Source organism: uncultured Victivallis sp. (assembly GCF_944391105.1).
GTDB lineage: Bacteria > Verrucomicrobiota > Lentisphaeria > Victivallales > Victivallaceae > Victivallis.
The window spans coordinates 1-40683 of the sequence record NZ_CALXSK010000037.1; the positions used below are offsets into that span (position 1 = coordinate 1).

31 protein-coding genes are annotated in these 40683 nt (G+C 58.4%); 8 read left to right on the forward strand and 23 right to left on the reverse strand.

The features are described 5' to 3' along the window. Nucleotides 1-188 precede the first annotated feature (188 nt). The gene (locus tag Q0K10_RS11265) at nt 189-1310 is read right to left on the reverse strand and encodes an NADH:flavin oxidoreductase (RefSeq protein ID WP_294507040.1); all 1122 of its coding nucleotides are present in this window, start codon (nt 1308-1310) and stop codon (nt 189-191) included. A 416-nt stretch (nt 1311-1726) separates the two neighbouring features. Here Q0K10_RS11265 and Q0K10_RS11270 point away from each other — a divergent pair, with 416 nt between their 5' ends. Then, nucleotides 1727-2587 carry an alpha/beta hydrolase family protein gene (locus Q0K10_RS11270; RefSeq protein WP_294507042.1) on the forward strand — a complete coding sequence of 287 codons (861 nt, stop codon included), beginning with the start codon at nt 1727-1729 and terminating at the stop codon, nt 2585-2587. A gap of 309 nt (nt 2588-2896) precedes the next feature. Here the strand turns inward: Q0K10_RS11270 and Q0K10_RS11275 are convergent, their stop codons facing one another. From Q0K10_RS11275 to Q0K10_RS11365, 19 genes are all read right to left on the reverse strand, one after another. Next, nucleotides 2897-5929, reverse strand: coding sequence for a hypothetical protein (locus Q0K10_RS11275; protein WP_294507044.1), 3033 nt, complete (start codon nt 5927-5929; stop codon nt 2897-2899). Between the two features lie 29 nt (nt 5930-5958). Further along, nucleotides 5959-6684, reverse strand: coding sequence for a DUF1559 domain-containing protein (locus Q0K10_RS11280; protein ID WP_294507046.1), 726 nt, complete (start codon nt 6682-6684; stop codon nt 5959-5961). Nucleotides 6685-6753: 69 nt separating this feature from the next. Beyond that, on the reverse strand, nt 6754-6948 hold the full coding sequence (locus Q0K10_RS11285) for a hypothetical protein (protein ID WP_294507048.1): 195 nt from the start codon (nt 6946-6948) through the stop codon (nt 6754-6756). Between the two features lie 3 nt (nt 6949-6951). Then, complete coding sequence (locus tag Q0K10_RS11290) at nt 6952-8016, reverse strand: LacI family DNA-binding transcriptional regulator (RefSeq protein WP_294507050.1); 1065 nt, start codon at nt 8014-8016, stop codon at nt 6952-6954. A 168-nt stretch (nt 8017-8184) separates the two neighbouring features. Further along, nucleotides 8185-10032, reverse strand: coding sequence for an O-antigen ligase family protein (locus Q0K10_RS11295; RefSeq protein WP_294507052.1), 1848 nt, complete (start codon nt 10030-10032; stop codon nt 8185-8187). After that, nucleotides 10029-10877, reverse strand: coding sequence for a formyltetrahydrofolate deformylase (purU, locus tag Q0K10_RS11300; protein ID WP_294507054.1), 849 nt, complete (start codon nt 10875-10877; stop codon nt 10029-10031). Before purU ends, Q0K10_RS11295 begins: the two co-directional genes overlap by 4 nt. A 111-nt stretch (nt 10878-10988) precedes the next feature. Then, nucleotides 10989-12359, reverse strand: coding sequence for a cation:proton antiporter (locus Q0K10_RS11305; RefSeq protein WP_294507056.1), 1371 nt, complete (start codon nt 12357-12359; stop codon nt 10989-10991). Between the two features lie 114 nt (nt 12360-12473). Further along, the gene (locus Q0K10_RS11310) at nt 12474-14366 is read right to left on the reverse strand and encodes a cellulase family glycosylhydrolase (protein ID WP_294507058.1); all 1893 of its coding nucleotides are present in this window, start codon (nt 14364-14366) and stop codon (nt 12474-12476) included. Beyond that, entirely contained in the window at nt 14363-15196 is an 834-nt protein-coding gene (locus Q0K10_RS11315) for a type II secretion system protein (protein ID WP_294507060.1), read from the reverse strand. Before Q0K10_RS11315 ends, Q0K10_RS11310 begins: the two co-directional genes overlap by 4 nt. An 18-nt stretch (nt 15197-15214) precedes the next feature. Then, complete coding sequence (locus Q0K10_RS11320) at nt 15215-16261, reverse strand: GntR family transcriptional regulator (protein WP_294507063.1); 1047 nt, start codon at nt 16259-16261, stop codon at nt 15215-15217. Nucleotides 16262-16452: 191 nt separating this feature from the next. Then, nucleotides 16453-18930, reverse strand: coding sequence for a beta-galactosidase (locus Q0K10_RS11325; RefSeq protein ID WP_294507066.1), 2478 nt, complete (start codon nt 18928-18930; stop codon nt 16453-16455). A 185-nt stretch (nt 18931-19115) separates the two neighbouring features. Beyond that, nucleotides 19116-19841 carry a DUF1559 domain-containing protein gene (locus Q0K10_RS11330; protein ID WP_294507068.1) on the reverse strand — a complete coding sequence of 242 codons (726 nt, stop codon included), beginning with the start codon at nt 19839-19841 and terminating at the stop codon, nt 19116-19118. A 14-nt stretch (nt 19842-19855) separates the two neighbouring features. After that, on the reverse strand, nt 19856-20896 hold the full coding sequence (locus Q0K10_RS11335) for a LacI family DNA-binding transcriptional regulator (RefSeq protein WP_294507070.1): 1041 nt from the start codon (nt 20894-20896) through the stop codon (nt 19856-19858). Nucleotides 20897-21062: 166 nt separating this feature from the next. Then, nucleotides 21063-22724 (reverse strand): DNA repair protein RecN, encoded by a 1662-nt coding sequence (recN, locus tag Q0K10_RS11340; RefSeq protein WP_294507072.1) that lies wholly within the window; start codon nt 22722-22724, stop codon nt 21063-21065. A gap of 30 nt (nt 22725-22754) precedes the next feature. Next, complete coding sequence (locus Q0K10_RS11345) at nt 22755-23633, reverse strand: ribokinase (RefSeq protein ID WP_294507074.1); 879 nt, start codon at nt 23631-23633, stop codon at nt 22755-22757. After that, complete coding sequence (locus Q0K10_RS11350) at nt 23630-25894, reverse strand: AMP-binding protein (protein WP_294507076.1); 2265 nt, start codon at nt 25892-25894, stop codon at nt 23630-23632. Before Q0K10_RS11350 ends, Q0K10_RS11345 begins: the two co-directional genes overlap by 4 nt. 8 nt (nt 25895-25902) lie before the next feature. Then, complete coding sequence (locus Q0K10_RS11355; protein WP_294507078.1) at nt 25903-26520, reverse strand: MBL fold metallo-hydrolase; 618 nt, start codon at nt 26518-26520, stop codon at nt 25903-25905. A gap of 2 nt (nt 26521-26522) precedes the next feature. Then, nucleotides 26523-27506: an ROK family protein gene (locus Q0K10_RS11360; RefSeq protein ID WP_294507080.1), complete on the reverse strand. Its 984-nt coding sequence runs from the start codon at nt 27504-27506 to the stop codon at nt 26523-26525. 19 nt (nt 27507-27525) lie between these two features. Further along, nucleotides 27526-28518: an ROK family protein gene (locus Q0K10_RS11365; protein ID WP_294507082.1), complete on the reverse strand. Its 993-nt coding sequence runs from the start codon at nt 28516-28518 to the stop codon at nt 27526-27528. A gap of 113 nt (nt 28519-28631) precedes the next feature. Here Q0K10_RS11365 and Q0K10_RS11370 point away from each other — a divergent pair, with 113 nt between their 5' ends. From Q0K10_RS11370 to Q0K10_RS11395, 6 genes are all read left to right on the forward strand, one after another. Continuing rightward, complete coding sequence (locus Q0K10_RS11370; RefSeq protein ID WP_294507084.1) at nt 28632-29426, forward strand: MotA/TolQ/ExbB proton channel family protein; 795 nt, start codon at nt 28632-28634, stop codon at nt 29424-29426. Then, complete coding sequence (locus Q0K10_RS11375; RefSeq protein WP_294507086.1) at nt 29423-29833, forward strand: biopolymer transporter ExbD; 411 nt, start codon at nt 29423-29425, stop codon at nt 29831-29833. Before Q0K10_RS11370 ends, Q0K10_RS11375 begins: the two co-directional genes overlap by 4 nt. After that, complete coding sequence (locus tag Q0K10_RS11380; protein WP_294507089.1) at nt 29834-30754, forward strand: TonB family protein; 921 nt, start codon at nt 29834-29836, stop codon at nt 30752-30754. 155 nt (nt 30755-30909) lie between these two features. After that, nucleotides 30910-31989 (forward strand): hypothetical protein, encoded by a 1080-nt coding sequence (locus Q0K10_RS11385; RefSeq protein WP_294507091.1) that lies wholly within the window; start codon nt 30910-30912, stop codon nt 31987-31989. A 115-nt stretch (nt 31990-32104) separates the two neighbouring features. After that, entirely contained in the window at nt 32105-34279 is a 2175-nt protein-coding gene (locus tag Q0K10_RS11390; protein ID WP_294507094.1) for an ATP-dependent RecD-like DNA helicase, read from the forward strand. Nucleotides 34280-34422: 143 nt separating this feature from the next. Beyond that, nucleotides 34423-34737 (forward strand): hypothetical protein, encoded by a 315-nt coding sequence (locus Q0K10_RS11395; RefSeq protein WP_294507096.1) that lies wholly within the window; start codon nt 34423-34425, stop codon nt 34735-34737. 104 nt (nt 34738-34841) lie between these two features. Here Q0K10_RS11395 and Q0K10_RS11400 read toward each other — a convergent pair whose 3' ends face one another. The 3 genes from Q0K10_RS11400 to Q0K10_RS11410 are packed head-to-tail and all read right to left on the reverse strand — an operon-like array spanning nt 34842 to nt 39357. Beyond that, on the reverse strand, nt 34842-36230 hold the full coding sequence (locus Q0K10_RS11400; protein ID WP_294507098.1) for a dihydrolipoamide acetyltransferase family protein: 1389 nt from the start codon (nt 36228-36230) through the stop codon (nt 34842-34844). Between the two features lie 25 nt (nt 36231-36255). Continuing rightward, nucleotides 36256-38553 carry a dehydrogenase E1 component subunit alpha/beta gene (locus Q0K10_RS11405; protein WP_294507101.1) on the reverse strand — a complete coding sequence of 766 codons (2298 nt, stop codon included), beginning with the start codon at nt 38551-38553 and terminating at the stop codon, nt 36256-36258. Between the two features lie 21 nt (nt 38554-38574). Further along, nucleotides 38575-39357, reverse strand: a complete 783-nt coding sequence (locus tag Q0K10_RS11410) for a DeoR/GlpR family DNA-binding transcription regulator (protein ID WP_294507103.1) — start codon at nt 39355-39357, stop codon at nt 38575-38577. Between the two features lie 185 nt (nt 39358-39542). Between Q0K10_RS11410 and Q0K10_RS11415 the strand changes: the two genes are divergently transcribed. Further along, nucleotides 39543-40607 (forward strand): substrate-binding domain-containing protein, encoded by a 1065-nt coding sequence (locus Q0K10_RS11415; protein WP_294507105.1) that lies wholly within the window; start codon nt 39543-39545, stop codon nt 40605-40607. Nucleotides 40608-40683: the final 76 nt, after the last annotated feature.

Consider the following 40683-nt stretch of genomic DNA (forward strand, 5'->3'; position numbering starts at 1 on the left):
AATCGGAGAGTCCGGACACAGCCACCAGCTCCACCATTTTTAAGCTCAAAACGGCAACAATCGTTGCCGTTTTTTACTATACACGCTTCCTGTTTTCGACAGACCGCTTATTTTAAATCAAATCAGCCATTCGGGAGCAGATTATGGTCATGCCCCTTTTTCAAGGGGCACCTTCCACCCCCCGCCAATCAATTGCATCCGCGAGAGGTATCATCGCTCCGTTCCCGCGGACAAAAGAAGCCGCGCCCGGTCAAAATCGGCCGGAAACAGGCGTTGCAGGTGACGCATTTCGCCGGGGAATCATCCTCGTAATGCCAGCGGCGAAGCAAACCGGGTTCCCGGATCAGAGGACGGCAGAGAGAAATCATGTCGCAGCAGGAGTCTCTTGCCAGACGTTCTGCCGTCTGGATCGAGCGCACACCGCCAACCAGCAGCAACGGCAGACGCAACGTTGCCTTCAACCGGCAAGCAGCCGACTCGTAATAGACAGTGTCATCAACAGAACCCTTTTCCGGAAGACGGACAGGAGAACGCCGGGGACCAGCCTCGGGAATTCCGCCGGAAAGTTCCACGGCATCCAGCCCGAGCCGCTCAAGCTCCCGGCAAACCTCCACGCACTCCGCCACAGAAAAACCGCCCTCCACAAAATCTTCGGAATTGATCTTCACAAGTATGGGAAAATCGTTTCCGACTGCGCTGCGTACCGCCAGAAAAATCTCTTTGAGCAGACGCATCCGATTTTCCAGCGAACCGCCATATTCATCGGTCCGTTTGTTGTAGAACGGGGAAAGAAATTCACTGATGAGATATCCGTGTGCGGCATGAATCTGCAACCCGTCGAACCCGCCCAGCCGTGCACGCCGGGCGGCAGAAGCGAAGGCGTCAACGATTTTCTGAATCTCCCCGCGACATGCGCTCCGGCAAAAGCCCCTTTTCGGAGATGAGCGGAACTCCGACGGTCCCATCGCATGTTCCGGGTCCCCCGAGAAGCCCCCCGCATGCGCCAGCTGGAGAACGATGGAGCCGCCACGACGATGCACCTGTTCGGTTGCAACTTTCCACAATTCAACGGCGTCGTCACATGCCGCAGAAGACTGGAATTTCGACGCCCTCCCCTCTTCAGAAACGAACGAATGTCCTGTTATGATCAATCCAACCTCATTTTCCGCCAGTTCCGCATAGGTTCGGATGAGCTCCGGCGTGTACAGCCCTGACGGGTCCGAAAGCCCCTCATGGGTTGCGGATCGGACAAAGCGGTTCCCCGAAACAAGCGTTCCGATTTCAAAAGGTTCAAAAAGAATATCCTTCATGCCCCCTCCCTTCTTATTTCCGTAATTGCTTTTTTTTGCAATTTACAGTTGCTTCTTCGTATTTGCAATATTCCCGGTGAACTTTTCAGAAGGAAAACACTGCGATCACGAGAAGACACATCCGTCATGCAACAGAAAATGTCCGGAGCATGGATTTTCCGGAATTCTCCCGGAACCTTCTCCGGCCCGCTTCCGGAAAGAGCGGAAAAACAACCGAAGTATGTCAGCGGAAAACCATTTTTTCGAAAAAGAGGTGAAGTGTCATGAAATTGCTCCACGTGCCGCGGAGCGAGCCCGGCCGGGGTGTATGGATTCTGCTTTCTGAACGACGACGCAACTTTCACTTGAAAAATGAGAAACAGCATGGTATTTTCTTTTTTACGCCAAAACACAACGCAAAAGGAAGAACAATGAAAATGAACCCATCCGGAAATTCATGGAGGAAAGCCGCACTTGTACTCAGCCTTCTTCTCATCTGTCTGTTTCTGCCGCTTCATGGCGCAACCATCGAAAAGCGGGACGTGTACAGTGACGCAATGAAGAAAAACATCCCGGTGAACGTGATTCTGCCGGACTCCAGCAAAACCGACGCAACCAAACGCTATCCTGTAGTGTATCTGCTCCATGGAGCGGGAGGCAACTACAGAAACTGGTCGGTCGATGCCCGTGATCTGCTCAAGGAGGTCGATAAGAACGACTTCATCGTCGTCTGCCCGAATGCGGAAAACAGCTGGTACATCGACAGTCCGGTCGACGATTCCTGTCGATACAGCACATTCTGCGGCAAGGAGCTGATTGCATGGATCGACAACCATTATCGGACCATTCCCAATCGGGAGAATCGGGCAGTATGCGGGCTGAGCATGGGGGGATACGGTGCGATGTATCTGGCGATCAACCATCTGGATACCTTCAGCATCGCGGTCTCTCTGAGCGGCGGGTTGGATATCCGCCCATACAATTCCTGGAATCTGCCCAACATTCTCGGCGACAGGAAAGAGCATCCCGAAAACTGGGAAAAGTACACGATCATCAATCAGATCGACAAGCTGAAAAACCGGGATCTTGCGATCAGCATTGACTGCGGCACGGAGGATTTCTTCCTTGAGGTGAACCGTGCAGCCAGAAAGAAACTCCTGGAAAGGAAGATCGAACACGATTACTGCGAACGTCCGGGCAACCACAGTTGGGATTACTGGAACAACGCCTTCCCCTATGCGGCGATTTTCATGAACAAACACTTCACGCGCAGCCTTGATTCCAGCAAAAATCGTTAACTGGCTCATTTCCAAAGAAAACTGACGTTTTCCAGAACAAGCCGGTCGGAAGGATACCGGAAAAACAAAACTCAGCCGGAAGAGGCTCCATTAGAAAATCCTCTCCGGCCGCGGGGGCAGCCCGAAAACGCACATGTGCTTTGCAGGCTGTGGAACGACGGTCTGGGGGCGCTCAGGCCGATGTGCACCGAAAGCTCCCTGAAACGAGGGAGTTGCATCGAGAATTTCATGTCTCGGAAAATCGGACGACGTCAGAATCCGGACATGCCTTTCCTCTCTTCTGGTTCATCAACATAACGACATGATCATCTATTCAAGTCTGATCCACTCCGCCGGCGAGGCGTCGGGAGAGAGCATCCGGTAAACCGGCCCTTTCGTTGGAATCAGCCGGGCCCCCTCGACATACAAGGGTGCCTCCGTCAACGGAAGAACCACTTTCCCATCCGAGTTCGCCGCCACCCTGCGGGTTCGACCTACGGCATCCGTAACCCAGACGCACTGCCGATTCATGGCATCAACGGTCAACTCCAGAGGAGCATTCAAATCCGCCGGGATCCATGGCTGAAGGTGAAATCCCTGTTGAATCGGAGCTTCCTGTTTGCGCAAGCCATCCTTACGGCTCCACAGCAAGGCGAATTTTCCATTCGGCCCCCGGTCGAAAAGCAACCCTCTCGCATCCGGATCATCAAATTGCAGATCCCCCAGAAATTTGCCCGGATCAAAAAAGCGGGCGGCAGTCTGCCATGCCCACAAAGGCAGCTTGGGCATCCAGTTTCGGTGGAAAAGTCCGAAATGGCATTCACGTTGCAGACTGATATTGTTGTCCGGGTGGATCAGCGCCCCGGTTTCGAGATCATTGAAGGTATAATACATGATGTTTTTCACATCGGCCGCTACCGCGAGTCCAACTTGAATCCCGATATCGGTTGCTGCGATCCGCTCATTGTTCGTTATTAGCATATTCGGAGCGGTGGGGGAGTAAAATTCCGTAAGATACAAAGGCTTGTCTCCAAAACGGCGGGCTGCCTCACGAACAGCTCTCAGAGTCCGGATATAGCTCCAGTAGGAGTCGTCTGTCTCCGGGGAACGGGTAACCCCGGTTGCGTGGAATGCGAGGTAATCGAAATCATCCCACGCCCCCTGTTCATAAACCTTCTGCATATAGGGCATATCTCCATTGCATACGGTCAAGCCGGTCAATTTGATGTCCGGGTAATACTGATCCCTGGTTTTGCGCAATACTTTTGCGAAATCGGCATAAGCTTTGGCACGAACAGCCTTCTGCTCTCCGCCGTAGAGATTCCACTCGTTTGAAAACTCAAACACTTCCGAACCGGTATCATGCGTCAACTTTAAATTGCCAAGCATCCAGCGGGAGAGTGCTTTCGGATCCGAAAGCCAATTGCGGGCTCCCTTTACATAGGCCTCCAAACTGGCGGAATCGCCAATATTGTTGTGATACCAGGTGCGCAGCCCGTATTTCTGGGCGATATGCTCATAGGGATGGGACTGGCGAATTGTGGAGACTCCGATTCTGCGCATCATCCGGAACAGAAGTTCCGGAGTCCGTGGTTCCGTCACCTCGCCGGCGCTCCCCCGCCAACCGACGATTCCAATTCGCGACTCTCTTCCGGCCTTGAAATCATATTCCGGCAAGACGCCCCCGCAAATTCTCCGATAATCTCCTGCGAATTCAGACATCGCATATATGTCGAAGAAAACCGGTCCCGTCTGCTTCAATTCCACAGAAACAGGAAACGCATGTTCCTCCTCCGGCTGCAGGATGCGCGAAAGCGTCTCCTTCTTCAGAACCCTGCCGTCAAAATCATGAGCCGTGTATCGAAAATGAACGCGCTGGGGCTTTCTGAAAAAATTGACAACATGTGCCGTCAATTCATAAGTGCCCGGATCCTTTCTGACGAAGAACGGGTCAGCCGAAGTGACATCCATCAGCAGTCGCTCGTCGCCGGCCCGGGCAATTGCCTCGCGCCAGCGTGAATCCTCATGGTCCTGAACGGACAAAGCCAGGACTCCGCTGTAAAATACCGGCGCCCAGGGAAGATGGCATTTGCGAATTTCAAACCGCAACTTCTTATCCCGCCAGAAGCTCCAGTAGCTCGGGCTCTCCCCGTTACACGCGAATGTCGCATGATTTTTTCCATTTCCGAATTCAATTGCCTGACCGCGTCTCACATCCCGCGGGACACCTCCCAATGGATGCAGCAGCGAACGTTCCGGAGAAAAGCGTCGGGTTTCCTTCATATCCGGTGCCGGGATAAAATGCATTGCCCCGAGATTTTCCTCCCACTTGCCTTCTACCTGCCAGGAAGGATAAACACGGAGACGTACGCTTTTCGGAAAAAGCGTCCACTGCATCAGATAAAGCTGTTTCCCCTCCTTATCCACGGCTGCAACCCCGAGAACCTTGTTGTCGGTTCCGACAACGTCAGTTGCGGTGGGAATCATCTCAAAATCAATATCAGGCAGCACGGGATTGTCATCTTTCAGCTTGATTGCCTGAAAGTGATCCGGAGAAGCGGGAGCGTCCGGAAGTTCCGGAGCTTTCAGGATTCCAAGATGAGCCCACTCCTCCTTAACGGAATTCCGGAACTCAATTCCCGTTCCTCCATTTGCATGGAAACGCAATCGGAGAAGCTCGTTCTCAAGTTGTCCGATCACCGGTCGAATCCGTTTCGCAGGAACTCCGAGGTCGGAAACGGCGAGATTCGCGATTTGAAGCACCCCGCAGGTATCCCAGCCGGGGACGACGGAAAAACGGATTCGGGCCGGCGCACCGGCTGATTTCAACGGCAATTCCCCGGCCGTCCGGCACTCGCCGCTTGCAGAATCCGTTATCGCCAGATCATACAATCCATCCCCATATCCGGACGTCACGGAGAGTCGATACCAGGAGTTGTCTTTCACCGGCAGAGCGCCGGGAAATGTCCCCCCAGGAACCAGACGTTTATACTGGACGCTCAAGTCTGCAACGACGACACCGTCCTTGTCGAGAAGTTGCATTACGACGGAATAGGGCTGATTCTGTTTCCCCCACACAGGAGGCGTGAAATAAAAGTCGAATTCAATCTTCCAGGCTTTTCCCACTGCGAATTCCGGAGATTCCGCAACGGCGGGAGAGTCTCTGTAATCGAAATCCTGAAGCATCAGAACTCCCTTGCCGAACCCGGCGTGAGAATAATTTTCCCCATGCCGCTCGGAAGAAAGTTTCCAATTCCCGGCCGCGGACGAATCGCTGAAATTTTCCGAAAACACCACTTCTCCCGCTGCCGAAAACACCAGGCAGAAGAGCAGCAGTAATAAACCCATCGCGTTTTTTATCATTTCCATTTCCCGCTTTCACCAGAATCGATTCATTCCCAGATATAACAGAAGGATTGGTTGAACTCCAGAGGCTGCAGGGCAATCAGATTGAAGGTGCGAACATGTCCGTCCAGCGCCTGCGCATTGATCCCCGTGTGATGCCGCATTTTCATTTTTGTCAGACGTTCGTTATAGCCGATGTCATAAGACCAGGAATAACTGTCAACGCTGCGAGCGGCAAAATCCGCAACGGCCATATATCTGGATGGATATCTGCAGGTGTTCAATTTATGCTGACCATAGATTTTGGTGTTGCCGGAATACAATTCCCTCGGATAACAACCAAGTCGGGAGTTATTGGCATAATTGCTCATTTCCTTTTTCGGCTGTCCGAAAGCGGAATTGTAAATCCAGCGTTCCTCCTGCTCGGCCGGGCAGACCAGCACCGGCGGGAAAGTCATTTTATCCGCGTTATACGGGAAATTCCTTCCCGTTCCCAGATAAGGGTAGATATGTTCGATCCAGGGCTTCAAAGTCGCCCCCAGTCCAACCGCAAGAGATCCGTATTCAAATGTTGTAGCCGGTAAAATCAGATCATCATGATCATTGCTGAACATGGTTCCGGCTGCTCCAATTTGTTTCAGATTGTTGATGCAATCTGAGCTTTGTGCTCTCGCCCGGGCTTTATTCAAAGCCGGCAGCAGCATTCCGGCAAGAATCGCGATGATCGCTATAACAACAAGAAGTTCAATTAATGTGAAACGTTTGTTTTTCATACCATCTCCTGTTTCCCTGACATCATTTACACTTCCGATCACTCAAACAAGGAAATCGCCTTGTTCCAGTCATATTTTCGCAGATTCACCATGCGTATCACGCCCCGCCGTTTCCCGAATATTCCTGATGCCGATTTCGTCAACAGGAAAATCATGACTCTGTTTCGTCCCGACGGCCGCGAACAGGCCGACCGCCGCAACCGGCAAAACCTTCGCAGCATTGGCGCGGGCGCCTCGTTCATCCGGGGTTTCATGATTCTCCACCGTTCATCCGCGTTTTTCCATGATCTGTACGCTGTTTCCCTCCTGAAATTCCAGCGGAACAAGCGTCTTGCAGACCTTATCCCCGGGATGGGAGGCTGTCATGAGCTGATAAAGCTGCTGCGCGCCCCGACGACCGAGCTCACGCGGAAACGTGCGGAAATAGGAAATTCGAACGCCGGAATCAAGCCGGACTTCCGAGTCGAACGTCACGAGACTCAGATCCCGGGGGCAGGCCATTCCCCGCACCTCCAGCACATGGCAGATCACCTCCGCAGCCGCCGCATGGGAAGTCACAAGTGCAGGCGGGCACGTGCCGGAATCAAGCCAGTCGATAAAGCATCGTTCAATGTCCGCATTGTCCGACGAACGGGCGGTACGGGCTTCAAATGCCTCAATGCCGAGCTGTTCGACAACCGATGCCATCACTCCGTACTTGCGCATCGTGTGAGACGGCGCAAGCGAAGAACCGCACAGAAAACCGATCTTCCGAAACCCCTTCTGGATCAGATACTCCGCAGCCCGGAAACCACCGGAAAAATCGTCGGAACTGATTGAATTGGCAGATTCATTCGGGAGATCGTTCGGAAGAAGCACATAACGAATTGCATTACGACGCAGAAACGTCATAAGTTTCTCGTCCGGAGATCCCATGAGAATCACGCCGTCTGCTGAACTCAATTTTTTCAGCAGCAATCGATTGTCTGCGCTTTTATCCTCCGGCTCCCACGTCGATATGTTCAGCGTCACATTGCGGTGGCGATTGAAATAACTCTGAATCCCCCGCAGGATTTCCGCCATGAAATCGAGCTGCAGCAGATTCTTCTGCTCCGGCATCGGACAGAGCAGAAGCTCAACCTTGAATTCCATCCGGGGAGCCGGAATTTTTTCCGACACCTTTCGGGCAATCGCAGAATCGTCATACCCGAGTGTTTCGACCGCCCGGAACACCTTTTCCTGCGTCAATGCATCCGCACGAGCTTTTCGATTCAGGACCCGCGATACGGTTGCCACCGAAACGCCAGCCTCGCGTGCAACGTCATTCAATGTGACCGACTGTTTGGCACTCACTTTTCTGTCTCCGTGAAAGATTACACAAATTACGATGTAAGATTACGCAATTTTTCACTATTAATTATGGGAAACAACAGGAGGAAAGTCAATACCGGAAATGAAAAAAAATCAAAAAAAAGGCGAAAAAAGTGCCGGAAGCGGAGAAATCCCGCGGAGAAGACGGATTCAGCGCTCGAACTTCACTTCCGGATAGCGCTTTTTGAGTTCGTCGGTGTACTTCGGATTGCCGGGGAAGCGGCGGCACGCTTCGAGCAGGAGCCGTTTCGCTTCCCCGCTGTTGCCGCGCAATCGCTCGATGCGGGAAAGCCGCTCGTAGGTCGAAGGACGCGACGATGTGCGTTTCAACGCTTCCCGGTAGCAGCGCTCCGCGTTCCGGATGTCGCGCATGGCCAGATAAAAGTCTCCCGCATTCTCCCACGGAAACGGGGAGTAAGGACGCCGTCCTGCCGCATTCCGCAACGCCCGTTCAACCCGCGCCGGAGTCGGACGCACTTTCAAATCCTCTTCCGACTGCGGCTGAATCAGTTTCAGCAGATCGTCGAAAGCCTGCTCCGCCCGCATGATATAAACGCTTCCACCAAACGCCGCCGCACAGAGCAGCAATCCCGGCAGCAGCCACAGCACTCCCGCCTTGCGGAAGGAAGCCGCGCCCACGGCTTTTTCCTCCCCCTCTCCCGCATCCGGACAGATCAGAGCGGCCACCAGCAATCCTCCCCCGATCGTCATGTTGGCCGGAATCTGCAGATCGACATCCATCAGCGCATGCAGCAGAAACGCGCACTCGCCCCAGAACACAGCCTGCTCAAAACCACCCGCGCGCCGACGAACCACCCGCCGCCCGAGCTCCCACATCGGCCAGCAGAGAATGAAGAGCGCCAGCACCCCGGAGGGGATCCCCGCCTGCGTCGCAAACGATGCGACGAAATTGTGCGGATCGTGCGCGGCCTCGTCGGTGTCGGAGGTCTTGAGCTCCATGTGACGGTAGAAAAATCCTCCCCATCCATACCCGGCGACCGGTTTCTCCATCACCATCCGCGCGGATGTTTTGAGGTAATCGACCCGCTCCTCCATCGAACCGAAACCACGCCCGACATAATGCGCAAACAACGCCCCGCCCGCGATCACCGCTATCGCGGCGAAAATCAAACCCGCACGCCAGAGCTTCCGCATCGGCAGCGTCAGCACGAACCCGCCCGCAGCAAGCACCGCCGCAAGCAGCGCCCCGCGCCCGCGCGTCAGGAGCAGTACCGATCCAAGCAGCAGGCATCCGATTCCGGCGAGCAGCGGTTTCGACACCTTCGCCGGTTCAAACCGTTCGCCTGCAACCCACAATCTCCATCCCACCAGCGGCAGCAGCAGCACAAGATAACCCGCCAGCACGTTGCAGGAGGCGAAGGAGCCGAACACCCGGTCATCCTCCAGTTTGCTGCGCATGACACTGCCGATCTGAATTCCCGCCTCATACTGTTGACGCATGAAATCCCGCATCTCGGCGAATCCGACAAAATACTGCCGCAATCCGGCATAGACCGCGTAACCGGCTCCCGCCAGCAGCAGCCAGACGTAGATGCCGCGCCACTCCGGACGGTTCGAGAGCACCAGATAAAGCGCCCAGAGATACGCGCCGATCCCGGCGAGGTGGAAGATCTCCCAGATCGCGTAGTCGAGCGTCTCGCAGTTCAGCAGCCCCGGCAGCGCCGCGATCGGCAGTCCGAACGCCCACAACAGCGCACACCGCCCCGCCGCGCTCCGGAACGGCGGAGTCTTCAGCCGCCACCCGAACACCGCCAGCGCCAGCAGCAGCGCCACCCCGGAAAAGAGCCCGAAACTGTGCGCCGGCCAGGTGATGTCGAGGTAGGCGGCCCAGAATCCGGGGAAGAAACTCGTCGCCTCCGGCATCACGGCCAATCCCGCGAATTTCGCCGGCAGCAGCAGCGTCAGAAGCCCGAGAAATCCGGCGGCGATCATCTGCGCTGCGCCAGCCCGATTCGCCTGTTCCGGTGGTTTCTTCATGAGAATACGATGGTCCTGCGGCCGGAAACAATAACACGGTGCTCAAGGTGCGCCCGGACCGCCCGGGTCAGCACCCGCCGCTCGATGTCCTTGCCGATCTGTTTGAGATCCTCGGGCGTATCCATGTGGCTGATCCGTTCGACATCCTGCTCGATGATCGGCCCCTCATCGAGGTCGGCCGTCGCATAATGGGCGGTTGCGCCGATCATCTTGACGCCGCGCTCCCATGCGCGCTCATAAGGATTCCCCCCCTGGAACGCGGGCAGAAACGCATGATGGATATTGATGATCCGCTGCGGATAGTGCGCGATAAAATCGTCCGACAGAATCTGCATATAGCGCGCCATGACCACCAGATCGATGCGGTGACTCCGCAGCAGTTCGAGCACCTTCGCCTCCTGTTCGGCCTTCTTCCCCTTCTCCATCGGGCAGCAGAAATAGGGAACATTGAAACGGTCAGCCACGTACTCCAGATCCGGATGATTGCTGATGATGAGCGGGATGTTGCAGACCAGATCTCCCTCGTCTGCGTGCATGAGCAGGTCGTAAAGACAGTGCGACGCCTTCGACACCATCAATGCGACATTCTGTTTTGCCTCAAGATGATGAACCGAATATTCCAGTTCAAGTTTTTCGGCGAACTTCGCGAATGCCTCCTCCAGTTCCCGGCGCGTGATTTCGGCGTTGAGTTCGAGCGCGATCCGCATGAAATAACGTTCCGCCCGGACATCCGAAAACTGCCGGCACTGCAGAATGTTGAAGCCGCTGTTGTAAAAGAAACTTGAAATTTCAGCCAGCAGCCCTTTCCGGTCGGCCGTCTGAATCAGGAACACCACCTGTCGCATCCGTTCACTCCCTGTCGCGGGTTGAGTTTGATTTCATTCTATTTCCCGTAACATAGCACATCCGGACCGATTTTGCCAGCGCACCGGCCGGAAAACCGCGCAGGAAACCATTCAAAGCAGTTCGTCCTGCGTATCCTCCGCCGGAATCGGATACGCCTCCTCCTCGGTCACTTCGTGGAATTTCATCTTCGTCCTGGTGATGATGAGCCGCACAAGCGTCGGAACCGGCAATGTGGTCACGATCGAAAGGATGATGATCGCATTGAAGAAGTTGTTGTCGAGCATGCCGAGGTTCCTGCCGATCGCCGCGGCTGCCAGCGTCGCAGAAAGTTGCGGGACCGTCATCAGCCCCGCGCACACGCCCTGCGAGTTCGAGAATCCGGAAATGCGCATCGCCAGCCAGCCGGAGGCGACCTTGCTGCACACGAGCCCGAGCACCGTCAAAAGAATGATGGAGAGATTTCCCGCCTCGCCGAACGCCCGGAAATCGGTCGACATGCCGATCGAAATGAACAGGAACGGGATCAGCAGTCCGTATCCGATGCTCTCGAACCGTTCCATAAGCGGGCCGGTCGGGCCGCGATTCTCTTTCACGAGCCGCGAGAGCGCCAGCCCCGCGATGAAGGCGCCGACCACGAGGTTCACCCCGAGGAACTCCCCGACCAGCACGGTTGCCAGAATCACCAGCAGCAGAATTGTAACGAGCGCATCCTCCCCGGGCTTGAAGATGCGCAGCAGCAGCTTCCCGATCCGATAGACCAGGAAAACCGCAACTCCGAGGTATGCAAGCACAACAAGCAGGAAAAACGGCGTGAACCAGTTGCCGAAAACCGCCGGATCGACATAATCGAAGATCGAGAGCGAACGGCCGCCCGCCGCCTCCGCAGCTCCCGGAACAACGCTCTGGCGCTTGAGTTGAACACTCACCGCAAGCAGGATGATGCTCGCGATGTCCGTGATGACGGTCGAGATCAGAACCGCCGCGCCGAACCGTGTCTTCGTCAGTTTCAACTCCCGGATCACCGGAAAAACAATGCCGACCGAGTGCGATGCGAAGAGACTCGCATACAGCAACTTTCCGGGGAGATCGTCCGAACGGAAATACGCGTAGACAAAAAATCCCGCGATCGCCGGAATCAGAAACGTCAGAATGCTCAGCGCGATCACCGGTTTTCTCGCGGAGTTGATGAGCTTGAAATCCGCCTCCATCCCGGCCAGCGCCATCAGAAAGACCAGCCCGAGCGAACCGAATGAGTTGATGAGCGAGTCGAAATGCGAGACCACCGTCTCCGTCTCGCCGCCGAGAAAACGAAATGCGTCCGCCATCACGCGGACCAGGTCGAAGCAGTTCGGCCCGATCAGCATCCCCGCGATCAGCAGGGCAATGACTCCCGGGATCTGAAACCGCCGCAGAATCAGTGGCCAGAGCGTGATGACGGCAATGAAGACGATAAACAGAACAAGGAACGTATCACTTCTCAAAAGACACCTCCGGCGGTCATGAACCCGTTCGTCGAGGTAAACTACCGCCACAGGGATCCGTTTTCAAGTCCACGGCACGATTTTCCGCCGAAAAACGTTGTTCCCGGTCAGACGTTACCGTTTGTTGCGGCTGAAATAACCGATCAGCAAGGTCTTCCGCAACGTGTTCGGCTGCCGGTTCAGATCAGCCGGATCGGCTGAATGTTCCGCGCTCCAGCCGTTCCATTCGCGATAGGCATGGTATGCCCAGTCCCAGCCGTACTCCTCGAAAAGATCGATGAGATCGACCAGATACTGTTCCCCGCCCGGAGCCCAGCGTGCGACGCCGAACTCCCCGACCAGAATCGGTACGTTGTACTGCTTCTGAAACCGGACCACCGGTTCGAGAGCTCTGCGCAGAAGTTCCTTGTTCCAGACCATTCCGTCGCTGTTCACCCCCGGATATGCACCGATCATCGGAGCCCCGTTGACCCCCTGATGCGTATAGTTATGCGGCAGGTAGAAGTGCACCGTGTAGACGGCGTTCGGAATATTGACCGGTCGCAGACCGGCGAAACCGACCGGATTCCCGCCGACCGAACACGGGATGATGACCGGGGTGTCCGGATCGATCTCCCGGATTGCCAGTGCGATCCGCTCGGCAAAGCGGTTCCAGTCGAGTGCGCCCCCCTCGCGATAGACGTAGGCAGGTTCGAGCGGCTCATTCAGAATGTCGTAACCATAGATGTTCGGATTTCCCCGGTAACGGCGCGCAATATTCCGCCAGAGCGCCACGATCATCTCCTGGGACTCCTGATTCCAGACGCCGACGTTCTGCTGAATTTCATTCACCGCTTCCGGACCGGAATGGAGATCGATGATGACCTTGATCCCATATTTTTCAAACAACGGGAGTTTGCGGTCGAGCGCCTCCATCTGCCGTTCGCCCCAGGCGGCGTATTTCTCCGGCGTGTTCTCCCGGCCGCCGCCGCTGAACTGATAACGCACAAGATTTCCGTGCCACACTTCGCCGAACTCACGGATCGACGCCTCCTCTTCACCGCGAAGAGAGCCGATCATCGCGCCCCGATACTTTGGAACCTTCTGCAAGGGGGCATCGCTCCGGCAGGTGAACGGAGCCGGCAGCGGCGAGAGCGAAAGTTTCACGTCCGCATAATAAGCATTTCCCCCCTTCCCCGCGTGGAGAAATCTAAGTTTGAGCTTTCCCGCGTAATCCGGAATCCGGACTGAATAACCGAATTTCCGCCAGTCGAAACTCCCCTTGTCCGCCCGGAGCGCCGGGTAATATTCGCCCGGCCCCGCCGGGGCCGCAGGGGAAATCATCAATGTTCCGCCGCCGAGCTCCTCTCCGCGGATCATCGCCTCCACCGTGACGATGCGTCCGCGCAGCAGATTTGTATCGAGCTGCAGCTCTCCCGTCGTCCCGGAAAATTTCACGCAATTCATGCCGTCCGGACCACCTCCTGCCAGAAATTCCGCTCCGAGCTTTTCGGCGGCTGCCGCAGTCGAGAACGATTCCCTCCACACCACACCGCTGGTGGAGTCGGCAGGAGATTTCACCTCCGGCTCCTGTTCTGAAACGGGCGTAATCGCAAGACGTTTCACTTCCGCCCTCCCCTTTTCCGCGTTGACCTGAACGCAGAGGATCAATTTTCCGGAAGCCGCGGGCGTTCGAAAAGAAACCGAAGCCGCATGAAAACCGGTTCCGGAAATCGGCAGCTGAACCAGGTTTTTTTGCCAGTTCTCCATGAGTTTGACCACCGTTTTCCCGCGACCGACCACGGAGAGCTCGTACGAAGCACCGGGGAAAAGTTCGACGGTTCGATAGACCTTGCTGTCCCAATGCGTGCCGTCCACAATCAGAACACCGGATTCCACGTTGCAATCCGTCCCGCCAGTCCGTTTCCAGCTGCCCGCCTCCTCCGCGGAGAAGGGAAATGTCAAGGTCCCCCCCGCCAACAGCGTGACAGGCAGCCAGAGCGCAATTGCTGAAATAATCCGTCTCATTGAAAATTCACCTTCCAGTATCGTTCCGCGGGGTGCTTGACTCCGCCGGTTTCCCCTCCCACCTGCAGTGCCGCCGCATGTCCGTCGACAAAAGCGTAATTCGACGACATTGCGCCATGCTGCACCTGCCCTTTGATCCCGTTGACATTGCACGCCTTGAAGTGGCGTGTACTCCAGTAGGTCGCATATCGAACGCCGCGCTGATAGTGGCTGAGGTCCGTCTCGGATCCCGGTAGCGCCTTGCAGAGAAAAAGCATCAGCGTCGAGGCGTTCCGGATCGAGGAGAGCTTCTTCCCGGCCGGAGCGACGCTGGTCTGGCAATTGACCACCTCCTCCGCGGTCATTCCGCATTCGGTGTTGTTTCCCCAGCCGTTGATCCAGTAGGAACGCGGCGTCGCTCCGTAGTAGAGACCATTCGGGTCGAGCGGACAGTGAAAGATCGGCTGTTTTTTGACCGAAGGGTTGCTGCTCAGATACCGGGCGAGCGCATAGTCCCACAAATCCGTCGTGAACACCTCCCGGCAGACATAACCGGGAACCACAATGAAATCCGCATTGTCGTTCGAATAGAGCGCGGAAGCTCCCCCGATCTGCTTGAGATTGCTCAGGCAGTTCGTTCCCTTCGCCTTGTTTCGCGCCTGATTCAACGCGGGCAGAAGCATCGAAGCCAGAATCCCGATGATCGCAATCACAACGAGGAGCTCAATCAAAGTAAAGGTTGTTTTGTGCGTTGCACGGCCGCGGGAGGCCGGGGCATCAGCCGGACGTCGGCGGCAGATGCGGCAGACATTGCCCGCCGGATACTCAATCGGGGTGAAAGTTCGCTTCATTCTCACTGGCAACTCCTTTTATTTCGGGCTGTAATCATAACGTTCACGCAAATAGAGTTCCACAACCGGTTCCGTTCCGGGCGCATCCATTCTGCGCAGGAGAAGCCGCATCGCCGCGGCTGCGAGTTTATCGTAATCGTTCCGGAGCATGCGGCACGGCACTTCCGAAGGTCTGTCGTCGGCCATGACCAGCCGGCAGCGCTTCTGAAAATCTTCGCGGTGACTGCGGAATTCGTGCCAGAGCCGGACCGGCCCGCCGCCGATGTCGTAAATCGCCTCCGGCAGCCCGTTGTTCTCAACCCAGGCGAGGTACTGTTCGAGAATATTCTGATGGTGGTCGAGAACGCACCCTTCCTCAAAGGGGACACCCCGTTCGGCAAAAGCGCGCCGAATCCCGGCGAACTGCCGGTTCGGGTGGCTCAGATTGGCAAGAATCAGGATTTTTTTCCGTCCTTCCGCCAGCAGTTCGACTGTGACCTCATACCCTTCCTGTTCGAGATCGTAATCGACCGAATCGAAACCACCGACGATCCCGGCCGCCACAACACGGGGCATGGAAAGAGACCGGAAGAACTCCTCCGTGCGCCCGGCCCCGGCCATCTCCGGAGCGACCCAGATCAATCCGCAGCTCCTCACGCCGAAACCGGCCGCCGCCGCTCCGTTGTTCTGAAAAAGATCGACATGATGCAGAAAGTAACCTGCTCCGGTGATCGCGGCGGACACCGCTCCGCTCATACGGCAGAGATAGTTTTCAAAGTAGATCTGCTTGCCATCCGCGGAGAGCAGTTCCACGATTTGCGGCCGTTCCTCCCGCCAGCCGCGCAACGGATTCGTATACATGCCGACGCCGACCTTCACGGTGAGGAGACCGTCGTCTACGAGATCCTTCAACGCCTTCTGAACAGTCGTGCATCCGACGCCGAATTCTGCGGCGAGTTCCCGCATGGAGGCGAGCCGCTGCGGTTTGCATTCCCCGTGGATGATCGTATCGATCACATATTTCCGGATCCGGACGTAACCTGCGACCGAAATTTCCCCGGCAATCTGTCCAGCTTTTCGCTTCATCCCATCACACCAAGAATTTACAATAAAAAGAGAACACAGGTGAACACTTATATTATAGCAAAATCCCCCCGCAATGTCAAGAGCCCTGCAAAAATATTTGCGAAATTACCGATCAAAGAGAAGAAGGGAAACGCAAATCAGCCTCCAGAAAAGGAGGCTGTGAAGAGGAATTTCGGAAAAGAATCCGGTGGTCATCGTCCGTCCGGAAGAGTTTGCCCTGGCAGGATACCAGCATCTTGCCCCTGAACGACGGCAGCGGCCTTTCGCGCACGCCACTCCTCCGGCGTCAGGAGTTTCCAATCCGGAAGCTCATCGGCATAAACAGCCAAAGGTTCATTCGGAATGATGATCGATCCATCCGGATTCAACGCCACCGGATCGAGCCGCCAGCTCACGACCTTGCTAACAGCGCGCCAACCAAACACGGAGATGCGATGCGGCTTCTGAGCCGAGTGCATTCCCTGCTCCACACGATCAAGCGCCCAACAGACGATGGTGTAACGCGGGCCGTCGGCTTCTTCCGACTCTTTTTCGAGAATATATGCTTCCAGCCCCAAAGCGGGATCAGCCATTCCAACCAATTTTCTGCCGCGCATTGCATCGGTCGAAGCGGCATAGGCCAGCAATCTGAGCTTCGGCTGCCAATTCAGGTCAAACAATCCGGAGTAAAGCAGATTTCCAGCTTCCTGAAAATCGCGGGCGAGAAAATAGGTCACACTTTCCATATTCTGGAGAAAAAGGTCGCGGGCGAAAAGTTTCATCAGATCACCGGGATGCCCGTAACAGGATTCCTCACTGTTATGAAGTTGTTTGGAAGAAAAACCGCGTCTGGCGCGTTCATCGCGCATCCAGTCGGCAAATCCCCACTTGGGAACACTCCAGGTGTAGTGCAGCGAATAAGCGTCGAAACATTCGTCCACTCCGGCATCAAACGCCCGTTCAATCCAGGCACGTCCGCGTCCTTCGGCCCGATCTCGTTCAAGGCTGGCCCAGGTCGCTCCGAATCCGAGAAACGGGAATTTGCGGTTCGGATATGCGCGGTCAAGCGCGAAGCGGGTCATTTTCGCCTCCTCCACATAGTCTTCAGGCGTGCTGTCACCGACCCACCAGACATGGGAGGCATCGACCTCGTTCCCCAACTCGACGGAATGAATCACATCCTCCGGGACATGATCGAAAAGTTTACGAAGATAGTCGCGATAAAGAGGGTAATATTCCGGTTTGCAGGCCGCGAGTTTGTTGCCGTGTCCCCTGCCGTAACGGGCGGGGGCGAACCCCGTGGTCAACATGAGTTTCATCCCGTGTTTTCCGGCCAGAGATATTTCGTAATCGAGTTGGCGAAAGTCGAATTTACCTGGCTCCACTCCAAGACGGTGCCAGCATGGTTCAGCGGTTCTGAGAAATTCCACTCCTGCCCGGGCGAGCAGCTCAAGAGCAGCGGCGGTTCGTTCCTCATCCACTCCGACCTCGACAAACGGTTTCTCTATTCCGTGGACGCCAAAACGCATCCGCTTTCGGGATCGGATGGCAGAAGGCGCAGGAAGCGGACGTGACTTCATCTTGCGCAGAACTTCGGCTGTGGTCTCCGGATTCCACTCTTCGTTGGTTTCAGCCAGTTTGGCCGGATAGGTTCGCATCTGAATATCGTGGATCATTTCGCGAAAAAATGTCTTTCGTTCCTCCGGGGAAGCTCCGTTCGGAATTCCTTTCCATGGCGACCCCGGCGGGCGATTACCGCGCGGCGCCCAAGCGGGATCAGCAGTCAAGACGATCGCATCCAGAAAGAGACGGATGTTATCCGTCCCTGGCCTGGGACGGCTCGCCGTGATTCGAAACGTATGCACACCGGCGGAGCGAAATTCCTTTACTCCCACCTTCGTCCAGAAAAAATAAGCCCGAGGATGGGGGAAACCGTAGGCTGGGCTATAAGGACGACGCCCGACCAGGTCAATCGGCAACTCGTCATCCCACCGGATCGAGCAGGGCGAAGCCCAGCCAACATGAAACGGTGTTGCGGCAATCCAGACATGGTAAGCTCCCGGAGCTGGAACATTCAGTTCGTATTGCGCATAATAGCCGTCGGGAGCCGCTTCAGGATCGACTTTACGGTCGATGCTGAAATACATTCCCCCGGAAGCCCCCTGGCCTTTCTCATTCAGGAATGGTACATTGGCGCGTACTCCGATATTGCTCTCATCCGGCAGTTCCGTCTCTCGCCAGACCATGGTTCCTTTCGGAGCGTTCGGCAGGGCTCCCGGAGAAAAAGCGGGATGGTTTCCGGCGGGTCGATAGTTCTCGTCGGAGGTAAGGACAAGGGCATCCAGAAATACAACAACTTTAGAATCGGCGGATCGTCCTTTTCCAGCCTCGATTCTGAGAGTGTAGACTCCGGGAGCGGCAAAATCTCGCTTCCCTGCGTCATGCCAGAAAAAAAACTGTTCGTTTTTTCCCCTTCCATAGGGAACGCCCTGGTATTTTCTGCCGCTCATATCGATCTTGTCCGCCTGGTCATTCCAGCGGATCGAGTAAGTCGAAGCCCATCCGGTCACAAGCGGCGTCGAAGCGATCCAGAGTCGATAGGAGCCGGATTTCTTCACATGAAATTCGTATTCCGCAAAACGGATCGTACCGCCGGTGGAGGATTCGGGCCGTTCATTCTTCAAAAACATCCCACACGAAGCTCCTCCGGCCCCCCCATCGGAGAGAGCCGCAATCCCGGGCGTGAAATTGGTTTGTCTCGCCTCTTCCCCCTCCAGCCAGATCGTTTCCGCCAGCACGGGTACAAGGGGAAAGAAAAATCCAAGAACCATTCGAATAATGAATTGCAAACGCATGACAAATCCTTTCAATCCCCTCAATTGTTATCCGTAACGCTCCAGTTGAAGCCGAATTTGCCCCAATATGCGTGGCCCTTGTTTGTACGGGCTCTCAGCATCAGGGTCGAATTGATGTATTCGACGTGTCCGTCGAGAAAATTAAGATTGATCCCTATGGAGTGCCCGTATTCCGTCCCGAAAAATGCTTTCCCCCCGGGAACTTCGGCAGGAGTCTGCGTGTAGGTATAATGGGCAACTACCCCCTCATCGGGCGCCTTCGGCATATTTCCGTCAAGAGTGACAACCGTCCGCGACGGATGTTTGAAATTTCCCCGTTTGTGATACTCCCGCGTGGTTCGCTGCTGTGAAAGATTAACGTTCTGCCCGTAACTCAGTCGGGCATCTTCCCCGAACTTGAAGGATGTTTCATGCAATGCGACGAAGTCCTTCATGGATTTGCTGTTTTCCTCCGTTGATGCGGGACAGAAGAATATTTTCCCGGTGGCGTTTTTCCCGAGATACGGAGCCAGTGTCGTCGGCCATACGATATTACCCGGCCACCGGATTCCGGCTGCGATGAAGTCGTTGTACTCGTCACTGTAACTGATGTGTCCGAACGCGATCTGCTTGAGATTGCCGGAACAGGAACTCCTGTGAGCGGCGCTGCGCGCCCGCTGAAGCGCCGGAAGCAGCATCCCCGCCAGAATCGCAATGATTGCAATCACAACCAACAATTCAATTAATGTGAAAAAACTTCTTTTCATGGGAGATTCCTTTCTTACAGATGTTGTGGTGTGGTTTCTCTTTCCATAAGTTTCGGAGCGATACGAATCAGCTGTCGGCGATAGTCGGCCTCACAGAAAATCCGAAAAATCTCCGTCGCCATCTCCTCTGCGGGCAGCCGGACAGTGGTTGGAGAGACTGGATCGAATTTGTCAGAATAGCCATCAACGCCGGTCACCGCAATCTCTTCCGGCACTCTGATTCCGGCCAGCCGCAATTCGATGGTAACAAGTTGGGCAATTCGATCATTGTAGCAGACGAACGACTCCGGACGCTCCGCCAAACCGGCCAGACGCCGCACCCAGACGCGACACTCCTCTGCCGAGAGGAAGCTGGTCATTCCGACCAGCCGCATACCAGGATGTTCTGTGACGGCATTTTGCAGGTGGGTGCGCCGCCAGCAACTGGAATTGCTTTCCGGAACACCACTTCCCACATACCAGAGCCTTTGGAGTCCGCAATTGCCCAACACCCCGCAGATCATCCGCATGACCTGTCCTTCGTCAAAACTGACCGCGGCAGAGCAATCGTAATCCGGTTCACGGTTCCGGATGTTGATGATCGGAATTCCGCACCGGCAGAACTGCTTACGCAAATCCGCATTGCTCTCCTCGCCGACCCAGGAGATGATGATGCAATCCACCCGCCGGATTAAAAAACGGTTCAAAATCTCCCGCTCACGCTTTTCATCCCCCTCCGAGGACTCTGAAATCACAAGATAACCGTTGTCCACGAAAAGCCTGCTGCACGCGGAAATCAACTCCTGAGACATGGCGGAACGATTCGAGGGCAGCAGCAGCCCGATGTTGCGGCTGCGCCCAGAAACCAGTGTACGAGCCAAGTCGTTTGGAATATAACCGAGTTCCTCGGCAGCCGCAAGAATCTTGTTTTTCGTCTTTTCGCTGATGCCGACCGTTGTTTTCTTATCCGGATTCAAAGCGGCATATACCGCAACACGCGAAACTCCCGCGTGTTTTGCAATCATCGCCACGGTAACCTGCCGCTTGGCCTCTTCCCGCCCAGTTGCTTCCACCATCTTATTACCCTGTTATAGCTCGTGCTATATCAATGATCAAAAAAAATAATCCACACCATTGGATCTTCACATATAGCTCGTGCTATATATTATGAATCAATTTTTCAGAAAAGTCAAGTGTGTCAAGTCAAAAAAAGCAAATTTTCATGTTTGAGACGCGACTTCGTCATTCTGCGATGCGGCGCAGGATGTCGCGCGCATGGGTTTCGGCGGAAGCACCGCCGCCGAGCATGCGGCCGATCTCCCTCACACGCGCCTCCGCGTCAAGTTCGCGGCACTCGGAAAACGTGCGTCCCTCCTGCGTGTGTTTTTCGACCCGGAAATGGCGGTCGGCCCGCGCCGCAACCTGCGCGAGGTGCGAAATGCAGAGAATCTGCCGGTTGCGTCCCAGGTTGTGGAGCTCCTCGCCCACCCGGTTTGCCGTTTCACCGCCGATGTTCACGTCAATCTCGTCGAAGACAACCACCGGAATCGCGTCCGCATCGGCCAGAACCGTCTTCAATGCGAGCATGAGGCGCGACAATTCTCCGCTCGAAGCGATTTTCCGCAGCGGATGCACGCTCTCTCCGGCATTAGCGCTGAACAACAGTTCAATGCGGTCCATCCCGTTCGGACCGGGCTCAACAGCGGTGAACGCCACTTCGAGCACGCATTTTGCGAATCCGATCGCTCCGAGTTTCGCCCGCACCTCTCCGGCGAACCGCGCGGCGCACCGCTTCCGCTGTTCGGAGAGTTTTTCCGCAGCCGCGCGCAGTTCCGCGTTCAACGCCTCATGGCGCCGGTCGAATTCCGCACGGCGCTCGGCGGTATTGTGGAACAGTTCGAGCCGTCGGGCCGCCTCCTCCCGCCGTTCCAGCACCTGCTCAAGCGTCGGTCCGTAGCGCCGCTTGAGCGTGAACAACTCCCCGAGACGGCTCTCCATCGCCGCGAGTGCCTCGGGATCGAGTTCAACTTTATCAGCCAGCTCCGAGATGCGGTTCGAGAGAGCGCCGATCTCCTCCTGGATCCGGTCGCACTCTTCAAGCAGCCCCCCCGCGAGCGCCTCATCGATGCGCGAGAGTTCCAGAAGTTTGCGGTAGACGCCCGCCATCCGGTCGGAGACGGAATCCTCCTCCTCGGTCAGCGCCGCAGTCAATCGTCCCGCCGTCTCAAGCACCAGCCGGGAGTTCCCCGCGATCCGGAATCGGGCGGAGAGCTCCTCGTCCTCTCCGGGAGCGGGGTTGACCTTGTCGATATCCTCCAACTCCAGTTCGAGGCGGCTGCGTTCGGAATCGTCGGGAATCATCCGGTCGAACTCCTCGCGCTCCCGGGCAAGCTCGTCGAGCTCCGCGCAGATTCGGCGGCATTCATCGGCCATTTTCTCCGTTCCGGCGTAGCGGTCGAGCATCTCAAGCTGGCGGGCCGGAATCGTCAGAGAAAGCTGTTCATTGGCTCCGTGCAGGTCGATCAGCTGCGCCCCGACCGCGGCGAGCAGCCGGGCACTGACCGGCGTATCGTTCACGAAGTTCCGGACGCTCGACTGCCCGATCACGCGGCGCAGCTGCAACGGCTCGGCCGGGTCGAATGGAATCTCCGCCGGGCCGAGAATCGCCTCCACCGCCGGGATCAGCCGCGCCGGAACCACGAAGCTGCCGGCCACGACGCAGCGGTCGCAGCCGGTCCGGATCACACCGCGGTCGACCCGCCCCCCGAGCAGCAGCTCGACCGCCCCCATCAGAATCGACTTGCCCGCGCCCGATTCGCCGGTGACGACGTTGAAGCCGGGCCCGAACTCCAGTTCGGACTCCTCGATCAGCGCGAAATTCGTGATTTTCATGTAGGTCAGCATCGCATCTTCTGCTCCTGCAAAAACACCGTTTTACGCCAGTTCGCTCCGGAACGGAATCGAATCGGCCGCGCCCGGCCGGCTGACCGTGATCGCAGATGCCCGGGTCGCGAGTTCCATCGCCTCTTTCAGCGCCATTCCCTCGAGCAATCCCGCGAAGAGATAGCCGATAAACGTGTCGCCTGCGCTCGTGGTATCGACCACTTCGGCCGGATACGGCGGGAGCATCACCATCGCGCCATCGTCGTCGAGAAACGCCGAACCGGCTTTGCCGAGCGTAAGGATCACGCGACACTCCGGATAGTTCGATTTCAGCGCCACGAGAATCGCCTTCGGATCCTCCACCCCGGCCACGCCCGCGCCTTCGATCTCGTTAACGATGAGGTAACTCAACAATCCGAGCGGCAGCTGTTTCGCATCCTCCGGGTCGAACGGGGCGAAGTTGAAGGCGACCGGAATTCCGCGCTCATGCGCCTTGCGGAAAACAAGATCGATCGAATTGATTTCGTTCTGAAGCAGCAGGATTCCCCCTTCCGCCGCGTCGAGCGCGGAATCGATCTCCACTTCCGTGATCTCCCGGTTCGCACCGCCGAAGAGCAGAATCGCATTCTCCCCCTTCGCATCGACCTGGATCACCGCGTGCCCGGTCGGAGTATTCCCCTCCGTCACGAGCGAAACGTCGACCCCTGCCCTCATAAGCGTATCGCGCAGCATCGCGCCGTCGTGACCGATCTTTCCCGCGTGCATGACCGGCGCCCCGGCCCGCGCAAGCGCGATCGACTGATTCAGCCCCTTGCCGCCGCAGCCGACCGAATATCCCGCCGAATTCAACGTCTCGCCGGGGCGGACAAAGTGGTCGACCTGGTAGACATGGTCGAGATTCAGAGAACCGAGACAGACGATCTTCTTCATGAAAGCTCCTCCGCGAGTTTTTTAAGTCTGGTCAGATCGAGTTTGCCGCTTCCGAGCAGCGGAAGATGGTCGATTTTCACAAAATCCTCCGCTTTCGGAATCCACAGATTCGGCAGCTTCTCCGCACGCAGGAGCTCGATCACCGCCGCGGGATCGAGATCCTCCGCCGTGTAAAACACCACAAGCCGCTCGCCGCGCTTCGGATCCGGGCGGCCGGTGACAGCAACTTCGCGTTCCTCGCGGCCGCGCAACCCGGCGATCGCCTGCTCGACCAGCTCATGCGGAACCATTTCTCCGCCGATCTTGCTGAAGCGCGAAGCGCGCCCGGTGATGTAGACATACCCTTCGCGGTCGATCCGCGCAATGTCGCCGGTGTTGTAGTAGCCGTTCTGGATGACGCGGGCGGTCTGTTCCGGATCGTTCAGATACCCTTTCATGACGGTTCCGCCCTTGACCTGCATGAGCCCCGGCGAATCCGGCCCGAGTTCGATGCCGCTCTCGGGGTCGACCACCCGCACATGGATGCCCGGCAGCGGGATTCCGATGCTGCCGGGATGGTGCGCCCGTTTCCCGAGTTCATAGATGGAGTTGCAGAGGTTGATCGTCACAATCGGCGAAAGCTCCGTGCAGCCGTACCCCTCGATGATCTCAAGCCCGGTCATCGCGCGGAATTTCGCGGCAAGTTCGGGGCGCAGCTTCTCCGCGCCGGTGATGACCAGACGCAGCGTTTTAAGCTGTTCCGGCGTCGCCTTGCGCAGATATCCCTGCAGAAAAGTCGGAGTCGCGGTCAGCAGTGTGATGCCGAATTCGTCGATCGCCTTCACCACTCCCGCCGCATCGAGCGGATTCGGAAGATAGATCACCGGAGTGCCGGAAAGCGCAGGAAAGGCGAATTCGACCGTGAACCCGTACGCGTGAAACAGCGGAAGATTTCCGACGATCCGGTCGCGCCTGCTCCACAGGATCATGCGCCAGAACGCCCACAAATCGCAGTTGATGTTGCGGTGGGTCAACTGCACCGCCTTCGGTTTTCCGGTCGAACCGCTGGAAAAGAGCAGCACAGCTTCCAGCCCGACGTTGAAAGCGCTGCGCGGCGCAAGGTGGCGCATGAGCATCCGGAACGGCATCAACGCGCACAGCAGCGCAGTCTGCCGTTTTTCGGCCGGCGTCACCTGCGCGGCGACGTCTTCCAGGATCACCATGTTCGGCGTCTCGTTCCAACCGAGTTTCCGCAGAAATCTGCGGCTCGTGAGAATGGATTCGACCCCGGCTCGTCCGAGGGCTTCGAGCGCGACCTCCGCCCCGGAACTGAAGTTGACCACGGCGGGGGTCCGGTCCGCGAAGAGAACGGCGAACATCGCCGCGGTCATGGCCGTGCAGTTCGGCAGCAGAACACCGACGTAACGCGATTCGCTCCTGAGTTCGCGCACGCGGCGCGAGAGAATCGCGGCCCGCACAAGCATCTCGAAATTCGTACACTTCGTTCCGTCCGCATCGAGATAGGTCACCTCGAAGGGGTGGCGTTTCGCCCGTTTTGCGAAAACGACATGCAGCGGCAGTTCGCCCGGCTGCGGCGCGGCCTCGGCCTCCGCTCCGAGCTCGGAGATGAGCTGCCGGAATTCGAATGCCGAAAGCCCGGGCGAGGCAGGACGCCCCACCTTCAAACTGAAATTCAGCGGCAGAGTCCGGGGGGCGCGGTACTTGAGTTTTCCCTTTTCAAGCGTGAAGAGCCGCCCCCAGAGCATCCCGATCCGCACGGGGATCACCGACACCTCGACCCCGGCCGGAAGCAGCGGCGCAACGCCGGAGCGGAAGCGCATCAATCCGCCGTTTCCGGAGATGCTCCCCTCCGGAAACAGACACAATACTCCGCCGCGCCGCAGCTCTCCGCGCACCCGCAGAAAAAACCGGTGCATCGCCTTCGGGTGCGCGATCGACGGAACCCGGATCACCCCGAGGTACCAGAAGAGGAAACGGGTCGGAACGAAATCGAGAACCTCCTGCCGCACCATGAACCGGACCGGACGACGCGAAATCGACTGAATCAGCAGCATGTCGATCAGGGAAACATGGTTCGACACCAGCAGCACCGGCCCGGAGTCCGGAATGTTCTCCCCCCCCTCGACCCGCAGACGCAGAAACGTGTGCCGAAGAATCCAGACGACCAGCTTCAGCGTGATCGACGGACGCAGAAACAAAAGCAGCACGCACGGCAGAATCAGCAGCACCACGATGATGGAACAAAGCGTCAACACATCCATGAGAAGGTTCACTCCAGCAATTTGAGTTGTTCCCGGAACTCTTCGAGCGTCGCACAGCGCAGATAGGGATTGTGCGCCTTCTCCTCCCCGAGCGTCCGGTACGGGACCTCGCCGTAATCGTGCCCGGAGTAGATCACGAGCGAATCCGGCAGCGGCAGAATCTTTTTCCGAATCGTATCAAACATCTCCTTCGAGCGGCAGAAGCCGACGCAGCCGACGAACAACGTGTCCCCCGTGAAAAGCGCCGAGTCGTCCGAGAGCCGGAACGAAACCGAATCGCGCGAGTGCCCCGGCGTTGCGATCGCCTCGATCCACCCATCGCCGAACGGAACTCTCCGGCCGTTGTACAGTTTGATCCCGCCCGCGTGCGGATGGGTCGGGTGGCTCGCAATTTCAGCGGGAAAGAAACTGCGCACCTCGCCGAGACATTCGCAGTGATCCTGATGCCCGTGGGTCAGAAGAATGTACCGGGGCGTAATCCGCCCCGCCGCCTCGACAGCACGGCGGATGACTCCGCAATCTCCGGTCGGATCGATCAGCGCCGCATCCCCGTTCTCCGCTGTCACCAGATAGGAGAAGTTGTGGTCGTAACCGCCCACACGAAGCTGCTCCACCCGAAACGCCATCGTCAGAACTCCCCGAGCGCCAGCGCCAGCGCCGCATAATCGCCGATCGCCTCGCCGAGAGCTGCCGGGACGACCCGGCACTGTGCGGCGGCGGCGGACAGCGCCTCTTCGGCGATGCTGCGCTCCATCGCCGGGCGCAGAAGCCTTTCCGACCGCGCGAAGATGCTGCCGATGACGATCCGCTCCGGGTTCAGGAGGTCGATCAGGAGAGCCAATCCGCGCCCGAGATAGCGTCCGCACTCCTCGTAGACGGCGAGTGCGAGCGGGTCGCCCGCCTCGGCCGCGTCGCCGACGATTTTCGCATTGAGTCCGGTCAGAGCGTCAATCGAAGCGCACCACGCGACTTTTTTCCCGAGCTGAAGCTGCTCGCGCGCCCGAATCGCCGCGAGCTGCGCAATGCCTCCGCCGGAGCAGAATCCCTCGAATGAGCCGCTCTTTCCGAATCCGACCGGCCCGACCGGGGCGAGACGGATGTGCCCGCACTCGCCCGCCGAGTCGCCGATTCCGCAGTAAAGTCTGCCGTCGAGGATCAATCCCGCGCCGAGCCCCGTCCCGAATGTCAGGAAAATCATGTTCCGCACGCCGCGTCCGGCTCCGAACCGCCACTCCGCGACCGCACAGGCATTCGCATCGTTCTGAAGCCGGACGGGAATCCCGAGCTCATGCTCGAGAATCTCCACCGCCGGAATCGCGTCCCATCCCGGCAGGTTCGGCGGAGAAAGGATGATTCCCCGACGACTGTCGAGCGGCCCTCCGCAGGAGACGCCGCACCCGCACACCGAATCGGGAGAAACGCCGCTCCGGACACAGAGCTCTCTCCCGGACCGGGCGAGCATTTCGAGACACGCCCGCGGACTCCCCGCCTCCGCCGTGGCGAACCGGTTTTTGCCGAGGATCTCAATCGTGCCGGCGGAATCCGCCGCCCCCAGAATGGCGGCACATTTGGTCCCGCCGATGTCAATACCGAGGAGATACTTCCGTTCCATGACAGCCTCTCACCGGGGGTCAGCCGCGTTTTTCTTCCTGTTCCTTCAGATAGTTCAGGGCGGCCGCGACGCCCGCATAGTAACCGATGTCGCGCCGCAACTCGGAGGAGACAAGTTCGCACGCCTCCATCGGCTCCTTCCAGCAGAACTGAGGCAGATACTTCTTGATCGGATCGGTGTAAAGGTCGCCGACCGCCCACGCGAGCGTGCCGAGCACAAGCCGCTCCGGATTGAACATGTTGATGAACATGCCGAACGCCTGCGCATTGCGCAGACTCATCTCATCCCAGAGCGCAACGGCGTAGGGATCGTTTGCGCGCACCGCCTTTTCGAGCGGGACCATGTCGATCGCATTCACATTGCCGCCGACGAGCTGCATGATCATGCTGTCGGGCCGGTCGCGGAGCTCCTCCTGCATGCGCTGGGCGAGCGCTCGACCGCCGGCATACGCCTCATAGCACCCCTTGAGGCCGCAGTTGCACTGACGTCCGCCGAGTTCAACGCAGATGTGTCCGAGCTCTCCGGCGCTGAGGGCGCGGCCGCCGCGGACCAGATGGTTCGCCGCGATGATGCCGCCGCCGATACCGGTGCTCATCGTAAGATAGATGAAATCCCGGCAGCCGCGGCCCGCGCCGAAAAACCATTCGGCCAGAGCGCCGCAGTTCGCATCGTTCTCAAAGCAGCCCGGCAGCTGCAGATTGTCACGCAGATACTGCAGAATCGGAACGTTGCGCCAGTGGCGGTTGTTGGTCGGGGCGGTCATGATGCCGTTGACCGGGTCGGCCGGGAACGGCGCGGAGATGCCGAATGCGGCGATCTGCTCCATCTTCAAACCCGCACCCGAAACGAGTTTCTTCGCCTCATCGACCATCTGCGGCAGAATGTCGTCAGGATAGGTGTCGACGTTTTCGATGCGCGCCTTGCCGAGAATCCGTCCTTCGCTCGAGCCGAGTCCGACTCCGATTTTGGTTCCGCCGACATCGAAACCGAGTACGAGTTTTTCCTGTGCCATGTTTTTTCTCCGTTTTTTTTGGATTTTATCGCAAGCATACATTTGCAGAATATAACCCCTGTATTATATTTTATAAAGGGTGCAGTTTCAACTTTCTCGGAGTTTTTTTCAATATGACGTCTTTTTCCCTCTTCCTCGCGGAGACTCCCGGAGTCTATTACGCATTTGAAAACAGCGATACGCTCGGCAAAAGCATCGTCGTCCTGCTGCTGGTGATTTCCACATTCACCTGGTCGGTCATGATCGAAAAAGGGATCTCGCTCTACCGGGCGCAGAAGCTGTCGCGCCAGTTCGTCGCCCGCTTCAAGTCGTCGAAAAACCGGAGCATCACGAGCCAGCAGCTGCTGCGAGAAGCCGCGGGCAACGCGAGTCCCGCCGCACAGATCTACAACCAGGGGGTTGAAAAACTTCTGGAGTTTTATGAAAGCGATCCGGCCACGTACAGCCGGACAACCGGGGTTGCGAACCGCCCGACCCGCCTCTCCGAAGCGCAGTACAATGCGATCGAAGCGGTGCTCATCAGCGAGGTTTCCGGTCAGGAAATCGAACTCGAAACGCGAATCGGCTTCCTCGCGACGATGGTCAGCGTGAGCCCGTTCCTCGGGCTGTTCGGAACGGTCTGGGGCGTCATGCTCGCGTTCTGCGGCATCGCGGCGGCGGGGAAATCGGATTTCTCGGCGCTGGCGCCGGGCGTGGCGGGTGCGCTGCTCACAACGGTCGCGGGTCTGATCGTGGCGATTCCCTCGCTCATCGGATACAATCTGCTCACCTCGACGGTGCGCAACATCGCCACACAGCTCGACAACTTCTCAGATGAATTCATGGCGCGGGTCAAGCTCGAACAGCTGAGCATCGCAAAGGAAATGGCCAGAGAAGCCGCCGAACGCGCCGGGGAGGCCGCCGAATGAGAGGCCGCCGCAAAAGACGGCAGATGGCTGCCATCGACCAGATCAACGTCACGCCGCTCCTGGACCTGACGTTCCTGCTGCTCATCGTTTTTATGATTACGATGCCGCTTATGGAATACGGCACGAACATCTCCCCGCCGGAGATGAACAGCGACAAACTTCCGGAGGACAACTTCAAAAGCGTGACGCTCACGAAAAACGGCACGATCGAATTCGACAAGGAGGTCGTGACCCGGGAGGAGCTGACTGCGTATCTCACCCGGCTCAAGGAAAACGCGCCGAAGACCCAGCTTCTGCTGCGGGCAGACGGCTCCCGTACCTATAACGACGTCATTGAACTCATGGCGCTGATCCGCCATGCCGGATTTGATGACGTATCACTCGTCACCCAGGCGGAGGGGAAATAGATGAGAGAACTGACTGTCGCCCCACCGCTGCGGACGGGAGAGGCCGGGCCGCTGACCTCCCGGAAACTGCGCTGCACGATCGGCGTGCAGGTCGTTCTCATCCACTGCCTGGTGATCTTCGGGCCGCTCGGGCTGGTGCTCTACCAGAACTGGCGTTCGCCGCAGGAGAGCGCATTCAAGGTGAAGCTCATCGGGCCGCTCTCGACCGGGGAGGAGGTCGGGCCGCCGTCGCGCCTGCGCCCGGTGGAAAACGCCTCTCCGGAACCGCCGGCGCCATCCATTCCCGCGCCGCCCGCGCCGCAGGTGCGGAAGCAGACTCCGGCCCCGCCGGTCGTCAAACCGCAGACGCGGAAGCCGACTCCAAACCCGCCGGTCGTCAAGCGGCAAACGCCGAAACCGACACCGAAACCGAAGCGGCAGACGACCAGACCGAAACAGCAGACCACCCGGAAAGTCAGCAAACCGTCCCGGCAGACCAGCAAGCCGCGGCAGCTCAGCGCGGCCGAACAGGTTGCGCTCGCGCGGGCGGCGGCGGAAAAACGCGGCGGCGGAAGCAACCGCAATCTCGCCGTGCCGATCGGTGACGCGGACCGGGCTCAGGCGTACGGGAAACAGAATAACGCCACCCCGGGCGGCGGCGCACAGGGGGAAGACCGCCGTTACTGGGACCGGCTCGGAAACTACATCAAGTCCCGCTGGTCGGAGCCGCCGGGGTCGCTGCTCGGGGATGCCCGCCCGCAGGTCACGATCCAGCTTTCGATCGCGGCCGACGGCCGGGTGACAAGCGCCAGAATCCTCGCCCGCAGCGGCAACGTTCCGATGGATGAATCGGTGCAGCGGCTGCTCGCGAATCTCGACCGGGTACCGGCTCCGAGCAACGGCAGCACGTCGGTTCAATTGATTCTGCGGACCGAAGATTGAGCGAAATTTTGGAAAAAGGCAGGAAAATCGCCGTTTTTTTCCAATATTTTTGCGGATTCGGCAGAGAAAAAGATTGAATTTCCGAAAAGCGGCGTTAAATTCTTCAGTGTGAGATTATGTTTTCGATTTGGACAGCCAGAATGAAAGGGTGAAAGATGGTCGATCCGGATAAAATCAATCAGGACAATGCTCCTGCCCAGGACAGCGACGATACCAAGACCAGAAAAACCGTGCGGCTGCGCCCCTCGGTGACACCGGCCGGGATCAACCTTACGCCGATGCCGAAGGCTCCGCTCACCGATCCGTTGAGCGGCCGGGACACCGACACCGGCAATCTTGAGGTCATGGAGGATACGCAGACCCGTCGAACCGTCAAGCTCAAACCGATCTCCACACAGACCGGCCCGGCCATACAGCCGAAGATTCCGGTTGTGCAGAAACCCGCCGGGGACGGGGCGAACACCCAGACCCGCAAAACGATCGTACTCAAGCCGACCGCCGTCTCTCCGGCCAGCGTGAAGATCGACGGCCCCACCGGTGCGGCACCGTCGGAATCCGACGACACCAAAACCCGCAAAACCGTGCGGCTGCGCCCCTCCGCCGTTACGCCGTCTCAGCTGAAAGTCGCCCCGGGTTCGGAGCCCGGTGAAACCGACATCGACAGCAGCGATACGATCAAAATCGCCCGCCCGGCCCGGCCCGGCGGGATGATCCCGCCGAAGGTTCCGCTTCCGGGGGCGAAACCGGCGGAGGCGTCGAAAGCGACCATGGTTCTGCCGGGACACGGACCGGCGGCGCCGCATCATCAGCCGGAAGGCGACCAGACGGCGCCATCCCATTCGCTTCCCGTTGCGAAACCGCTTCCGGCCGGGACACTGCGTCCGCAGGTGGCTCCGCAGCAGGCCACGCCGCAGGCTGTGCCTACGATCCCGACCCCCAAGAAGGACGAGGACGATCTGCAGCTCAAACCGGTCGGCAGCGCGAACTCCAAGCTGCCCGGTGGAGATTTGAAAACCGCGGAAGGCGAAAAGGCGGAAGTGAAAAAGGAAGAGCCCGTCATGCCGGCGAAGCCCAAGGCGGCTCCGGGAGTTGATGCGCCTTCCAGGCTCTATCTCGTGCTGGCGGCGGTCAGTCTCGTGCTGATCGCGGTGACGGTGACGCTGACCACGGTTCAGTATCTGAACATCTGGGAAAAGCAGAACATCACGCTGCCGCTTGCGCCGTACGCGAAGTGACTCCATGAGAACTCCGATTCCCTCCGGTGCGACGGTACCGGGGGGGATTTTTTTATTCCAGCCACCAGAAACACGATGATGGTTTCCGCATGAATTCCTACCGCCGGATACACGAATGAACGAACCGCAGGCACAACAACACGCGACGCTGCGCGGAGAGATCACCCGGGTCGTTTTCGAGAACGAGGACGGCTCGTTCGCCGTCATCCGGGTTCGCGAACCGGGCAGCCGGGAATACGCAGTGTGCGGGCCGGTCGCGGGGGTGGTTGCCGGGCAGGAGATCGAAGTCGAGGGGGTCTGGGAGCAGCACGCGGAATTCGGGCGCCAGCTCCGGGCCGGACAGTTCCGGATCATCCTGCCGAGCACTCCGGAGGGACTCAAACGATATCTGAGTTCCGGCGTGATTCCCGGGATCGGGCCGAAAACCGCCGCCCTGATCGTCGACCATTTCGGAGCAAAAACCCTCTCGATGCTCGACGCGGGGGAGGCACAGCTCAAAGCCATTCCCGGAATCGGACCGAAAAAAGCCGAGGCGATCGCGCGCGTCTGGCGGGAATCCGCCGCCCGGCGGGACAGTTACATTTTCCTGCAGGGGCTCGGCATCACTCCGGCTTTCTGCGCACGGCTCTTCAAGCGGTACGGCGAAGCCGCGCCGCAGATGGTGAAGACGAACCCCTACCGGCTCGCGGAGGAGGTCGACGGGATCGGATTCCTGAAGGCCGATGAAATCGCCAAATCCCTCGGGATTCCCCGGGACTCCATTCCGCGTCTGACCGCTGCAGCCGTGCACAGCCTCAACGGCATGATTGCGAACGGTGACGTCTGCTGTCCGTTTGAGACACTCGTGACCGCGACCGCGGAACTTGCGGACGAACCGCCCGAACGTGCCCGACTCGGCATCGAGGCGGCAGTGGAGCGCCGTCTTCTGCGAATCATGGACGGGGAGATCTACACGCCGCGGCTCGCCCGCGCGGAAACGGAACTGCCGACGCTTGTGGCGCGCCTTGCGATGTCGGAAGATTTCGCGGGGAAGAAACTCCGCCCCGTCGCGGGGAGCCGTCTCACCCTGAACGCCGAACAGAAGCTCGCCGTCGAACGGGTCAACGCATCCGCACTGAGCATCATCACCGGAGGTCCCGGCGTCGGCAAAACCACCGTGGTCGGCGAAATCGTCCGCCGTGCGCAGAAAGCGAATCTGAAAATCGCGCTCGCGGCGCCGACCGGACGTGCGGCAAAACGGCTTTCCGAATCGACCGGAGTCGCGGCTCAGACGCTGCATCGGCTGCTCCAGTACGATCCGGCGACCAACCAGTTCAACAGCAATGCCGACTCTCCGCTGAACTGTGATCTGCTGATCGTTGACGAGATTTCGATGCTTGATATTCTGCTTGCGCAGGCGCTGTTCCGGGCAATTCCGCCGGGGAGTTCGGTCGTTCTTGTAGGCGACCGGGATCAGCTTCCCTCGGTCGGTCCGGGGACGGTGCTCTCCAGTTTCATCGAATCGCGATGGTTCCTCGTGACGGAACTCACGCAGATCTTCCGGCAGGCGGAAAACAGCCGGATCATCGTGAACGCCCATCGCGTGAACCACGGACAAATGCCGGAAAAACCGCAGATGCGCAACGGCGAACTTCTGGATTTCTACTGGATCGAACAGGACGACCCGGAGAAGGCGCTCTCGATCATCGAAAAACTCGTCTCGGACCGGATTCCGGCCCGGTTCGGGTTCGATCCCGTCGACGACATTCAAATCCTGACCCCGATGAACCGGGGCCTCTGCGGAACCGCCGCAATCAACGAACGGATCGAAGCCTTGCTGAATCCTCAGGAACAGCGGCAGTTCAAGTTCGGCGAGCGCGTGTTCAAATGTGGTGACAAGGTCATGCAGATCACGAACAACTACGACAAGGGCGTGTTCAACGGCGACCTCGGGCGGCTCGCCCGGATCGATGTTCCCGCAAAAAAGTTCAGCGTGCTCTTCGACGGGCCGCACACCGTCACCTATCACTTCGACGAAGCCGACCAGATCACGCACGCCTACGCCGTGACCGTCCACAAATCGCAGGGAAGCGAATTCCCGGTTGTGATCCTGCCGTTTCTGAGCCAGCATTACATGATGCTGCAGCGGAATCTGCTCTACACGGCCATGACCAGAGCAAAGAAACTGCTGATTCTGGTCGGCAGCCGCCGGGCGGTTCAGCTTGCAGTGGAGAATGCGCGGCTCGAACCGCGATCGACGCTGCTCACGCGCCGGCTTCTGGAAAAACGGCACGAACTGCTGCGGAAATGAGCGGAACAGAGCACTGCCGTCATTTTGCCGCGTCTCGACTTGCTTTTTCCGGAATCGATGTTACCTTATAGAAGAAAAGGTTACCATTTCCGATATCGGCGCCGGCCGATTCCGGCAGCATCTGCAACAGAGGGGGCTATTTTATGAAGAAACTGATGATCATCGGCGGCATCGCTGCGGCGGTTCTGGTTGCGGCGGGAGTTCTGACTTCGCTGCCCGCGCAGGCGGACAGCAGCAGCGATTCGCAGCTCTTCAACGCGGGCCGCTATGCTCTCGTCGCGGCGGAGGTCGATACTCTGACTCTGCAGCAGGGAGTCGGCAACGAACAGCAGGTCGTCCTGAAGATCGACACCGTCACCGGCCAGGTGTGGGTGCTGCAAATCACCTCCGGCGGTCCGAACAACGCCCAGGTCACCAACGCGACCTGGCAGCCGGTCACCGACATGCAGCAGCAGTAAATTCCGCCATTCGAAAACGCCGACGCACGACCGCGCCGGCGTTTTTTTTGCATGAAAAAACCCGGGCGGCGGAAAACCACCCGGGAATCGGAACAAACCGTCGTTCAGATCAGGGAGTCCCAGAGCGAAGCATCCTCAAGTTTGGCGCGGATGCAGTTCGCAAATGCGGCGGCCATCGCTCCGTCGACGATGCGGTGGTCGGCGGAAACCGTGATCTTCATGATGTCGCGAACAACGATTTCGCCGTCGCGCACGACCGGGGTCGGAATGCAGCTCGCGACCGCGAGAATCGCACTCTCGCCCGGATTCACGATCGCCTGGAAGCTCTCGACGTTCATCATGCCCATGTTCGAAATCGTGAAGGTTCCGCCTTTCATTTCATCCGGCGTGAGCTTGCCCGCGCGCGCCTTTTCGGCGAGTTCACCCGATTCGGCCTGAATCTCGTCGAGCCCCTTGCGGTCGGCGTTCGCGATAACCGGCACCACGAGCCCGTTGTCGACCGACACGGCCATGCCGATGTTGACCTTCGACTTCTGCGAAACCGAAACGCCGTCGCAGAAGGCGTTCACATTCGGAAACTCCTTGAGCGCCAGTGCGACCGCCTTGATGATAAAGACGTTGACGGAGAGGTTGATTCCCCCGGCCTTCAGCTTGCGGCGTTTCTCCATGAGGTCGCTCATATCCACCGCGACCGTGACGTAAAAGTGCGGAATCGTCTGCTTGGCCTGGGTCAGCCGCTGGGCGATGACCTTGCGCATCGTATTGAACGGCTTCGGACGTTCGGCGATCGCGGCCTTCACGTCGGCGATCGTAATACGGCCGCCCTCCCCCGTTCCTTCGAGTTCGGTCATCTCAAGTTTCGCCTCGGCGGCGAGGTTCAGAGCCACCGGCGTGATCTTCCGCTGGAAATATCCGGTCGACTCGAGATAGTTCTTCACATCCTGCTCGGTCACGCGAACGCCCGCGGCGGGAACTTTCGCGACGTCGATCAGGTAATCCGCCGCAAATTTCTTCGCTCGCGGCGAGACCGGCTTCTTCGCCGGAGCCGCCGCCTTCGGAGCCGGAGCCGGAGGCGGAATCACCGGAGCCGGAGCCGGAGCCACGGGCGCAGCCGGGGCTGACGCTTTCGGCGCAGGCGCTGCCGGGGCCGCAGGAGCAGGCGCGGGCGCGGGAGCGGGAGCCGCAGGAGCAGGCGTGGGCGTGAGCGCGGGAGCGGGAGCCGCCGCGAGCATCTCGGCCGGAACCGCTTCGCCGGGCTCTCCGACAATCGCGGCGGTCGTGGTCATGACCGGGACCTCAACGCCGACCGGGGTCACGATCTTCAGGATCGTCCCCTCGAACTGGGATTCGACTTCGAGCACGGCCTTGTCGGTCTCAACCTCGAAGAGGACATCGCCCTTCTTGATCTTGTCGCCCTCCTTGACCCGCCACGAGGCGATGGTCACGGTCTCCTCGGACTGTCCGAGTTTCGGAACGGGAATTCTGGTCGCCATGATGTGTACCTCCTGTTCCGTTCGATCAGTACAGTTTCTTCACGGCCGCGACGATGTCGGCAACCGAGGGGAGGAACGCCGCTTCAAGCGAATACGCCTGTGGCGCGATGCCGTTCTTCGCACCGACCTTCAGCACCGGAGCGTCGAGGTAGTCGAAGCAGTTCGCCACGACCTGCGAGACGATCTCGCCCGTGAAGCTGCCGATGTCGACGCACTGGCTCACGACCACACAGCGCCCGGTCTTGCGCACCGAGGCGAACACCGCCTCGGAGTCGAACGGCACGAGCGTACGCGGATCGATCACCTCAGCGGAAATTCCTTCCGCCGCCAGCTGATCGGCCGCCTTGAGCGCATCCGCGACCGCCGGACCCCATGCGACGATCGTCACATCCGACCCTTCGCGCACGACGTTCGCCACGCCGAATGGAACCGTGTACTCCTCTTCCGGAACCACCCCCTTCACGTTATAGAGCAGCTGCCCTTCGACGAAAACCACCGGATTGTTCGTACGGACGGCAGTCTTGATCATTCCTTTCGCATCGTAAGGATTCGAGGGATACGCGACGTAAGTCCCCGGAATGTGCGCGAACATCGACTCGAGCGACTGCGAATGCTGCCCGCCGTACCCCTTGCCGCCGCCGACGCTGCAGCGCACCACGAGCGGAACCTCCGTCGAAGCACCGGTCATGTAGTGCCACTTCGCGGCCTGGTTCGAGATCTGGTCGGAGGACATCAGCGCGAAATCCATGTACATCAGCTCCGCCACCGGGCGGTAGCCGGTCATCGCCATGCCGACCGCCGCGCCGCAGATGCACGCCTCGGAGATCGGAGTGTTGAAAACCCGGTCGCGTCCGAACGCCTCGAGCATTCCCTTCGAGAGCTTGAACGCGCCGCCGTACTCCGCGACGTCCTCACCGAAGAGCACGACCCGCTTGTCACGCGCCATCTCTTCACAGAGTCCCTCCTTGATCGCATCGCGGTAGGTGACCATGCCGTTCGCATCGCGCCTGGCGCGCGGCAGCGGCTCATAGAGTTTCGGAGAGGCATAAGCCGCCGGAACGACTTCGCTGTCGGTATCGGTGTACATGTATTTGATCACGTCGGCCGGATCGGGATCGGCGGCGTCGGCGGCGCGACGGGCGGCGCGGGCGTTCCGCGCGGCGACCTTCGCCTCAAGCGCGCTCAACTCCTTCTCGTTCATAATTTTCGCTTCGAGCAGACGCGCCCGGAACGTCGCGACCGGATCGACCTCTTTCCAACGCGCCTCCTCCTCGCGGGTGCGGTATTCATTACGCGGGTCCGAGAGCGAATGGCCGTAGTAACGATACGTGTCGAACTCAAGCAGGACCGGACCCTCGCCCTTTGCGATGAGCGCCTTCGCGCGGGCAATCGCGTCGCGGACGGCGAGGATATCCATGCCATTCACGATCTCCGCGTGCATGTTGTCATTGTCGAATCCGGCGCCGCGCCGCGCGAGATGGTCGACGCCGGTCACTTCGCCGTCGGCGCGTCCGGTCATGCCGTAGTGATTGTTGATGAGGCAGTAGATGATCGGCAGTCCGAAATCGGTCTCGGCCAGATCCCCCCGGAACTGATCCTGGCTCGCCCAGTTCAGCGCCTCAAGCACGACGCCGTTCGAATAGGCGCCGTCCCCCGCAAACGAGCAGACGACACGCCCCTTCATCGAATCCTCGATGCGGCAGGTCATCGCCGCGCCGGTCGCAATCGGGATGCCGCCGCCGACGATCGCATTCGCGCCGAGGTGGCCGACGCGGAAGTCCGCGATGTGCATGCCGCCGCCGCGTCCCTTGCCGTACCCCTCCTCCTTGCCGAAAAGCTCGGCGATCGTGCGGAAGACGTGATCCTCCAGAACCGCCTCGCGCAACTCTTCGCCGGAGAGGGTTGCGAATTCCGGGCAGCGTTCGTGCAGTTCGGCTTCGGTCATGCGCTTGATCGCATGGAATCCCTTCGCGATCGAGTCGCCGTGCCCGCGGTGCGTACTAGTGATGAGGTCCGTGATGTTCAGCATCGAGCAGACGCCGGCGGCGGTCGCCTCCTGGCCGATGGAGAGGTGGGTCGGTCCGCGGTAGTTGTAGTCGCTGATGACCTCGTAAGCACCCGTGCGGCATTTGTTGATCATATCCTCGAATTCGCGGATCACGAGCATCGACTCGTAAAGTTCGGCGGCTTCGGCTTTGGAAATCTCTTTGGCTTTGTACTCCTCGGCCAGCGTCTTCGAGAATGTGTAGGCGGGAATCGGCTTGAGTCGGATGGTTGTCTTGCGGAAATCGGGGCCACGGTCGGAGAGATAGTTGTTCGCCATTTTGCTTTCCTCTGGTTGGTGTTATGCCATTATGAGTTTGATCTTATTTTTCTTCAATATCTTCTGCAGTTCAGACGGAGCGCCGGAATCGGTCACGACGATGTCGAAGTCATCGAGTTTCCCCGCTTCGACGAGCGATGTGCGCCCGAACTTTCCGGAGTCAGCCAGCAGAATCGCCTGCTCCGCGCGGCCGAGGATCAATTTCTTCGTGAACGCCTCGCCCGGATCGGTGGTGGAGACGCCGGACGCCGTGAGCCCGATCGTGCCGAAAAACGCCTTGCCGATGTGCAGCGCCTCCCCGATCGGAGAGGTCAGCGGCCCGACCAGCGTGCGCGAAAGCGGTCGGAACTCTCCTCCGAGCAGGATGAGTTTGTGTCCTGACTCCATGAGTTCAGCCGCGGCCATGAGGGAATTCGTCACGACGGTCAGTTCGCGGCGACTCTCGAGTTTGCGCGCAAGTGCGAGGACGGTGCTGCCGCCGTCGAGGTAAACCGAGTCACCATTCTCGATGAGCCCGAGCGCGGCCTCGGCAATGCGCTCCTTCTCATCGGCGCGCAACGTGGCCTTCTCGTGAAACAGCAACTCGCGTTTTGTCCCCTCGTCGACTCTCACCGCGCCGCCGTGCACGCGCTGAAGTTCGCCGCGCTGTTCGAGTGTGCGCAGATCGCGCCGCACGGTCGCCTCGGAGACCTGCAGCGTTGCCGCCAGTTCCGAGATCGTCCGGACCCCGTTCCCGAGCGCCTCCAGGATCAAAGCCTCGCGCTCCGGGGTAAGCAGTTTTCGATTGTTCCCATGACTGATCATGTTTATATTGTATCACATTTTTTTATTTTTGCAAGTTTATGAAAGAATTTGACAAATTTTTTCATTTTCCGGTCCCAAAAGATTCTCGCACAGAAAAAAATTTCAAAAAAATCATGCACAGTTATCGTGCAAAGTGTGCATTTTCGGTATAATATGGGTGAAGGCCAACTTGGAATGTACAGATTATGAGACTGGAACCGCAAATTGAAACTCTGTATCAGACCCTGAACCGGGAACTCGACAACTTTCCGGCCGGGACGAAATTTTATTCCGTACGGAAGCTCATGGACAAGTTCAAGTGCCATCGCGGTGTGCTGGACGAGGTGCTCGAACGTCTGGAGGCGAATCAGCTGATCGACCGGATACCGCAAGTGGGCATTTTCAGCAGCGTGACCCGCCGCCCGAACGCGCGCAAAGTGCTGCTCGTAATGCCGGACTGGCCGGGGGAAGTGTGCCGGGAATGGCGCCGAAAAGCATGCGCCTATGCGGACTCGCATGAAAGATGGCAGTTGAAAGAGGTCATAATGCCCCCAGACCGGAATACGATTCAGTTTCTTTCGACCGAAAACTTCGATGCGGCCATCATTCAAATGCCGAGTTCAAACATCTCCCGCGAAGAGATGAAATTCCTGGCGGAACTGTCGATTCCGACTGTACTGCTGAACGTCGATACCGGTAGTTTTTCCGTCAGCAATGTTCACTCCGATGATGCTGACGGCGCGATTCAGGCCTGCACCTATCTGTACCGACATGGACATCAGAAAATTGCAATTCTGCAAAGCGAACCGCACACTCGGGCGACGGAAAAACTTGTTGCAGCATTTTCGCACGTTGCCGAACTCTTCAACATGGAGTTGACTCATATCGACTGCATGACAGTCAGTGGTGAATTTGCACAGCATCGCGCCTACCTCGGCATGAAACGTTTCCTGACGGAACATGATGGCCAGATCAACTTCACCGCCGTTTACAGTCTCTATGGCGAGAGTGCCCCGGGGATCATGGCCGCACTGCGGGAGTTCGGCTGCGAGTTGCCTGATGATGTCAGTATCATGGCACACTCAACCGAACAAATCGGCCGGTTCTACCATCCGGCGTTGACCGCCGTCTGCGCAGACATCGGCGCGGAAGTCGAAGCGGCATTCACCGGAATCGCCGCGATCCTCGACAGGCAGAAGGATTATTTCAAGTTCGAAATTCCGATGAAGCTCATCGAACGGGATTCCGTAAAAAATTTAACTTTACCATAAGAAAGGAGATGGTATGATAAATAGCTGACGTTCGCGGTTTCTGCTTGCGGCGTGTAATTTATGGCGATTAACTTAC

Coding starts and splice junctions, on each gene's coding strand:
- Q0K10_RS11270 (WP_294507042.1), top strand. CDS start 1,727: ATGAACCCATCCGGAAATTCATGGAGGAAAGCCGCACTTGTACTCAGC.
- Q0K10_RS11325 (WP_294507066.1), bottom strand. CDS start 18,930: ATGTTTTTGAAGAATGAACGGCCCGAATCCTCCACCGGCGGTACGATC.
- Q0K10_RS11375 (WP_294507086.1), top strand. CDS start 29,423: ATGAGAGGCCGCCGCAAAAGACGGCAGATGGCTGCCATCGACCAGATC.
- Q0K10_RS11275 (WP_294507044.1), bottom strand. CDS start 5,929: ATGATAAAAAACGCGATGGGTTTATTACTGCTGCTCTTCTGCCTGGTG.
- Q0K10_RS11335 (WP_294507070.1), bottom strand. CDS start 20,896: ATGGTGGAAGCAACTGGGCGGGAAGAGGCCAAGCGGCAGGTTACCGTG.
- Q0K10_RS11385 (WP_294507091.1), top strand. CDS start 30,910: ATGGTCGATCCGGATAAAATCAATCAGGACAATGCTCCTGCCCAGGAC.
- Q0K10_RS11315 (WP_294507060.1), bottom strand. CDS start 15,196: ATGAAGCGAACTTTCACCCCGATTGAGTATCCGGCGGGCAATGTCTGC.
- Q0K10_RS11395 (WP_294507096.1), top strand. CDS start 34,423: ATGAAGAAACTGATGATCATCGGCGGCATCGCTGCGGCGGTTCTGGTT.
- Q0K10_RS11400 (WP_294507098.1), bottom strand. CDS start 36,230: ATGGCGACCAGAATTCCCGTTCCGAAACTCGGACAGTCCGAGGAGACC.
- Q0K10_RS11265 (WP_294507040.1), bottom strand. CDS start 1,310: ATGAAGGATATTCTTTTTGAACCTTTTGAAATCGGAACGCTTGTTTCG.
- Q0K10_RS11330 (WP_294507068.1), bottom strand. CDS start 19,841: ATGAAAAGAAGTTTTTTCACATTAATTGAATTGTTGGTTGTGATTGCA.
- Q0K10_RS11310 (WP_294507058.1), bottom strand. CDS start 14,366: ATGAGACGGATTATTTCAGCAATTGCGCTCTGGCTGCCTGTCACGCTG.
- Q0K10_RS11390 (WP_294507094.1), top strand. CDS start 32,105: ATGAACGAACCGCAGGCACAACAACACGCGACGCTGCGCGGAGAGATC.
- Q0K10_RS11365 (WP_294507082.1), bottom strand. CDS start 28,518: ATGGCACAGGAAAAACTCGTACTCGGTTTCGATGTCGGCGGAACCAAA.
- Q0K10_RS11360 (WP_294507080.1), bottom strand. CDS start 27,506: ATGGAACGGAAGTATCTCCTCGGTATTGACATCGGCGGGACCAAATGT.
- recN (WP_294507072.1), bottom strand. CDS start 22,724: ATGCTGACCTACATGAAAATCACGAATTTCGCGCTGATCGAGGAGTCC.
- Q0K10_RS11380 (WP_294507089.1), top strand. CDS start 29,834: ATGAGAGAACTGACTGTCGCCCCACCGCTGCGGACGGGAGAGGCCGGG.
- Q0K10_RS11295 (WP_294507052.1), bottom strand. CDS start 10,032: ATGAAGAAACCACCGGAACAGGCGAATCGGGCTGGCGCAGCGCAGATG.
- Q0K10_RS11405 (WP_294507101.1), bottom strand. CDS start 38,553: ATGGCGAACAACTATCTCTCCGACCGTGGCCCCGATTTCCGCAAGACA.
- Q0K10_RS11280 (WP_294507046.1), bottom strand. CDS start 6,684: ATGAAAAACAAACGTTTCACATTAATTGAACTTCTTGTTGTTATAGCG.
- Q0K10_RS11355 (WP_294507078.1), bottom strand. CDS start 26,520: ATGGCGTTTCGGGTGGAGCAGCTTCGTGTGGGCGGTTACGACCACAAC.
- purU (WP_294507054.1), bottom strand. CDS start 10,877: ATGCGACAGGTGGTGTTCCTGATTCAGACGGCCGACCGGAAAGGGCTG.
- Q0K10_RS11415 (WP_294507105.1), top strand. CDS start 39,543: ATGAGACTGGAACCGCAAATTGAAACTCTGTATCAGACCCTGAACCGG.
- Q0K10_RS11410 (WP_294507103.1), bottom strand. CDS start 39,357: ATGATCAGTCATGGGAACAATCGAAAACTGCTTACCCCGGAGCGCGAG.
- Q0K10_RS11320 (WP_294507063.1), bottom strand. CDS start 16,261: ATGAAGCGAAAAGCTGGACAGATTGCCGGGGAAATTTCGGTCGCAGGT.
- Q0K10_RS11370 (WP_294507084.1), top strand. CDS start 28,632: ATGACGTCTTTTTCCCTCTTCCTCGCGGAGACTCCCGGAGTCTATTAC.
- Q0K10_RS11345 (WP_294507074.1), bottom strand. CDS start 23,633: ATGAAGAAGATCGTCTGTCTCGGTTCTCTGAATCTCGACCATGTCTAC.
- Q0K10_RS11350 (WP_294507076.1), bottom strand. CDS start 25,894: ATGGATGTGTTGACGCTTTGTTCCATCATCGTGGTGCTGCTGATTCTG.